The following is a 56,474-nucleotide window of genomic DNA, read 5'->3' as shown; positions in this document are numbered from 1 at the left end:
GGCGGAGAGACCCTCATCCGTCAGGGCGATCAGGATGTGCTCCATGCACGCGTGTCCCGCGTGTTCGGCGGCGGCGGCGTCACCGGCGGAAATGGCGCGGGCGATGGCGTCGTGCGGGATGTAGGTGGTGTTCAGGGTGCTGCTCAGCGAGGTGCCCGCGGCGGTGATGCTGGCACGCAGCGCCGCCGAGAAGTCCTCGTAGAGCTCGATCAGCACCAGGTTGTGGGTGGCACGGACCACCGCGATGTGGAAGGCCAGGTCGGCCTCGACGAACGCGTTGGGTTCGCCCAGTTCCCAGGCATGATCCCGCTCGGCCAGCGCCGCCTCGATTGCGACGATGTCGGCGTCGGTGCGCCTGGTGGCGGCGAGCCTGGCGGCCTCCACCTCCAGCGCACGCCGCACCTCCAGGATCTCAAGCTGCTCGGCGGAGCGTAGCCGCCGCAGCATGGCCCCGGAGAGCTCGCTCGTGGCGCGAACGTAGGTCCCGTCACCCTGGCGGCACTCCAGCAGGCCGGCGTGTGTGAGCGCCCGCACCGCTTCGCGCACGGTGTTGCGACCGACCCCGAGCTGTTCGGCGAGCACGGTCTCGGTAGGGATCTTCGCGTGCATCTGCCAGGAGTTAGAAGTGATCTGCTCCCTGAGTTGATCGATCACTTGGTCGACGAGGGATGCTCGCTGCGCCGTACGCAGACTCACCGTCCGCCTCCTCCGGAGAAACCAATCATCCTATGAATCAATGACTGGTAGACCCTAGTTATTCCAGAGGTGCGAAAACAAATCTGGAACCTTTTAAGCGAAACCGGCCTTACCGGACCAGAGCCGAGTCGACGGTCACGCCCACCAGCGCATCACGCACGCCAGCGGTTTCGAGAGCCCTACGATACGCGCTGGTCTGGTCATCACGTGCACCGACCTGGCCGTACAGGTCCCCGAGGTCACGCCAGACTCGCGCGGCCTTCCGGTCGGGACCGGAAAGCTCGTACCGGACGCCGTTCAGCAACTGTCTGGCGGTGTTCAGGACGGTCATGACGCCGCTTCGGCCGTCGGCCAGCGCGATCCGGGCGAGAACCAGCTGCGCGGTCGCCCCGATGGCGCCCGCCTGGCCGCCCGGCAGATCGAGGGCGGTTCTGGCCAGACCCGCCGCACCCTGAACGTCGCCGGTCGCCAGCCGGACCTGGGCGAGTACGACGATGCTCCTGACGTACTCGTGGATGCGCTCGGGGAGCGCCGCGAAGACCTCGCTGGCGCCGGTCGCGAGCTCGTGGGCCTCATCGAGTGACCCGTCGCCCGTGGAGGCGGCGAGACGTGCCCAGTCCATCGCGATGAGGGCGAGTTGCGACGCCATCCGTGCCGGGCGTCCGGTCGCGATCGCGTCGTCGGCGAGGCGGACGGCCAGCGCCGAGTCCTCGCCGTTGGAGGCGGTGACGCTCGCCTGCCAGAGGGCGTGGATCTCCGCGATGCGGTTGACCGCGGTGGGGACGCCATTGGCCGACAGGACGTGCCGGACGTAGGACATGCTCTGTGAGCCGGGCCCGAGGGGGGCTTCGGCCTCCATCAGGGAGGCGGCCAGTTCGACGGCGATCTCGCCCTGCGACAGGGGCAGCCGGTTGACCTCGCTGAGCGCGTGGGCGGCCAGGTCGCGAGAGCGAGGGATGTCTCCGGCACGCTGGTAGCAGCGGCTCAGCGCCACCGTCAGCGGCAGGTCGGCCAGGCGCTCGGGGTGGGCGGCCGCCTCACGGCGGAGTCGCTCGAACGCCTCCAGCGCCGGACCGACCCTGCCCTGGGCCTCCAGTGCGCGTGCACGGCCGAGCCGCGCGTGCGCGGCCAGCATCACGTTCTCCTCGCCGGCGACCTTGACGATCTCACCGAAACGATCCGCCGCGACGGACGGGTCGCCGTGGAGGAGCTCCAACTCCGCGTGGCGCAGACCAAGCTCGGTGTCGATGCGCTGGCGTGGCTCGATCCCATGCAGCAGGAACTCGGTGGTGCACCCCAGTCGCTCGGCCAGCAGACGGGCGACCACGGGGGTCGGCGTCCGCTTGCCGGACTCGATGAGGGAGACGTAGCTGTCGGAAAGGTCGGGTCCTGCCAGCTGGGCCTGGGACATGCGCCTACTCAGTCGCAGCCTGCGGACGCGGTCACCGATGGTTCCCTGACTCGGCATCTGATCTCTCAGGGCGGGGGGTGGTCAATGTTCCCGCCATGATTGCATGAAGCAGTCGAATCGGGTAACCCCGCGTGAAAAATCCTCACCAGGGAGTGTAGGCAGCCACTATGTCATTGCTGTCATTGTGGACATAGAGCGCTAATCATCCGAATCATTGCCCCCTGGGAAGAGCATCTGGCAGACCTCCAGGTAGAGGGTCTCCGGGTACGGGATGTAATTAACCCTCGACAGAGCCTGGTCCTGACCGGCCGACTCCAGGACGAACTCGCCGTAGCCCAACATGCGGCCGAGGATCGAGCGCTGGAAGCTCATGTCGGTCACTTTGCCGAGCGGCATCATGTCGACCTTGCGGGTGATCAAGCCGGTGGTGAGCAGCATGCGCTTGGAGGTGACGACGAAGTAGTCGACCGACCACTCCGCGACCTTCCAGACGAAGCGGATCAGCAACAGCAGCCAGGCCCACCAGACGATGACGAGCACCCCGCCGCCGCCCTGGTCGCCGAACCACTTGCTCAGCAGTCCGGCGAGGATCAGGCCGCCGAAAACCTCGGCGACCGCGCGAAGCAGCACGGCTGGGTGGCGCCGCACCATGATGACCTGGTGTTCGTGGGGGAGTAGGTAGCGGTTGACCGACGAGGGAGCCGAGTCCCCGTGGGTCACGAGCCTCATGACAGATGTGAGACGAATTGGGCCAGAGAATCGGCCGCCGTGTAAACCGTGTCCATGGCACCCCTTACAGCGTTGGCTGCGTCACCTGGTCGGGTGAACAGGAAAAACGCCACAAAACCGACAGCGCTATACGATAGGACTTTCTTGACCTGCACCTTGGCCTCCCACTACCACTCACCCACTGCACCCGCCATATACATTACCCAGGGCCGTGCCGAGGTAAAGCGCATCGGCTCATTCGGTCTCGTACGCGTCGCGAGGATCCTGTGCGAATCCTCGCGGGGCACATCCAGCCCGTCCGTGCGCCTCGTCACCCGTCACCTCTGTCACCCGCGCTCGCTCGCGACCAGTGCGAGGACTTCGAGGTGCTTGCGAGCGATCCGCTCGACCAGCGTCGGATGGGCGTGGCCGACGACCTCCAGCGCTCCGTAGTGAGCCGCCTCTATGCAACGGGTCACCGTGGTCGCCGGATGGATCTTTGAGAACTCGTCCCTGAGCGCGGCGCTGAAGTCCGCGTAAGGGTCGGGCTCGGTGTCCGGGATGATTCGCTCGCTCATGGTTCTCCCTGGTGTGCGCCCGCGGCCTCGGCGGACCGGGGACACAGAAGAGATGTCTTCGCGACTCTTCGTACCCGCACGACAGCTTTATGTAACGATCGACAGGTAGAAGAACCGTCCTTCAAGAGAAAAGGATGGTTCTGAAATCCCGGAGCATTCGGGCCGGCGGCGATGCGGAGAGTGCTCAGACGACGCCGTAGAGGCGGTCTCCGGCGTCGCCCAGCCCTGGGACGATGTAGCCCTGCTCGTTCAGGCGCTCGTCCAGGGCCGCGGTCACCAGGCGGATCGGCTTGCCGCTGCCTGCGAAGACCTCGTCCATGTAGGCGATGCCCTCGGGGGCGGCCAGCAGGCAGAGCGCGGTCACGTCGTCGGCGCCCCGGTCGAAGAGGAACTGGATCGCAGCGGCGAGGGTGCCGCCGGTGGCCAGCATCGGGTCGACCACGTAGACCTGACGGCCGGAGAGGTCTTCGGGCAGCCGGGTGGCGTAGGTCTCCGCCTGCAGCGTGGACTCGTTGCGGATCATTCCCAGGAAACCGACCTCGGCCGTCGGCAGTAGCCGGGTCATGCCCTCCAGCATCCCCAGTCCCGCGCGCAGGATCGGGACCACAAGCGGGTAGGGCTGTGCCAGCCGCACGCCCTTGGCGGGGGCCACGGGCGTCTGTACCGACCACTCGGTGACGCGGACGTGCCTGGTCGCCTCGTAGGCCAGCAGGGTCACCAACTCATCGGCGAGACGCCGGAAAGTGGGCGAGTCCGTGCTCGCGTCCCGCAGCACGGTCAGCTTGTGGGCCACCAGAGGATGGTCGACGACCAGGGTTTCCATGGTGGCCAAAGATATCCTGGACATTCGGTCGGCGACAGGCCGGGGGGACGAAGGGCGGTACCTGTTCGACATCACCCGCTCACTCGGATTTGATCACAATTTGGTCGGAGAGACCCACGTCCGGGTCTCGCTTCTGAAAGCATTGACATCCGTAGAGAAAGCATTCGGTGGGGATGGCCATGTCAGACGAAGACTCGCTGGACTTTGCCATCGTGATCTACCGCGAGGACGACGGCTGGGAGGCGGAGATGCTCCCCGTGGCCCTCACATCCGACCTCGATGGCCTCATCCACGCCCTGCGCCAGCAGCCGAGCATGAACGGCACGATTGGCCTGGTCGCCGTTGGGGATGAGTTCTTCGTGGCGCTACGGGTGTTCGGCGAGAGGGTCGAGGTCTTCCTCTCCGACATCGCCGCGTCCTGGGATTTCCCGCTCGCCCGGCAGGCGCTGGAATACCTGGACGTGCCGGTTCCCGACGAGGACGAGCTCGACGCGATTCTTCAGGACGAGGAGACGGCGCTCCCCGCGGGCGATCTGTCGATCTTCGCGGACCTGGGCCTCGACGAGATGGAGCTCGGCATCCTGTCAGGCGACATCGACCTCCTGCCGGAGGACGTCTTGTCCAGCATCGCCGCGCGGCTGGGGTTCTCCGAGCCGTTCGAACGCGCCATCGACTCTGTGTTCGGCTGACCTCGGGAGATCGGCCATGCCCTCCAGACCACCCGGTAACAGCGTTTTCTCTGCGGCCTTCGTCCGTACGACGGACGGTTGGAAGGGCGCGGAGGTCGACCTCGGTGAGGCCGAGATCGTCGACGATCTCGGCGACGCCGTTCAGGAGCATCTGGGGCTCAACGGCGACGAGCTTGCTCTTCTGTGCGTGGAGGTGGAGGACGAATGGTTCGCGATCGTCCGATACCAGGGCGACCTGGAGCCGCGCACGTTCCTGTCCGACGCCCATGCGGGGCTCTCCGACGGCCTCGGTGAGCTCTTCACCGAGCTCGCCGGGGTGGCGGTCGACAAGGACACCCCCGACCTGGGCGTGCGGCCGGCGGGCGACTTCGAGTTGCTGGACGACCTCGGGCTGAGTTCCGACGAGCTCGTCGAGCTCAGCATGGAGGAGGGCGCGCTCCCCGGTGACACGCTCTCGGTGATCGCCGAGCGGCTGGCCTTCGCCGACGAGCTCGACCGGTTGCGTTGACGGCCTACGTCGGGGAGATGAGGCTCGCCCTGGCGCAGGCCGCCGAAGCCGGAGCCCGCGGTGAGGTGCCCGTCGGTGCGGTGGTCATCGGCCCGGACGGCTCCGTGCTGGCGCGCGCGGGAAACAACAGGGAGGCCTCGGCGGACCCCACCGCACACGCCGAGGTGCTCGCGCTGAGGCAGGCCGCGAAGGCGTGCGGGCGGTGGCGGCTGACCGGCTGCACGCTGGTGGTCACCCTGGAGCCCTGCACCATGTGCGCGGGAGCCGCCGTGCTCGCCCGGGTCGATCGTGTCGTCTACGGCGCCGTGGACCCCAAGGGCGGAGCGGCGGGGTCGCTCTGGGACGTGCTCAGAGACCGCCGCCTCAACCATCGGCCCGAGGTCCTGCCGGGAGTCCTGGCCGATGATTGCGCGGCGGTTCTCACCGAGTTCTTCACCGCTCGCCGGATGCGCGAGCAATAGCGGTTATCCGGTAGGCTGCTCCGCGGTGGAGTCGCCTAGTGGCCGAGGGCGCACGCCTCGAAAGCGTGTGATGGGGCAACCTATCCGTGGGTTCAAATCCCACCTCCACCGCCACACGGATAGGGCTCCCGCGATCGCGGGAGCCCTATCTCGCGTCCTGCCTCCTGCGGTCTTTCCCCTGCCGCCCCATCCCTTTTGCGAGCCCGGCGGATCCCGTTGCGGATCCCCTTGTCCCACCCGGGGGCTCAGCTCTCCGTGGGTAGTTCCAGGACCCGGGCGTGTAGCACCGAGCGCTGGTGCAGGGCCGAGCGCAGGGCTCGGTGCAGGCCGTCCTCCAGATAGAGGTCGCCGCGCCACTGGACCACGTGTGGGAACAGGTCGCCGTAGAACGTGGAGTCCTTGGCAAGCAGGGAGTGCAGGTCGAGCACCGCTTTCGTGGTGATCAGCGTGTCGAGCCGGACCTGTCGCGGCGGTATCTGCGCCCACTCGCGATGCGAGAGACCGTGCTCGGGGTAGGGCCGTCCATCGCCGACCAGCTTGAAGATCACAGTACGTAGTTTAGAAGAGAATCCGGCCCCTCGCCGGTCCGGCCTTCATCGCCGCAGGTCGGAGGCCATCTTTCGGACGCACCCGACTCAGCGCCGCCGGAGTTCTCAGATGCCACCGGAGAACATGTCGCACCTGCCGGGATCGCCGTTCCGGTAGCCGGTGGTGCACCACTTGACGCGCTGCTTGACGCGCTGCGCGAACGTTTCGTGGGTGAAGCCCGCGGGGGTGATGCGGCCCTGGGTCCGTTCCTGGATGTTGTCGTCGCCCACGGCGGACGCGGCGCTCAGTGCCTTCTCGATTCGATCTGCTGAGGGCGCTTCCCCTGCCCCAAGATGAGCTTGACATGTCCGCACGCGGACGAAGGCATGAGGTTCGGCGGTGAACGTTTGAGAGCTGAAACGTCGAAGGGGCCGGACGGCGTGTACCGTCCGGCCCCTTCGAGGTGGCGGAGGATAGGAGATTCGAACTCCTGAGGGGTTGCCCCCAACACGCTTTCCAAGCGTGCGCCCTAGGCCAACTAGGCGAATCCTCCGTGGAGAAGCTTACCCAACTTTCGAGGTGCGCGGACCACTGATTTCCGACCCCGAGCACTCGTATCTGAGGCTAGACTGAGGGTCGACCCCTCGCGCGGCGTCATCCTGTGAACCTCCCCAGGGCCGGAAGGCAGCAAGGATAAGCGGGCTCTGGCGGGTGTGCGAGGGGTCTCCTCGTTTCAGGACCCCTCGCAGCTGGGATCGTCGCATGAGTCTTGCGCTGTACCGCAAGTACCGGCCCGGAACCTTCGCCGAGGTCAAGGGGCAGGAGCACGTCACCGATCCGCTCCGCCAGGCGCTGCGCAGCGGACGCATCAACCACGCTTACCTGTTCAGCGGGCCCAGAGGATGCGGCAAGACGTCCAGCGCGCGCATCCTCGCCCGCTCCCTGAACTGCGAGAAGGGCCCGACCCCCGACCCGTGCGGGGAGTGCGAGTCCTGCGTGGCGCTGGCGCCCACCGGCCCCGGCCACCTCGACGTCATCGAGATCGACGCCGCCTCGCACGGGGGCGTGGACGACGCCCGCGACCTGCGCGAGCGGGCCTTCTTCGCGCCGGTGTCGTCGCGTTTCAAGATCTACATCATCGACGAGGCGCACATGGTGACCCGCGAGGGTTTCAATGCGCTGCTCAAGCTCGTCGAGGAGCCTCCCCCCCACCTGAAGTTCGTCTTCGCGACCACCGAGCCCGAGAAGGTCATCGGGACGATCAAGTCCAGGACCCACCACTACCCGTTCCGGCTGATCCCGCCTGCCGCGCTGCGCGCGCTCATGGAGGAGATCCTCACCTCCGAGAACGTCCCGTTCGAGCCCGCCGCGCTCCCGCTGGTGGTCCGGGCGGGCGCGGGTTCCGCCCGCGACTCGCTCTCGATCCTCGACCAGCTGTTCGCCGGGTCGGACGAGACGGGCATCACGTACGCGCGCGCTGTCTCCCTGCTCGGCTACACCGACGGTGACCTGCTCGACGACGTGGTCGCGGCCTTCGCCGGCCGCGACGGTGCGCTGGTGTTCCAGGTGGTGAACCGGGTGATCGAGGGCGGCCACGACCCCCGGCGGTTCGCGATGGACCTGCTGGAGCGCTTCCGCGACCTGGTGATCCTGGCCAATGTGCCGGAGGCGGCCACCAGCGGGCTGCTCGACCGGCCGGGCGACGAGTTGGAGCGGCTCCAGGCCCAGGCGGCCTCGATGGGCCCGGCCGAGTTGACCCGTGCCGCGGAGATCCTCAACGCGGGCCTGATCGAGATGCGTGGTGCGGCCTCGCCCCGGCTGCTCCTTGAGCTGATGTGCGCCAGGATCCTGCTTCCCGGCGCGGCGCAGGGCGAGGCGGCGCTGCTGGCACGCCTGGAGCGGCTGGAGAAGGGCGGGGTCGTCGTACATGCCGCTCCGCAGGTCGCGGCTCCGGCACCGGTGGTTCACGCGGCGCCCTCGCCGCAGGCGGAGCGGCCCGCACCGCCCGTCGTCAAGGCACCCGCCGAGCCGTCCGGTGGCCAGGGCGACGACTGGCCCGTGGCGGTCAGGCCCGGCGCGCCGGCTTCGGGACAGCAGGCTCAGACGCCCGTCCAGCAGGCTCCGGACATGCCCGCACCGGTCGATGCGGCGGCAGCGCCCGTGGCGGCGTCCGGTTCCCGGGGCGGGGCTGTGCAGCAGGCGTGGCCCCAGGTGCTCGCCGCGCTCAAGCGGCGCAGCATCGTCGTGTGGGCCAACGTCAACACCAACGCCCAGATCGTCGGGGTCGAAGACAAGATCGTAACTCTGGGGTTCGCCCAGGTCGGCGCGATGAAGAACTTCACCGGGGGCGGCAAGGACGCGGTCGTCGCCGCGGTGCTGCAGGAGGTCCTGGGCGGGACCTGGAAGGTCGAGGCCGTCGTCGGCAACGGGCCCGCGCCGTCGGGCGGTGGCCGTGCACAGGCCCCGAGACAGTCTCCGGCCCCCCGGCAGCCCACGCCCCAGCCACCGCAGGCGCAGACGCAGGCGCCCACCCCCGTTGCTCCGCCCGCGCCGCAGGCGGAGCGGGAAACCCCGGCGCGTCAGGCCCTGCCCGCGACGGACGATTCCTGGCCGGACGCCCCCATGCCGGAGGACCCGGGCTCGCCTCCTCCGCCGATCTCCGGGTCCGGTCCCGGCCTGGCCGCCGCTCGCTCGGCAGCCAAGGCCGCGGCTCAGGCCGGCCCACGGGCCGTGGCCAAGACCGGCACCAAGGCGGCCTGGCCCGACGCGGTGCCCGCCCGCGGCAATCGCGGCGCCGCCCCCGACGCCGACGAGGTCGACCCGCTGAACGACGCGGACGCCGACGTCGACGCGCTCACCGGGATGGCCCTCATCCAGCGCGAGCTGGGTGGCCAGATCATCGGCGAGATCGACCACACCTGACGGGCTCCGCGCTGAGCTCGCCATCCGTGCCACCCGGGGTCAGGTTCGCCGACGGCATGCGGTCGTCGCCTCCCCGGCAGCTGCGAGGTAGCGCTCACCCGGAGCTTCACCGTTGATCAGAGCTTCGTGCAGGCGTCGCAGCCGTGACGCGTAGGAGTCGAGATCGGCTGTCTGGGCAGCTCTCATGTGGCTGTCGCGCACATATCCCCCCGGAATAGAGCCGATGGCCGAAGCATCGGGGCTCAAGGACCCCGCACGCAACCCGTTCGATCAAAGAGAGTGTGCGAAACGTGAGTGAACGATCGCAACGTGTGTGCAACCTGTGGGCGGTTACCTTTCGATCACACGTCGCCGTGTGCGGCCGCTCCGGGGCGTGTCATGTCGGGCCTCGGACGTCTGGAGGGGGCCCGGGGCCCGACGGAGGTTTAATCCCCATCCTCAGGGAACCCGTGCTCACTTCAGTACAACACCCGGCTCGGAACCCGTAGGCTCGTGACGACCGATGTCACGAATGAGGAGCACAACGACGGTGAACCCAGGGGATGTCAACCTGCAGCAGCTGCTGGAGCAGGCACAGCTCATGCAGCAGCAGCTTGTGAGCGCCCAGCAGGAGCTGAACGAGGCGGAGGTCCAGGGCTCCGCGGGCGGCGGCCTGGTCGTGGCCACGGTCAACGGCGGGGGCGAGTTGCTCGAACTCGAGATCAGCGCCGAGGCCATCGATCCCGGTGATCCTCAGGAGACGGCGGACACCATTGCCGACCTGGTCATCGCGGCCATCCGCGACGCCGTGCGTGCCGCGGCCGACCTGCAGCAGGAGAAGCTCGGTCCCCTCGCACAGGGGCTGGGAGGCGGGGGCGGGCTCGGCCAGCTTCCCGGGTTCTAGGTCATGTACGAAGGGGTCGTCCAGAACCTGATCGACGAGCTGGGGATGCTCCCCGGCGTCGGTCCCAAGAGCGCGCAGCGCATCGCGTTCCACCTGCTGGCAGCGGAGCCGGCCGATGTGAAACGGCTCGCGCACGCTCTGCTGGAGGTCAAGGAGAAGGTCCGCTTCTGCCGGGTCTGCGGCAATGTCGCGGCGGAGGAGGAGTGCCGGATCTGCCGTGACACCAGGCGCGATCCCCACGTGATCTGCGTCGTCGAGGAGTCGAAGGACGTCGTGGCCATCGAGAAGACCCGCGAGTTCCGAGGCCGTTACCACGTGCTGGGCGGGGCGATCAGCCCGATCGACGGTGTCGGCCCCGACGACCTGCGCATCAGAGAGCTCGTGACCCGCCTGGCGGACGGCCAGGTCACCGAGCTGATCCTCGCCACCGACCCCAACCTTGAGGGGGAGGCGACGGCGACCTATCTCGCCCGTCTGGTCAAGCCGATGGGACTGAAAGTGACACGACTGGCCAGCGGTCTGCCGGTAGGCGGTGACCTCGAGTACGCGGACGAGGTCACCTTGGGCCGCGCGTTCGAGGGAAGGAGGCTCCTCGATGTCTGATGACGCGTGGAGTGCTCTCGCGGAACGGATCGCGGAGCACGCGAAGAACTACATCGACGGCCTGACCCGCCTGGCGGGTGGTGAGGGCGGCGACGCCATCCTGCCCCTGCTGCTGGTGGAGGTCGCGCAAGTCAGCTCGGCCGGCGCGCAACTTGGCGCGAGCCAGGACGTGATCCTGTCGGGCAACTGGGAACCGCACCTGGGCGAGGACCCGGACGTCGACGCCGTCCGAACGGCTCTGGCCGAGCGGCTGGGTCCGGTCGACGACTACGCCGAGGTCTTCGACCCCTACAAGGACACCGTGGTCACCCCGTACCGGCTGTCGGACGACCTGACGGCGGTGGCCGCCGACCTCCTGCACGGTCTGCGACACCACAGTGCGGGTCGCCCGCTGGAGGCTCTCTGGTGGTGGCAGTACTCCTATTTCAATACCTGGGGAAACCACGCTGGAGCGGCGATGCGGGCACTTCAGGCCCTTGTCGCCCATACCCGGCTTGATGTCGCCGAGGAGCGCACAACCGTGTGATCGTCCACATACTGAGCCACATCAGAAGGTCTCAACTAGGGCGCCAGTAGACTGTGAACTCCACAGCCCTAGATTGCTTCGGAGACATCTCGTGGCGCTCGTTGTTCAGAAGTATGGTGGTTCGTCCGTCGCCGACGCGTCCTGCATCAAGCGGGTCGCTCAGCGGATCGTCACGACGAAAAAAGCCGGCAACGACGTCGTGGTGATCGTCTCGGCCATGGGCGACACGACGGACGAACTACTCGACCTCGCCAAGCAGGTCTCGCCGCTCCCGCCTGCCCGGGAGCTCGACATGCTGCTTACCTCGGGTGAGCGCATTTCGATGGCGCTGCTGGCGATGGCGATCGCCAACCTCGGCCAGGAGGCGCGCTCGTTCACCGGCTCCCAGGCCGGCGTGATCACCGACTCCTCGCACGGCCGCGCGCGCATCATCGACGTGACGCCCGGCCGGATACGCGGGGCGCTCGACAGCGGCCAGGTCGCGATCGTGGCCGGGTTCCAGGGTGTCTCCCAGGACACCAAGGACATCACCACGCTCGGCAGGGGCGGTTCGGACACCACGGCGGTCGCGCTCGCCGCCGCCCTGAACGCCGACGTGTGTGAGATCTACACCGACGTGGACGGCGTCTTCACCGCCGACCCCCGCATCGTCCCGACCGCCCGTAAGATTCCCAGGATCTCGTACGACGAGATGATGGAGATGGCGGCCTGCGGTGCGAAGATCCTGCACCTGCGCTGCGTTGAGTACGCTCGCCGTTTCGGCCTGCCGATCCACGTCAGAAGCTCGTTCAGCACCAAGGAAGGCACGTGGGTCGTCTCCGACCCCGACAGCGAAGGAACAGAGATGGAGCAGCCGATCATCTCCGGCGTCGCGCACGACCGGAGCGAGGCCAAGATCACGGTTGTCGGGGTGCCCGACAAGGTCGGCGAGGCTGCGACGATCTTCAAAACGCTTGCCGACGCTGAGATCAACATCGACATGATCGTGCAGAACGTGTCGGCGGCGACGACCGGCCGGACCGACATCTCCTTCACACTGCCCACGAGTGACGCCTCCGCGGCGCTCACCGCGCTGAAGAAGATCCAGGAGCGCATCGGCTTCGAGTCGTTGCTCTTCGACGACCAGATCGGCAAGGTCTCGCTGATCGGAGCGGGCATGCGCTCGCACCCCGGCGTCACCGCGACGTTCTTCGCCGCTCTCGCCGACGCGGGGGTGAACATCGAGATGATCTCCACCTCGGAGATCCGTATCTCGGTGATCGTCGGACAGGACGAGGTGGACACGGCGGTCAGCGCCGCGCACCGCGCGTTCGACCTCGACGCCGACCAGGTTGAAGCCGTGATCTATGGAGGTACCGGGCGATGAGCCGCAAGCCCACCCTTGCCCTGATCGGCGCGACCGGTGCCGTCGGCACCGTGATGCGCGACATCATCTCCGGCCGTGAGAACGTCTACGGGGACATCAAGCTCGTCGCGTCCGCCCGCTCGGCGGGCAAGGTCCTGCGGGTCCGCGGCGAGGACCTCGTCGTCCAGGAGCTGACCCCCGAGGTCTTCGACGGCGTCGACATCGCGATCTTCGACGTGCCGGACGAGGTCTCCGCGACGTGGGTGCCGATCGCCGCCGAGCGCGGCGCCGTCGTCATCGACAAGTCGGGCACCTTCCGGATGAACCCCGAGGTCCCGCTGGTCGTGCCGGAGGTCAACCCCGAGGCCGCGCGTGAGCGGCCGCTGGGAATCATCTCCACCCCCAACTGCACGACCCTGTCGATGATGGCCGCGATGGGCGCCCTCCACGAGGAGTACGGCCTGCGCGCGCTGGTGGTCGCCTCCTACCAGGCGGTCTCCGGCGCGGGCGTGGCGGGCTCGGCACGCCTCTACGACGAGGTCGAGGCCCTGGCGGGCGACCGCACGGTCGGGCAGACCGCCGGTGACGTGCGCAAGGCCCTGCAGAACAAGCTCGGGGACGCCGAGTCGCCCTTCCCGGCGCCGGTGGCGTTCAACGTGGTGCCGTGGGCGGGCTCGCTCAAGGACGGCGGCTGGGCCTCCGAGGAGATCAAGCTCCGCAACGAGTCGCGGAAGATCCTCGGGATCGGTGATCTGAAGGTCTCGGCGACCTGCGTCCGCGTCCCAGTGATCACCACTCACTCGCTGGCCGTGCACGCGACCTTCGAGCGTGAGATCACCGTCGCGGACGCCCATCGGATCCTGGAGGCCGCTCCGACCGTGGTCGTCATGGACGACCCGGCCAACGGTGTCTTCCCGACCCCGGTGGACGTCGTCGGAACCGACCCCACCTACGTGGGCCGAATCCGCCAGGCGCTCGACTTCCCCAACACCCTCGACCTGTTCGTCTGCGGCGACAACCTTCGCAAGGGCGCGGCCCTGAACGCGGCGGAGATCGCCGAGCTGGTCGCGGCCGAGTTCGGGTGACCTTCCCGGCCGTGTGGCGGCACCGGATGCCGCCGCACGGCCCTTTGCGGCAAAGGACTCGCGGGTCAGCGGAAGAGGATGTCCCAGTGGTCCGTCTCGCGGGCGTAGAGGGTGCCCGAGGTCGCCGATTCGCCGTACAGGGGGGCTCCGTCGCCTCGCACGCCCTGTGATGGATGGTTCTTCGTGATGTAGCGGTTGATGCACGCGTTGGGTTTGATGTCCAGCTTGTAGCCCGCGTAGTGGCTGTAGGGACCCGGGGCATGACCCACCTCGGTGCCGCCGGTGACGACCAGGGGACAGCAGCTGCGGCGCTTCAGCTCGATCACGTCGGAGACGGTGGCGGCCCGGACCGCCTCCAGCGAGGTGCAGTGTTGGTTGCGGCGGTTCGCGCATTTACCTGAGGAGCTCCAGGTCAGGCCCGCCGCCCGCAGGCGCTGTTTGGCGTCGGCCTGTGCCAGCCGCACCGGCTGGCGCTGCTTGGCCTGCCGCGCCTGAGGGGGGTGGGCCTCGGCCGCGTTCTTGGGGGCGGAGGGGGCCTGCTCCGCGAAGGTCTCGGGGCGGGACCGTGCCTGGAGGGCCCGGGTCTCCCGGGGGCTCTGAAGTGTGGTTTCGGGGATCAGGGGGGCAGCCTGTTCCGGTGGTGTGCCCGCCCGGGCGATGTCCCTCGCCTGGAGGGAGAACGCGGCCTTTCCGCCGTGGCGGACTGTCCGGTGGTAGAGCCCTCGGACGTAGCCCTGGGCGGTTTCCAGAGTGCCGATGTCGTACGATCCGATGATCGTGGACCGGCGTGCCTCCGCCGGGCCGGCCGTGATCGGCCGGCTCACGATCGTGACGGTGGCCGGTGCGTGTCCGCTCTCCGCGGTCGCGCTGTCGTCCTGGGCCGATGCGATGAAAGATATCTGCAGAGCGAGCAGTGCCCCAGCGGTAAACCGGGCAGCTCGCCGTCTACAGGGACGTGTCCCCATTATGTATCCCTTGTCGCGGGAGCCCTTCCGCCAAATGGATCAATCCCACCCCCGAACCCGGATGATCCCTACCGAAGGGTTGTTTTTGCCCGGTAATGGGGATCATCGTGCGGCTCGATGACCTGCTGAGGCGGGGGCGTACGGTGATCGGCATGATCGGGTCCGCCGTGGGCGGCTGCCGCCGGGCGCACGGAGATGAGAGCGGTGTGGCAATAGTTGATATGAGTGGCGGGGACAATGTGGCGCGCCTAGTGTCGTCGACTGGGGCTTCTCCCTGGTGACGCGGGACGGATGATCTAGGGTTCGTCCAGTGGAGAGAGACCAGCCGAGCCCGTTCTCCCAGCTCCAACCGATAGGTGACAGGTGCTCTATGGCCGAGCCGCCCCCGAGAAGCCGTGGATCAGACAGGACCCGTGAGGTCATCGTGGAGACGGCCCTGCGGCTTTTTCGCGAGCGAGGGTACGAGGCGACCACGATGCGGGCCATCGCCGCCGAGGCCGGGGTGTCGGTGGGCAACGCCTACTACTACTTCGCCTCGAAGGAGGTCCTGGTCGAGGCCTATTACGACCGGGCTCAGGCCGAGCACGAGGCCGCGTGCGAGAAGCTGCTGGCCACCGAGCACCGATTCGCCGCACGGTTGGAAGGTGTGCTGCGGGAGTGGGTGCGGGTCTCCGAGCCCTACCACGAGTTCGCGGTGAAGTTCTTCAAGCACGCTGCCGAGCCGAGCAACCCGCTCAACCCGTTCAGCGCCGAGTCCTCGCCCTCCAGGGACGCGTCGATCGAGATCTACCGGCGGGTCGTGGAGGGATCCTCCGGCCGGATGGACGCCGAGTTGCGGGCCGAGCTGCCCGAACTGCTCTGGCTGATGTCGATGGGCGTCGTCCTGTTCTGGGTGCACGACGACTCGGCGGGATGCCGACGGACATATCGGTTCATCGAGCTCATCGTGCCGCTGGTGGATCGGTTGGTGGGGCTCTCGCACCTGCCCGGCCTGCGCGGGGTCGCCCGTGACTTCATCGCGGGGGTTCACGAACTCCGCGAGTGAATACCGGCGGAACTCCAGGAATCATCGTGTCGATCTGATTACTCTGAGTGGCTGATTCGATGACGGATTCAAGGGAGTCCCATGGGTTGGGTAGCCGTGCTGGTGGTGCTGTCCGTCGCGATCCTGCTGATCGCGTTCCGCGTGCTGAGGAGGAAGGGGCGGGATGACGACGGGCACGGCTCGTCGTCCATCGACTTCTCCGCCAACCTCGCCCTCGCCGTCTATCTGCTGGTGCTGGCCTACGCCGCGGTCCTGTGCCGGGACGGGCTCTGGACGACGGAGGCCGACGTCCAGGCCGAGGCCGAGAGTCTCACCGAGATGTACTGGTCGGTGGCACCCATCCCCGAGGCGGCGCCCGTCAGGACCCAGATCCGCCAGTACACCGCGCAGAGCATCGACCTCGACTGGCCGCTCATGGCCGACCGTGAGATGTCCCCGCTCCCCGGGCAGACCCTCGCCGACATGCGGGCCTCGGTGCTCCGGCTCCAGCCGATCGGTGACGCGAGCAAGAACCTCCAGCAGGACGCGCTCGACCGGATCTCCGAGATCTCCCACGCTCGAACCGTAAGGAGTGACGACGCGAGCACCGGCCTGGAGGGCATCTTCGTGGCCTTGCTGATCCTCTCCGGGCTGCTGGTGATCGCGCTGCCCTGGACGCTCAGGGTGCGTCCCACGTTCCCGTCGATCATCGCCGATCTGGTCCGGGTGGGCGTGGTCGTCATCGGGGTGTGCTTCATCATCCTGATCAGCCACCCGTTCAGCGGTCTCGGCGCCGTCGAGCCTGACGCGTTCAAGGCCGCGCAGCGGCAGTACGACCAGATCGACGGCCGGTTTCCCGACCAGCCGTAACTCGGCGCGTCCAGAATCGGAGACGCCCGCCGGTGGATCTTCCACCGGCGGGCTCGGCCGTCCCAGGTGCCGCCCGCGCTATCCGCGGCCCCTGTGGTTGAGGGCGGCGACCGCGGTGACCGAGATCACGCCGGTGAACATCACCAGGAGGACGAGCCTGCGGTCGGTGCCCTTGCGCCGCTCGGCGTAGCGGTCCAGCACCAGTCGCTGCCGCAGCAGGGGGGGAGCGCTGTGGCGCGTCACCGGTGCGGGCCGCGGGGGGCGGGTCCGGGGTGGCGTCGGCGTGACGACCGCCTTGGGGACGTAGGCGGGCGGGGCGGGCGGGAGGGGCCGGGGCCGGGTCGGTGAGGGAGAGGGGGGCGGCGGGGTCGGTGAAGGCGCTGTGGGCGTCGGCGACTCCGGTTCGGGCTCGGGTGTCGGCTTGGGCTTGGGTTTTGGCTCCGGTTCCGGCTTGACTGGAATGTCTGCCGGATAGCCCGGTTTCTTTGGCGGCTCCTTCGGATGATCGGTCTCCGGCGGGAACACCGTTGGATAGTCCGGTTCGGGTTTCACCTTGATGGGAAACGCGACAGGATCCCCGGGCTCCCGGTTCACCCGGGGAGGTGCTGTCGGGTAGTCGGGCTCGGCTTTCATCTCGGGTGGCGGCGTGGCCGGGTATCCGGGCTCCCGGCCGGCCTGGGAGGCAGTCGTCGAGTAGTCCGTCTCGGGTTCCGGGTGTGCTGATCGGCCGGAGGCCGAGATCGGCTTCCCGGCGTGCTGGACGACCTGCGGGGCGGGCGGGCCGGCGCCGCCCGTCGTCGAGAGCGCCGAGAGGGGGGGCGCCCAGGCCAGCATGGGGGCCGCGACACAGGTCGCGAGGACCGCCGCGTTGAGCAGGCCCCGTCGTTCGTTCCTCCACCGATGCGTCGTCACGCAAAGTTTCTAACATCACACGGAAGGTGATGGGAGGGTAAGTGGGGAGCCGACATAGATCAGTACCCTGCCGGCATACCGTCTGGTTGGTACAGCTAACCTGCTGACGCCCCCCGGTCGGGTGCGGCAAGCTACATTAGAATGTCGTTCTAGGGGAAGGCTCTGGGGCGGCGACCACTGACACGGAGGCGGCACGATGGCTACGGGCCCACGCTGGGGTATGACGATTCCCTTCAACGACCGCTCACTGGCCGATTCCAAGGATCTGATCGCCGAGCTCCCCGGACTCGGCTACACCGATGCCTGGTCCGCCGAGATCAACGGCGTCGACGGCTTCGTGCCCCTGGCGATGGCCGCGGAATGGGCGCCGGGGGTGCGAATCGGCAGCGCGATCGTCCCGGTCTCCACCAGAGGTCCCGGCCTGCTCGCCATGTCCGCCGCGACGCTCGCCGACCTCGCCCCCGGACGCTTCGTCCTGGGCATCGGGGCCTCCTCCCCGGCCATCGTGGAGCGCTGGAACGCCGGGGAGTTCGTCAAACCCTTCGCCAGGACCAGAGACACCCTGCGTTTCCTGCGCAAGGCCCTCGCGGGCGAGAAGGTCACCGAACGGTACGAGACGTTCGAGGTCAAGGGTTTCAAGCTGGAGCGCGCCCCCAAGATCCCGCCGAAGATCGTACTCGCCGCGCTCCGCCCCCGCATGCTGCACCTGGCCGCCGACGAGGCCGACGGCGCGATCACCAACTGGCTCTCGCCGCAGGACGTGCTGAAGGTCAGGGCCGAGGTCGGCCAGGAGACCGAACTGATCGCCCGGCTGTTCGTGTGCGTCAGCGAGGACGCGGAGAAGGTGCGCGAGCTCGGACGCTGGATGCTCGCGAGTTACCTGACGGTCCCGGTCTACGCGGCCTTCCACGACTGGCTGGGGCGCGGGGAGACACTGCGGCCGATGCACGAGGCCTGGGCGGCCGGTGACCGGCAGGCGGCGCTCAAGGCCATCTCCGACGAGGTGGTGGACGCGCTCATCGTGCACGGCGACGCCGCCACGTGCCGGGCCAGGATCAGGGAGTATGTGCGCAACGGTCTGAACACCCCGGTCCTCGCACTCATCCCCGGGGGCGAGGTCCCGATCACGCAGGCCGTACGAGATCTGGCCCCCGTCGAGGAGTGACTCTTGCACGACCTGCTGAAGTTGGACGCACTCGGACAGGCGCAGGCCGTGTGGAAGGGAGAGGTCTCACCGAGGGAGCTCGCCGAGGCGGCGATCGCGCGGATCGAGGCGTGTGACGGCGCGATCAACGCGGTGGTCCACCGCAGGTTCGAGCGGGCGTTGGAGGAGGCGGACAAGGTCGAGGTCGACGCTCCCTTCGCGGGGGTGCCGACGCTGCTGAAGGACCTGGGATGGGGCATGGCCGGCGAGCCGTACCGCGCGGGATCGCGCACCCTTGACGGGATCTCGGCGGAGCGCGACGGCTACGCGGTGGCCAAGCTGCGCCGGGCCGGGTTCACGATCCTGGGCCGGACCAACACCCCGGAGTTCGGCACCGCGATCACCACCGAGCCGGTGGCCTTCGGCCCGACCCGCAATCCGTACGACCTCCGCTACAGCAGTGGCGGGTCGAGTGGAGGGTCCGCGGCGGCGGTGGCGGCGGGCATGGTCGCGGTGGCCACGGCCAGCGACGGCGGCGGATCGATCCGGATCCCGGCCAGTATGTGCGGGCTGGTCGGGTTGAAGCCGGGCAGGGGCCGGGTCAGCTCGGGGCCGTCGGCGGGCGAGCCCTGGGCGGGCTTCTCGGCCGCGGGCCTGCTCTGCCGTACGGTCAGGGACAGCGCGGCGACCCTCGACGTGATCGCGGGGGCGATGCCGGGCGATCCGTACGGCGCGCCCGCCTGGCGGCGCCCGCTCGCCGAGGAGGTCGGAGCCGACCCCGGGCGGCTGCGGATCGGTTTCCTCGCCGAACACCCGGACGGGACCTTCCCGGCGCAGGAGGACCTGGTGGCCGCGGTGACCGGGGCCGCCGGGCTGTTGGAGGCGCTGGGGCACGACGTCGAGCCGGGGGGACCGCCCGCGCTCGCCGAGGACGGCTTCGCCGCGCACTTCGGCACGGTCGTCGCCGCCCACGTGGCCGCCGACCTGGAGGACATCGGGCGCTGGCGTGGCAGACCGGTGGAGCTGGACGAGCTGGAGACGCGCAACCGGATCCTGGGCGCGGCGGGTCGCGAGCTCGGCGCGGTCGGCTATGTGGCCTCGCGCGACTGGATCGACGGGTTCCGGCGGCGGATGGCCGCCTGGTGGGAGTCCCACGACCTGCTGCTCATGCCGTCCCTGGGGGTGGCGCCCTTCCGCCTCGGCCGACTGCCCGCGGACGACGTCAGCCTCTCGCGGGGCCTGACCAACCAGGCGGTGGCGTTCACCTCGCCGATCAACGCCACCGGGCAGCCCGCGATCTCCCTGCCGCTGCACCGCACCGCGGACGGTCTGCCGGTGGGGGTGCAGCTGGTCGCCGCGGCGGGGCGGGAGGACCTGCTCATCCGGGTGGCCGCCCGGATCGAGGAGGAGCGGCCCTTCCAGCACCTGGCGATGTACTAGCGTGCCGGCTGGAGCCGCGGGGGTGTCCGTCGACAGGTGGCCGGGAGAGGCTCGTGATCGTTTCGGCGGTGGCGGTGTCCGGGAACCTCACCGGAAAATCACGCGTTATATCGTGAAAAGGTAGGGTAATACGCCAGCAGGCGAACCTGCTTTGCGAGGAGGATTCCCCATGGCGAAGGCGGCGCGTGCGGCACAGGCGTGGCGGACGTACAGAAGTGTGTCGAAGCCGGGAACGCCCGGTCTCGGCGCTCGCCTGCGTGCCCTCCCCAAGATGATCGGCGCGGTCATGCGGGGGCGGTATCCCGGTATGAGCAAGGGCAAGCTGGCCATGATGGGCCTTGGCGTGCTCTACATCATCTCGCCGATCGACGTCATCCCCGACTTCCTGGTTCTCATCGGGGTGGCCGACGACTTCGGCCTCTTCCTGTGGCTGATGAGCTCCCTGCTCGGCGAGGGCGGGCGCTACGTCGACTGGGAGCGCGAGCAGGTCAGAGCTGTTCCATCCTGAGCCAGGCGCGAGAGGGCAGCGGGTGGCCGAACAGGCGGGCGGCGTTGCCGTAGGCCACCCGGGCGATGTCGGCGGGCGGCAGGTTGCCGAGGTTCGTCGCGATGGCCTGCTGGGTGTCGGGCCAGGTGGAGTCGGAGTGGGGGTAGCCGCTCTCCAGCAGTACGTGCTCCAGCCCGACGGCGAGCCGCACCCCGGACAGGGCATGATCGTTGAGCGTGCCGAAGAAGAAGTTTCTACGCAGGACCTCGCTGGGCTTCAGGCCCCCCTCCCAGGACGCCTCGCCGGCGACCGGGTGGTCAAGCGCGTAGTCGGCTCGCTCGGCGAGCATCGGCAGCCAGCCCACGCCCCCCTCGACGATGAGGATCCGTAGCGCGGGGAAGCGCAACGGGATGCCCGACCAGAGCCAGTCGGCACAGGCGAACATGGCGCTCGTCGGCATCAGCGTGGTGATCGCCTCGATCGGGGTGTCCGGCGAGGGGACGGGGGCCCAGGAGCCGGCGCCGGCGTTCAGGCAGACGACAGTGCCCGTCTCCTCACAGGCCTGGAAGAACGGGTCCCAGTGGTCGCTGTGGATGGACGGCAGGCGCAGCCGGGTGGGGAACTCGGGGAAGAGGACCGCCTTGAAACCGCGCGCCGCGTTGTCGCGGATCTCCTTGGCGGCGATCTCGGGGTCGGTCAGCCAGGGCAGTTGCAGGGCGATGATCCGCTCCGGATAGGTGCCCGCCCAGACGTCCACGTGCCAGTCGTTCCACGCGCGCAGGATCGCCAGGCCGAGCTCCTGGTCGCGGGTCTTGGCGAAGACCATGCCCGACTGCACGGCCAGCATGCCGGGGAAGCAGAGCGCGGCCCAGACACCGGCACGGTCCATGTCCTCGATCCGGGCCTCGATGTCGTGGCAGCCGGGACGCATGTGTTCGAACCGCACCGGGTCGAGCGTCCACTGCTCGCGAGGCAGACCGGCGCCCACGTCGAGCGCGGCGCAAGGGTAGGTGGCGCCGCCGTAGCGCCAGACCTGGTGACCTGAGTCGGTCTCGACCACCTTGGGAGCCAGGTCGGTGTATTTCTCCGGCAGCCGGCCGTCGAACATGTCGGGCGGCTCGATCAGGTGGTCGTCGGCTGAGATGATCACATAGTCCCGCCGCCTGGGCTCGGGGTCGGGGAGCAGCGGCGTAGTCACACGGTCAACCGTATGACGCTGGAATCACACTGTTCAAGCTACAAGGTCTCCGGTTGGTATCTCTGTCTCCCAAGACGTCTCTTACAGGCGTCCTACGGGGCCACCGGCTAGCCTGTCTGGCGGTGGGTCTCGTGTGACGGGGGCAGAGATGCGAGTGGTGGTTCCGGCACGGGGCGACATACCGTACGGCGTGCGTCTGGCACTGCTGTTCGTGCTCGCGCTCTCCACGGTGGTCGTCCACCTCAACCAGGCGCCACCCCTGCGGCCGGCGTCGGAGCTCATCTCGGACCTGCGGGCGGGCGGGGTGACCAAGGTCGTCTACGATCGCAACTGGCCCGCCTACGGCACGCTGACGTGGTCGCACGGGCCGCTCTCCTGGAGCCAGGCCCGCTTCGACCAACCCGACGACGTCTGGGACCCCGAGACCACCCGGCTGGTTCCCGAGGCCCTGGAGCGCAGCCAGGGGGCCTTCCTGGCCCAGGTACGCGCCGCGGCCGACCCCGGTGTGGAGATCGTGCGCACCGAGGGCTTCGGCGGCCTGGTGGGCTCGTCCGCCTACGGGCGCTGGTGGGAACCCTTCGGGCCGGTGGCGGTGGCGGCGGAGGTGCTGGCCTGGTTGTTCATGCTGACCCGGCCGAACCCCCGCTACGCCAGCCGCTGGGCATGGTTCTGGATGTTCCTCACCGGTGGTTCGTTGCTCTACGTCCTGCTGGAGCCCCGTCCCCTGTGGCGCGGACCGTACGAGGTGCTGCCCGCACCGGCCAGAATCGACGGCACGCGAGGGTTCGCGATCGCGGTGGCGGTTCTTTTCGGCATGGCGATGGTCAACGCCTGACCATTGGGTCCAGGGCCCGCTGATCTGGCGCGAGATCGGCCCGGAGACGCTCCTGGCGGGCCCGGCCGCCTAGAGGTCTCCTTCGCCGGGTGCCGGGTGCCGGTGTTCCTGAGGGTTCTCCCGGTCAGGCCCCGGCACGTCCTGCCGGCGCGGTCCGCTCGGGGCCGTCCGGGAGTTCGGCGGGGTCGTCGGGCTCCGGGCCGCCGGTCGTGGTCGGCGCGGCCGTGGCCGCGGCCTTGAGGTCGGCCGCCTCCCTGCGGATCAGCAGTGCCCAGCCGCCGATCGCGATCCCGATGAACAGCCACCACTGCACGCCGTACGCCAGGTTGAGCCCGCCTCCCCCGCCGACGTCCGGCGCGGGGACGGGTTCCGGCGCGGCGGTGGCCGCGGGCGACTGCTTGGTCAACTCGACGTACCCGCCGAGAAGCCTGTACGGCAGGCGGCTGCCGATCGCCTCGGTGTTGATCAGCAGGACCTGGCCCGTGGGCAGGCCCGCCCGGTCCCGGATGCCCGAGGTCTCCTCGGTCTCGGTGGGCCGTAACCTGCCGGTGACAGTCACCTCACCTGAGGGCGGCGCGGGGACCTCGGGGAGGGCGTCCGCCGTGGCGCCCGCCTTGACCCAGCCCCGGTTCACCAGCATGCCGGTGCCGTTCGGCGAGATCAGCGGGGTCAGCACGTAGAAGCCGACCGTCTTGTTCTGGGTGCGGCGTCTGACCAGGAGCTGGGCACCCGTGTCGTACCTGCCGCCGACCGTGACGGGGCGGTATTTGTCCTGCACGGAGACGGTGCCGCCGGGCGAGGTCAGCTGTTCCACGGCGACGGGGGCGGTGGCGAGGTTGCGCGTGATCTGGTCGCTGCTGGTGGATCTTTCCGTGAAACGCCCGAACTGCCACTGGCCCAGCAGCACGAAAGCGGGGATGACCAGCAGCACCACCACGTGGAGAGCCACCCATCGGGGAGTCAGCAGAAACCGGTACACGCTCTCAAGAGTAGGCACCGGGAGCGCCGCCCCGTCCTCCGAGTGCGCTTTTGGGAGTGGCGGAGGGTGCCTTGGAGCGTAGTAAGGTGCCCGGAACCGCTCGTCCGTCGGATGTCATGGAAAAGTCCATAGGACACTCCGGATATCGCATATGGTCGGCTGAAATATCCCCTGGGACGTTCCATCACCTTCGGAGCCCGCTCCTGATGACTGTGCTCACGCCCGCTCCCACGGCTCCGATCGCACTTCCCCCTCTCGGTGCTCTGCTGCGGCACGCCGCCCCCAGGGTGTTCGAGAGCATGATGCTTCCCGTTCTCGTCTTCTACGTCGCGCTGATCTTCACCAACTCGCACGTCGCGCTGGCGGTGGCGGCGCTCTGGGTCTACGGCGGGGTCGCCTGGCGACTGGTCAGGCGTAGCGAGGCACCCGGCACGCTCATGCTGGCGGCGGGCACGATCACCGTCAGGGTGGTGCTGACCGTGGCGACGGGCAACCCCATTGTGTTCTTCCTGCAGCCCTGCCTCGGGGTGTTCTGCGTGAGCATGGGTTTCCTGCTCACCGCGCCGTTGCGGAGGCCGCTGATCCGGCGGGTGGTGGCCGATCTCGTGCCGCTGCCCGACCAGGTGACGGAGCATCCGAGGATGCGCCGCTTCTTCGTGTCGCAGTCGGTGCTGTGGGGGTGCGCGCAACTGCTGAACGCGGCGCTGAGCCTGTGGCTGCTGCTCAGCCAGACTCTGGAGACCTACCTCCTCGTGCGCACCTCGGCGGTCGCGGTGCTGCTCGGCGGTGCGGCACTGATCTCGGTGCTCAGCCTCCGGCACTGCCTGCGGGGGCTGGAGACGCGGGAGTCGGAGGGCTGAGGCGTATGCCGGGGCCGGGAAGCGGGGTGACCTCTCTCGGCCCGGGGACCTCACGCCCGGGGACGCCGTCGAGGTCCGGCCCGCGCGGCCGGATGACGAGGAGCGGGTCCGTCGCTTCCTCGGAGGGACGCGAGAGGGGTCGCTCCCCTGCGGGCGGAGCGTCCGGGGCGGTGGTGCGGTATCACAATCAAGGCGGTAAGATCGGCGTGGTGCAAGCTGTTTCCCGAACAGTTTGCGGAACAAGGTTCTGGTGCCCCACCATTGGAGTCGTGAAGACCGCCAAGAACGGACGCGACGGCCGTACCAGGATCGTCGAGGGCGCCCTACGACGATTCAGCCAAGACGGTGTCTCGGCCACCACGCTGGCCAGCCTCCGTGAGGAGAGCGGCGTCAGCGTCGGCAGCTTCTACCACCACTTCGCCAGCAAGGACCATGTCTTCGGCGTCCTGTACGCCGAGACCCTGCGCATGTACCAGGACGCGTTCCTCGCCGAACTCAACCGCCACGAGGGGGCGCGGGAGGGCATCGAGGCCATCGTCGCGTTGCACATGTCCTGGTGCGGCGAGCATCGCGAGCGCGCCCACCTGCTGATCAGTGAGCGGCCGCCCAGGCGCGAGGAGCCGGGCGGCACCGAGGTGTCGGAGTCGCGCAGGGCGTTCTTCAGGAAGGTCTCCGACTGGTGGCGCCCGCACATGAAGAACGGGCTGCTCCAGCCCGTCCACCCGACGATGTGCTACGTGCTCTGGCTCGGACCGGCCAACGAGATGTGCCGCCTGTGGTTCGCCGGGGCGCACCAGCCCACCTCCGACGAGATCGGCGGCCTCTGCGAGGCGGCCTGGCAGAGCCTGCGGCAGCAGGGCTCCTGACCGCCGTCACCGGTCCTCCCCGGTCGGAGCGGGGTCCTCCCCGGCCGGAGCGGGTTCAGTGCGTGCCCGCCAGCTGGCGCATCCGCGTCGACACCCGCCAGACGTCCTCGTCCAGCGAGATGTCCAGTCGCAGGTCCTGACGCCTGCGCCGCAGGCCGGGCACGCGCACCCGGTCGGAGACGTCGAACCTGCCGCGCCTGGCGTAGCCGAACCCCAGCTCTCCGGGGAAGACTCGCAACTCATCCTGATTGCCGCATCGCGGGCAGGTCCAGGCGACCAGATCCTTGCCTCGGCAGTAGTCGTGGCAGGCGCGAAAATACTCATCAGGGTTAAAACGGGACTCGCAGGCGAAGCAGGGAATCAGCATCATGGATCCTTTGGAGCAGATGGTGCAGCTACCAAGAGGTACCGCCTCCCGGTTGAGGTCCGCTTGCAGAATGCTTACCCCGGTGCGTAACGGTCTCATCACCCGGGGCGGCCGGACGTGCCCGGTGCGAGGATTACCCGGTGAACGATCTGCTGGACCGGCTCAGAGAGCTTCTGCTCGACACCGGCTACACCATCGACGGCGTCCGCGAGCGACTCGGTGACGTCGCCGCCACCGCGCTCTCTCGCGAGGAGACGGTGCCCGCCCTGCGCGCCACCGGCCAGGGTGACCCGCTCGGCATCCTGATCCGGCTGTGGTGGCTCGGCATCCCCGTGGAGGCGAGAGGGGCACCGGCGGGCCTGGCGGTGGAGGAGTTGGCCGCCGCAGGCCTGGTGACCGTCAAGGACGGCCGGGTCACCTCCACGGTCCACCTTCAGCCCTGGGAGACCGGTGGTTACCTGGTCTCCGACCGCAAGGTCAGGCCGGGTGACCCCGCCCTGCGCCCGGACCACGTCGTCGGCGCGGGCGGGGCCTCGGCGAATCTCGCCCAGCTGGCCGCACATCGCCCGGTCGAGCGTGCTCTGGACCTCGGTACCGGGTGCGGGGTCCAGGTTCTCCATCTGAACGGCCACGCCGAGAAGATCACGGCCACCGACGTCAACCCGCGCGCGCTGGAGCTGGCCCGGTTGAGCTGGGCGCTGTCCGGGATCACCGGGGTCGAGGCGCGGCAGGGGTCCATGTTCGGTCCCGTCGAGGGCGAACGCTTCGACCTGGTCGTCTCCAACCCGCCGTTCGTGATCTCCCCTGCCGGACGGTTCACCTACCGGGAGTCGGGCTTGTCCGCCGACGACTTCTGCCGCGATCTCGTACAGCGGGTGCCGGGCCACCTTGCCCCCGGCGGCACCTGCCACCTGCTGGCCAACTGGCTGCACGTCGGCGGCGAGGACTGGCGTGACCGGGTGGGCGGCTGGCTCACCGGGACCGGCTGCGACGGCTGGGCGGTCCAGCGCGACGTGCAGGATCCCGCCGAGTACGTCGAGTTGTGGCTGAGGGACGCGGCCGAGCAGGGCACCCCGCGCTACCGCGAGCTCTACGACGACTGGCTCGGCTGGTTCGAGTCCGAGAACGTCACCGGGATCGGTTTCGGCTGGATCACGCTGAACGACTCCGGGAGCCTTGACCCGGTCGTGCGGGTGGAGGAGTACGGCCTGCCGGTGGAGTTGCCGGTCGGCGGATATGTGGACGAGGTGCTCGGCGCGATCACCACGGCGCATCGGCTGACCGACGCCCAGCTGCTGGGCGCCAGGCTGGCGGTCGTCGAGGGGGTGCTGGAGGAGCGGATCGGGCCGCCCGGCGCCGAGGACCCGGCGCGGATCGTGCTGAGGCAGACCGGGAGACTGCGCCGCAGCGCGCGGGTCGGGACCGTGGAAGCCGCCCTCGCGGGGGTCTGCGACGGTGACTATCCACTGGCCCCGCTGCTCGCCGCGATAGCGGAACTCACCGGGGAGGATCCCGATGACCTGTGTTCCAAGGCCCCCGCCATGCTCCGTCCGCTGATTGCCGAGGGGTTTTTCCACATATCCACAGGGTGATTATCCACAGGCTGTGGATGTCGCCGCTATTGTCCGTCAATCGGATGGCAAACCTCGCGGAGGAAGCTCTGGTCGTGGGGCACGGACCCGGGGGGTGAAGGGTCCGTGCAAAGCCCGGCCGGCCGCCACAGTGAGGCGGCCGGCCCGCGGGTGACGTACCGGATGACCGGGCCCCCTACGCGTCGCCCGGGGCCAGGTGGCCGGCCGGGCCTCCACGCTCACTCCGGGACGCGGACCGACTTCGAGGGGTATGCCAGTGATCAACCATGTTTGGATGACGCGACTTGACGATGATCTTTATGATGATCTTGGGTCAGCTGTCGACCTGGTCGCGCTCCAGCAGAAGGCGCAGATCCTCGGCCTCGGGTGCCCCGAGCCTGGTGAACAGGTCGTGGGCGCGTTCGAGGCAGTCGCGACCGCGGCCGGTGCTACCGAGGCCGTTGAGCGCCTTGCCTAGCATCCACAGAGCCTGCGCCTCACCGTACGGGTGGCTGATCTCCCGGCTCACGGTAAGCGCCTGCTCCGCGTGACGGGTCGCGTCCGTGAAGCGGCCCGCGTGGATGAAGGTCTCGGCCAGCCGGGCACAGACCCGCTGCTCCCAGACCCGCTGCCTGCTGGCCCGGAAGAAGGCGAGGCACTCGGCGTGGTGGTGGACCGCCTCGTTCAGCCGGCCGACCCGCGACAGGATCATCCCCAGGTGGTAGCGGGCCCTGGCGGTGCCGGCGCTGGAGCCCATCTCGATGAACAGGGCCAGACCCTGCTCGGCGGCGGCGATCGCCTCCTGCGGCTGCTCCAGGAACAGGTGGTCGCGGGCGGAGTAGCTGAGTGTCAGCGCCTCCCCGCCCCGCGCCCCGACCTCCCTGAACGCCTCGCGCGCCGAGCCGAACCAGGCCAGGGCCTCCACATGGCGGCGCCGGCGCCCGGCCACGACGGCCAGCGCGTTCAGCACCTCGCCGACAACGATGCGCTCGCCCCCGGCCGACAGCTCCAAGGAGGTACGGAACTCCTCCTCGGCCTCGGCCAGCCGGTTGGTGCCGAACAGCACCCGGCCGAGCACGTAGCGGCAGCGCAGCTCGCTGGAGACAGCGCCGAGCCGTCGCGCCACGGCCAGCATCTCCCGCGTCCGGCCCTCGAATTCGCGGCCGTGACTCCCCGACTCCAGCAGCGGCTCCATGGCGAGCAGCAGGTCGGCTCCCGGCAGCAGTGCCCCGGCCTCGTTCGCGCGGGCCACCTGGGCGATCGACGCGAACAGCGACTCCGCCTCCACCGACAGCCAGGCCACAGCCTCGTCGGCGGAGGCGAAGGCGTGGCCGGTCCCGGCGACCCCCAGCTGGTCGGCGATCGTGCTGCCCTCGTAGGCGAGGCGGTGCGCCGAGCACGCGGACGCCAGGTAGAAGTCGAGCAGCCGGCGCAGCGCCTCCTCGCCCTCCCCGCCGATGGCCACGCTCACTCCGGACCCGCGTCGCTCTCCGCCGTCCTGACCGCCATTCCCCGCAGCCGGGCTCTCGGCCCGTTCCGCGACACGGCGGGCGAAGAGTTTGAGCAGGTCGTGGAAGCGGTAGCGGCCAGGGGCCGGGGCCTCCAGCAGGCTGGCGTCCACCAGGGACTCCAGGACGTCCTCGGTGTCCATCGCCTCCAGCGCGAGCAGCCCGGAAGCGGCCCCGATCGAGATGTCCGGGCCACCGGGCAGGGAGAGCAGCCGGAACGCGCGGGCCTGAGCCGGGCTGAGCTGGCCGTACCCGAGGGCGAAGGTCGCCTCCACCGCGAGGTCTCCCACGCGCATCTCGTCCAGGCGGCGGCGCTCGTCGGCCAGCCGGGAAACCAGGGAGGCGACGGTCCAGGACGGCCGGGAGGCCAGGCGCGCCGCCACGATTCGCACCGCGAGCGGCAGGAAACCGCAGGCGGCGACCACGTCCATGGCGGCGGCGCGTTCCGCTTCCACCCTCTCGGCGCCGGCGACGGTGCCGAACAGCGCGAGGGCCTCCTCCGGCTCCATGACGTCCAGGTCGATCAGCCGGGCCGCGGCCAGGTCGGCGAGCTTGCCGCGGCTGGTCACGATCGCCGCGCATCCGGCCGAGCCGGGGAGCAACTGGCTCACTTGCGCGGCATCGCGGGCGTTGTCCAGCAGCACGAGCATCCGCCGGTCGGCCAGGAGCGAGCGGAACAGCGCCGACCGCTCGGCCAGGCCGTCGGGGATGGCGTCGGCGGGCAGGCCCAGTCCACGCAGGAACGCGGCCAGTACGGACTCGGGCGCGGTCGGCTCCACGCCGTACCCGCGCAGGTCGGCGTAGAGCTGGCCGTCGGGAAACAGGTCGTGCATGGCATGGGCGACGTGCACTGCCAGAGCCGTCTTGCCCACGCCGCCGATGCCGGAGATGGCCGCCACAGGCACGCCCTCGGAGCCCTCCTGGGCCGACAGCAGCGTGCGCAGCCGCGCGATGATCTGACGGCGCCCGGTGAAGTCGTTCACGGCGGCGGGAAGTTGCGCGGGGCGCGGCAGTTCCGGGGCCGCCGGTGTTCCCCGCGTTCCCGATGTTCTCGTCGCCTCCGGCTCCGGCTGCCGGCTCTGGGCCGGGGCGGCCGGCTGTGCGGCCTCGGCGGGCGCGGGCCGCGCCCGCCGGTCGACAGGGGCGCGTGCGAGGGCCGGGTCATCGGTGAGAATGCGCTGGTGCATGCTCGTCAGGTCGGGGCCGGGCTCGATGCCCAGCTCCTCGATCAACGTGGCACGGGTGTCGGCGAAGGCCGACAGCGCCTCCGCCCTGCGCCCGCAGCGGTAGTAGGCCAGCATCAGCTGGGCGCGGAGCCGCTCGCGCAGCGGGTGGTCGGCGGTCAGTGCGATCAGCTCGGACAGGGCGTCGGCGTGCCTGCCCAGCTCCAGGTCCAGGTCCATCAGGACTTCCAGCACGTTCATCCGGCGCTCGGCGAGCCGGTCGCGCTGGTGCTCGGCATAGGGGCCGACAGCTCCGGCCAGTGGCTCGCCGGTGCACAGCGCCAGGCTCGCGCGCAGGCTCTCCGCGGCTCTCGCCAGGTCACCCGCGCGGCGCGCGACCTCGGCCTCGGAGATACCGCTCTCGAAGAGAGCCAGGTCAAAGGCGATTCCGTTCAGCCGCAGCGCGTACCCCCTGCCGACGGAGGTGAGCAGCTCGGGGCGGGTGCGCGGGGACCTGCCCGGCTCCAGCACCGCGCGCAGCCGGGAGACGTAGGTGCGCAGGGCGCCGAGCGCGCGAGGTGGGGCGTCGTCCCCCCAGATCGCGTCGATCATCTCGGTCGGCGTCACCGCCCGCCCCTCCCTCAGCAGGAGCATCGCCAGGATGGAACGTTGCAGTGGGGTGCCCAGGTCGAGTTCGGATCCGTCACGCCAGGCCTGGACAGGACCGAGTACGGCGAACCGCAATCCGTCTCCGCTGCCCTGAACAGCCATTTCTTGAATCTCCGCCCGATGGGAAGTTTTATGGCCAAATGATAGATCCTCGCCTGCTTACTCAGTAGGTAGAGGGTTGCCAGTTCGCCGAGCCGTTGATCGCACGTCAATCGGCTGTTGAGTCGTGCCCGCAATGCTGTGGCTGTCGGGCATGGCCCCATACGGGGGCGGCCATGCCCGACATGTCGGTGGATTGCAGGTGTAGATAAAGGCGCTGTAAGTGTGATGAAGGCGGGCGGGTCTATCAATGAGCCATGGCTCCTGGAGGAAGTCGGGAGCCGTCCCCGGTTCCTGGAGGAAGTCGGGAGCCGTCCCCTCAAGGAGAGAACCATCATGCGCCGCTCGATCAGCAAGCTCCTCGGTCTCGCCGCCGCCACCGCCGTCATCGTGATCGGTGTTCCGGCCCTCGCCACCCCGGCCTCGGCCGCCACCCTCACCGCCGGCCCGGCCGCCTCCAGTGACTACGACGAGTCTTGGGGCTCCTACTACTCCAAGTACTACGACGACTCCCGCGCCAGCGCCAAGGGCCGCGTCTGGACCGACGACGACGACCGCGTCCACCTCCAGGGCAGGGTCTACGACAGGTACTCGCCGAACCGGCTCTGCGGCTACGTCCAGTTCAAGTTCGAGAACCACGACGGCGACGAGAACTACTACTGGGCCCGCAAGTGCGGCTCCCAGGGCTACACCCCCTTCCACTTCTCCGAGGAAGAGGTCGACAACCTGCAGGTCAGAGTCTGCTACTGGGACAGGAGCGACGCCAAGAAGACGCTGTGCGGTAGGTGGCGCTACATCTACGAGGTCGACGGCGAGGAGTGATTCCACCTCGTCCGGCGGACCCGCTCGGTGGTGCGGCGGACGAACGCCTCCCTGTAGGCCGCACTGGATGTGACCCATCGCGTGGGCCGCGCTGGATGTGACCCATCGCGCGAAGTCAGGCGAACACCAGGCCCGCCCGGAAGCCCGGGCGGGCCTTTCGTTCCATTAAGTAGTCAAAATGAGCTTTATTTGTTATGTGGTTTTTGTCTGCTTTGTTCTCTAATTCTCCCTGCAATGCCGTTTATCTGGATGTGCCTCACGCGGCCTCGAACAGGCCCATCCGTGCGTGCAGCCGTTCTCGGACGATCGGCCATTCGTCGCTCAGGATCGAGTAGTACGCGGTATCTCGGACCGTGTCGTCGGCGCCTCGGCTCTCCGCCCGCCGCACACCGTCGAGGTGCGCGCCGAGGGCTTCGATGGCGGCCCGGGATCGTACGTTCCGTATGTCGGCCTTGAGGGTTATGCGGTGGACCTGCCAGGTCTCGAAGGCGAGGGAGAGCATCAGGTACTTGCTCTCGCGGTTGGCACCGGTCCCCTGCGCGGAGGCGGAGAGCCAGGTGTAACCGATGTCCGCCACGGACGGGACATCGCCCACCGCCCCACGAGTTCCCGGCGGCCAGGGCATGGGGCCCTGCCAGTACTCCAGGTTCATGAGACGGGTGGCACCGACCACGTGGTCGGTGTGAAGCCACCGGATGGCGAAGGGCATCGTGCGGCCCCCCGCCTGCTCAGCGAGAGCGGCCTTCACATAGGAGACCATCTCGTCCCGGCCATGGGGGACGCGAGTGAAGTCGTAGGTAGAACGGTCTTCACTCGCCGCGGCGACGAGGTCGTCGACGACCGCGAGGCTGAGCGGTTCCAGGCGCACGAGGCGCCCGGACAGGGTGACAGAAGCGGGCATGAGCACATGATGAGGGCTCTTTCCCCTTCTTGATGCCAAACGACACGAGACATCTTGATGAGCATCATGGGAAGCACCGGCTCCAGCGATTTCCACGGTAAGAAAGACCAGGTCAGCCATGCTGGCGCCACCTTGGGAAGGCGTGTCGCCGGGGCAGGGGGCCGGCCTCCGCTCACCCCGCCGCAGGGGTCGCGGTGAGTGGGGCGCGCATGTGCGGGCGGGACGGCCGCCAGGCTCCTCGCCGCCGACCTGGAGTCGGTCGAGCTCGTTCCTCGACAGCGCCTGGAGGGGCACGTCCCGGTAACGTCGGCGCATGCCTCCCTCCTACGCGCTCGAACGGTTGCTGAACGACGGTGGCTCCAAGCTGGTCGCCGGAGTGGACGAGGTCGGACGCGGAGCCTGGGCGGGCCCGGTGGCGGTCTGCGCCGTGGTCACCGATTTGTCGGAACCGCCCGCCGGACTCACCGATTCCAAACTGCTCACCCCCGCCCGCCGCGCCGCCATGGTCTCCGAGATCACCGCCTGGGCGGCCGGTATCGGGTACGGCGAGGCGTCCCACGAGGAGATCGACGCGCTCGGGATGACCGAGGCCCTGCGCAGGGCGGCCAGGAGGGCGCTGGCCGGGCTTCCCGTCCGCCCCGATGTGGTCGTTCTGGACGGCAAGCACGACTATCTGGGCGCGCCCTGGCCGGTCCGATGCGAGGTCAAGGGCGACCTGTCCTGTGTCTCCGTGGCCGCGGCCTCCGTGATCGCCAAGGTCCGCAGGGACACCTACATGGCCTCGCTGGGTTTCCCCGAGTACGGGTTCGCCGACAACGCGGGTTACCCCTCCCCTGCCCACCAGGCGGCCCTGGCCGAGCTCGGCCCGACGGAGCACCACCGGCTGTCCTGGTCGTACCTGGACGACCTGCCCCGCTGGCGCCATCTCAAGAGGCACCGCAACCCGCTGGCCGGTGAGGGCCAGCTCGACCTCTTCGGATAGCGGCGGGCATCGGACATCATCGGAGAGTGCGAATCGGAGTCTTCCTGGTCGCGGCGGGATTTCCCGGCCGGCAGCCGGGAGAGGTGCTGCGCGACACCGTGGACGCGGTCGTGGCCGCGGAGGAGGCGGGGTTCGACGACGCCTGGATCGCCGAGCACCACTTCATGTCGTACGGCGTGTGCCCGTCGGCGGCGACGCTGGCCGGTGTGGCGCTGGGGCGCACCACCAGGATCGGGGTCGGTACGGCGGTGAGCGTCCTGTCCACCCGGCATCCGGTGGATCTGGCCGAGCAGGCGGCGATCCTCGACCAGGTCTCCGGGGGTCGGTTCGCCCTCGGGGTGGGCAGAGGCGGGCCGTGGGTGGACCTGGAGGTGTTCGGCACGGGCCTGGCGAGGTTCGAGCGCGGCTTCCGCGAGTCGCTCGACCTGCTGTGCGAGGCGCTCTCGCGCGACACGCTCTCCGCGGGCGGGGAGTTCTTCAACTTCAGACAGGTGCCGATGGTGCCGGCGGCCCGGCTCAGGCCGGTCGTCGCGTGCACCTCGCCCGCGACCGTGCTGATCGCCGCCGAACGCGGGTTGCCGATGCTGCTGGGCATGCATGTCGGGGATCGGGAGAAGGCGGCCATGCTCCGTGACTACGGCGCGCTGGCCGCCGGCCCGCTGTCACCGCCCGGTCATGTCGCGGCGGCCGCGGGCTATGTGGCCGACACGACGGAGCAGGCCGTGCGGGAGATGCGGGAGGCCATGCCGCGCTGGCTGGAGCCGGGTCTCGCGGGATACGTACCGGTGGACGGCCGGGCGCGGCCGGTGCGCGACATCGGGGAATACGTGGACTTCCTCTGCGGGACGCATCCGGTCGGCTCGCCCGACCTCTGTGTGGCGAGGATCGAGCGGACCGCCGAGGTCACCGGCCTGCGACACCTGATCCTCATGGTGGAGGGTGCGGGCGATCGCGCCCGCACCCTTGAGAACATCAGGCGGCTGGGGGCCGAGGTGCTGCCCAGGCTCTCCGGCCGTGCCCGCCGGGGACGGCGGGCACGGGGAGATACGGCCCCGGGGTGAGGCCGCCGTCAGCAGTCGACGAGCTCGGGCGTCTGGTTGAGGATCTGCGACCTGGCGGTGACGAACTCCGCGTGGGCCCCGGTGGCGGCCGGGTCGAAGACCGCGACCCGGTGGCAGTTCTGGAAGGCCAGCCTCACCCCGAAGTGACGCTCCAGGGCGCCACGCATGGCGTCGCTGGCGAGGGCGCGCAGGAGCTGGCCACGGGCGGCCTCGTCCGGCGGAGGCACGGTGTTGTCGGCGAATTCGGCACCGGTGTGTTCACGCTGCCTGACCAGGTCGCTGATCAGCGACCAGGCGTAGGGCAGGGAGTCTCTGACACAGGTGACAAAAGCCGCGTCGTCCACCTCGCCGACCCTGGCCAGGTCGAGAAGATCGTTCGAAACGGTCAGCGACATGCTGTGTTCTCCTCTCAGAAGGGGATCAATCAGACACTAGGTCGGGCATGATGGTCGCTCCATCTAGCGGGAGAGCGACACTCGTGTGGGCCCGAAGACGAAGTCGGGGTCGATCTGAGCCGCCAGATCCTCACCCGTGGCCCTGTTGGCCCAGGCCTCGGCATTGCGGAGGTGGAACCGCACGGCCTGACGGCCGAAGCGGTCCCAGTCCTTCTCCTGGGCGTCGAGATGGTCGAGGAGCGTGCCCAGAGCCCGGAAGTTGGCCGGTTCGAGATCGGAGAGGGTGAAGGGGCGGCCCTGCTCCATCGCGCGGATCGCCGCGGAGTGTTCCAGGCAGACCAGCAGGTCGTCGCCGACCTGCTCGCGAAGGAACGACACGTCCCCGGGGCCGTGGACCTTGTTGCCCACCACCGCGACCGGCACGCCGTAGTCGGCGGCGTAGTCACGGTACTGCCGATAGACGCTCACGCCCTGGCGGGTCGGCTCGGCCACCAGGAAGGTCATGTCGAAGCGGGTGAACAGCCCCGAGGCGAATGAGTCGGCCCCGGCCGTCATGTCGACCACGACGTACTCACCCGCGCCGTCGAGCAGATGGTTGAGATACAGCTCCACGGCACCGACCTTGGAGTGGTAGCACGCCACCCCCAGGTCATCCTCGTCGAACGGCCCGGTGACCATCAGCAGGGGTCCCTCGGGTGCGGCGGTGGTGAATCCGGTGTGGATCGGATCGTCTCGCTCGTCGAGGCGGAGCAGTCGCGAGCCTCGTCCCGGCGGGGTGGTCTTGACCATCGCCGCGGCCGAGGAGATGCGGGGGTTCTCGCCCCGCAGGTATTCCTTGATCTCGGTCAGGTGCGAGCCCATCGGTCTCGGCAGCGCGCCGTCGGCCACCCCCAGCGCCATGCCCAGGTGCTGGTTGATGTCGGCGTCGACGGCCACGACGGGCCCGCCCCGGCTCGCTGTGTATCTCGAGAACAGCGCCGACAGAGTCGTCTTGCCACTGCCGCCCTTACCGACGAATGCCACCCTCACGACGACGATCCAATCTGATTATGAAAATCATTGCAACCTCTGTGGAGGCACCATCATGCCACGGGGAGCGAGGGCACGTGACGTGTATCACCGAGCGAGGTGAGGGGCGCCCCGCGCTGCGAAAACGGATGGAAGTGATCTCTCATGACAAGTGCGGATGTGGGGTGTGAGGGAAAACGTCTGCCATGTCATGACCGGTGCTGAAGATCCGCCGTTACCGCTTCGCTCCCCCATGTACGGACTCGGCGCCGGCCTTGGGGGCCGGCGGGGCAGATGTTTGCCATTGGCTCCGGTGAGATCCCGCCCGCCCGGGTATCCCACCCCGAGTCGGTTGATCTTGAGCCCCCCGGCGGGATCGTGGACAAGGGGTCAAAGGGGCTTTGGTGGTACGTACGGATACCTGGTCACGTCGCGTTTTCGAGCGGCGAGCCGACGGGTTCGCCGCGTGGGGGATCGCGCTCGCGATGCTCGCGACGCCGTTGGTCGCCTCCGCTCCACCACAGACCGGGGCGGAGACACCACCGTCCCGCCCGGCCACCGTGACATCCCCACAGCGCCCGGAGGCCGGGTCCGTTCCGGTGAAGTCGGTGAAGTCGGGGGGTGGGGGTGCCAAGACGGCTTCGTCCGTTCTCGCCGAGTCCGGGGGGAGGGCTCCGTCCGTCCCGGTGGAGGTGGAGAGGGCGGAGGAGGTGGTGGAGCCGGGGGTTGAGATCACCAAGACGGCCTCGGCCGTTCTCGCCAAGCCCGGACAGAAGGTCACCTACATCGTCGAACTGCGCAACACCGGTGATGACCACCATCCGGACTTCACCTTCACCGACGATCTGTCCGGCGTGCTCGACGACGCGGACTTCGACCACGACGAGTCGGCCACGTCGGGCACCGTCTCCTTCGCCGCGTCCAGGGTGACCTGGTCGGGTGACGTGGCCGCCGGTCAGACGGTGACGGTCACCTACGGGGTCACGGTGAACGACCCTCCGGCGGGGGATCTACGGCTCTCCGGCGAACTGGCCGGCGGCGAGGGCTCCAACTGCGAGGCCGGTTCCACCGATCCCGCCTGCGGCAACCTGGACGCGCCCGGCCTGCCGCTGCTGTACGTCCTGATGACCGCGGACCGGGAGACGGTCGACCCCGGCGAGGTGGTCACCTACACGGTCACCGTGAGCAATGTCGGTACCGCCGCCTATCCGGGTGCCGCGCTCACCGGGGAACTCTCCCGGGTGCTCGACGACGCGACCTACAACGGCGACGCGCGGGCCACGGACGGAACCGTCTCGTACGGCGCGTCGAACCTGGCCTGGACCGGCGAGATCCCGGCCGGCGAGACGGTCACGATCACCTACAGCGTGACCGTGGACACCCCCGACACCGGGGACCGGGTGCTGGACAGCGCCGTACAGGCTCGCGGAGGCGGGACGAACTGCCCTGGCCCGGCGCCGGGACCGGCCAGGTTCGGCGCGCCCGCCCCGGGGACGGGTCTCGGCTGTGCGCAGCGGGTCGCCGTGGAGGGCGTGACGATCACCAGGACGCTCGTGCCAGAGGAGCCCGAGGCGGGTGACATCGTGACCTACACGATCACGATCACCAACCCGCGGCGGACCTCGTACGCCGGAGCCCGTCTCACGGACGATCTGTCGGGGGTGCTCGACGACGCGGTGCTCAACGATGTCGCGGCCTCCTCGGGTACCGTCACCTACGCCGGGCCGGTGCTCGACTGGCGGGGGGACATCCCGGCGGAGTCCGCCGTGGCGATCACCTACCGTGTCACGGTGGGCGACCCTCCCCCGGGCGACTCCATCCCGCCGCCCGTCCGGGTGTCGGAGCCTGTCCGGGTGTCGGAGCCATCTCCCGAGCCGTCGTACGGGCCGGGCTGGGAGCGGCCCTTCCCGATTCCATGTCCCGTCGGCGGGCACTGCGCGGGACCGGCCCGTCCCACGCTGCCGTTCACGGGCCTGCCGCTCGGGCCGGTCCTGGCGGGCTTTCTGCTCCTCGGCCTCGGCCTGGCTCCGCGGCTGCGTCGCCGACGCGGAACGCGCTAGTGCGACGTTCCGCGCCGGAAGTACAGATCCACCTCGGTCCTGGCATCAGGAAGGCAGGCCCGACGATCTAGGTTTCCCCGCAGCGCGTTCGCGACCTCCGCTGAGGACTCGAAGATCCTGGAACGGAGTAGAGATCCGGCCCCCCGACCGGATCGGGGAACGCGCCCACACCGTCATTGGGAACGGAGCGCCAGGGACCTTCCACGGGTCAGGCCGGCTGGGCCCGGCGGCGACGGCGGTGGAGCAGGAACGCGGTGGTGGCCAGCCCGGCGGCGGCGGCGGAGGCCAGTGAGATCGGCAGGACCCAGTCGGTCGTCTCCGGCAAGGCCACGGTGTTGACGTCCGTGGCGCAGACCAGCACGGGTCCGGCCGCGCTCCTGCGGGCGCAGGCAGTCGTCGCCAGGTCCCGCACCTGTGCCCCTGCGACCGCGCCGACCCGGGCGCTCAGGTGGACGACGGTGTCCTTCCTGGGCAGGACGTTCACGGTCCACGCCACCTTGCCCTGCTCCACGTGACCTCCGGCGTCGGCCTTCACCAAGGTCATCGACGGCGGCAGGGACTGCACCAGGAGGATGCGCCTCAGCCGGGTGGTTCCCTGGTTACTGATACGGAGTGTGTAGGTGCTCTCCGCGCCGGGAGCGGTCTCCCTCGTCCCGTCGTCGAGGGAGATGGAGAGTGAGGGGACCGGATCGCCCCAGGCCGGCGGCCATCCGAGAGCGGGTACGGCGATCGCGGTGAGTAGGCCCACGCTGGCCAGGTGGCGTTTCATCCTCTTACCTCCATGGTGACTCTAAGTAATCACTCCATGACAGCATTCCGGCCCACGTGGGCGCTCTCAACGCGCCGGGTGTGTCGGCTCATCGGCTGCTGCCCGCTGATCCGCGGTCCGTCAGTCGCAGGCGGAGTCGAGGACGACGGCGCTCGACCCCGTGCTCCTTCCACGGTTCCCTGTCGGTACGGCGGGCACGGCGGAGTCGGACCCGGCGGGCGGGGTCGCCAGGGTGGTGGTGACCTCACGCCTGATCAGGTGGTAGTCGGGCGCACCCGAGTAGATCAGCGGGGGCACGAACTGGAGGCTCCTGATCCTGGAGTTCTTCACCTTCTCCGAAAGCTCGACCAGGTCGGGCAGTAGTTGCCGGGGTATGTCGGTGGAGATCGCGTCGACGGCGGCGGTGGCCAGCTTCTCGAAGCTCTTGAACACCGTCACGGGGTCGGCCTGCTTGGCGACGGCGTTCAGCAGGCATTTCTGGCGGCCCATCCGTACGTAGTCGTCGCTGAAGGTGCGGGACCTGCCGTACCAGAGCGCCTCCTCGCCCGAGAGTTTCCGTCTGCCCGCCTCGATTAGGCCCTCGTTCTGCCTGCCGTACACGATGGGGTCCTTGATGCGGACCCGCACGCCGCCCATCGCATCGACGATCTCCACAAACCCCCTCATGTCAACCATCGCGTAATAGGAGATGTCGAGCCCGAGGATGCCGCCGATCGTCTTTTTCAGCAGCGAAGGGCCACGGTGCCTCTTGCCCAGTTTTGGAGCCATTTCTGGGTAGTCTTCGGCGTACTGGTAGATCTCGTTGAGCATGCCCGGTGTGTAGGGCGGCTCGCCCTCGAAGCCGTAGGGGAAGCGGTCGCGGGCCGGGCCCGGCGGCATCGGGACTTTCTCCAGGTTCCTCGGCAGGCCGAACAGCACGGTTTCGCCGGTCCGGGTGTCGACACTGGCCACGGTCATGCTGTCGGTGCGCACCCCGACCCGGTTGGCCGCCGCGTCCGCGCCGATGAGCAGGATGTTGATCCGATCCATGCCCCTCCACGGGTCCGTCGGCATCGGCGTGACGCTTTCCGCGAACACCGAGGTCACCACGGTCTGAGAGATGTAGGCCAGCCGGGCCACGTAGATCATCGGAGTGGTCACCAGTACGCACAGCAGACCGACGATGACGGCCGAGAGGTACTGGGTCGTGGGCGATGACGACTCCGGTCTGACCAGCAGGTAGGAGTGTATGACCACGGCCACCGCCACGGCGGCCAGCAACATCGCGGTGAGTGCGAAGGTCCAGAGCCAGACGGGTTGTACGGCGAGGGCGAGCAGGGCGGGCCCGGCGGTCAACACGGCGATCGCGGCGGCTCCGGCAAGGATCAGCTCGATGCTCATCAGGAAGGCGCCCGTCAGGCGGCGGCCCACCCAGACGTGGGCCAGGCCCCAGAGAACGGCCGAGCCCAGTGTCAGTGCCAGGCTCGATCCGACGCCTGTCCGCCCCGCGTTATCGGCCATAGCCTCACATCTCCTGTTCGTCACCCCAATACGTCGCAGGTTAGTAACGGTTTCCAGTTGAATGGGCTATGTGGTTGTTCGACGCGCTGAGGGCGGTCGGTCAAGGTTTGTAAACCAGATCACGCCATTGGGATGACGCTGACCTCCAAGTTATCGTCAAAAAGGACACGTAATCGATTTTGGCTGGCAAACGCGGGGATTTCCAGGTAAAGCGGTTAGGAGGTCCCGTGCGTAAAATGATCAGCTCGATTTTGATCACGCTCGGCTGCCTTCTCGCGCCCCTTGCCCTCGTCGCGTTCTGGGCGGCGAACGAGGTGGCCGACTCCGGTGGCTACATCCGGAACATGGCGCCGCTGGCCCGTCATCCGCACGTACGGGATGCCGTCACCGGTCGTGTCGCCGACGAGATCACCTTGAGGTTGCGAGGGCTGGGGGTCACGGCGGAGGAGGGGTTTGTCTACAATGTGGTGGGGGATCGGGTCGACGGTGACTTCGTCGCGGCCTGGGTGGAGATCAACCGGGTGGCGCACCGCCGGTTCGTCATGGTCCTGGTCGGCGGGGAGAGCGCGGATTCCGGCATGCCGGGCGGAGGTGTCGGCTACGACCTCGCCCCGATGTACGAGCTGGTCAGGTGGAAGCTGTGGAGCAACGGTATGGAAGCGGCCTCCCGCCTGCCCAGCACACGTCCCGCCGTTTTGGTGCTCCCCGCCTCCGCCGTGGTCGGAATCGACCACATCCACGAGAGGCTCGTCTCACTGAGATGGGTCCTGGCGGGTATGTCACCGGCCCTGATCGCCGCCGGGGTCTTCCTGGCCCGCGACCGATGCGCCGCGCTGATCGGCACCGGTATCGGCGTGGCGGCGGGCATGTTCACGCTGGCGATCGCCGTGTTCGCCCTCCGTAACGTCTATCTGCCGAACTCCACCACCGGCGGCCTGTCGACGCCCGCCACGCTCGCGATATTCGACGCGCTGACCGCCTCCCTGAGGAACGGTCTGCGCGTGCTCTTCGCCCTGGGCCTGCTCTTGGCGGGGATGGTCTTCGTCATCAGGAACGGGCTCGTCCGTTACCGGAGTGTCGCCGCGGTCTTCGAATTCCGCTCTCACCAGCCGGAGGAGCCGACGAACGATGTCACCGACGGCCGGTAGCCGAGGTGGGTGCGCGCCGCGGTGATGTCGAGGGTCCGCTCGACGGCCAGGTGGCCTGCGGCGTAGCGCGTCAACCGGGGCGGGTGCGGGCGCCGGAGCAGCCGGAAGGCGGCCTCGGCGGCGGCCGCGACGGGGTCGACCAGCTTCAGCGGCAGATAGTACGGTTCGGCGTCGATGCCGCGCTCTGAGAGGATCGTGCGCAGGGCGTCGTCGAGCACGACGGGTTCGGCGTCGGTCACGTTGAAGACGCCGTGGTCGACAGGCCCCGAGGCGGCGAGCAGGCAGGCCAGGACCAGGTTGTCCACCGAGGTCAGGCTGATTCGCTGGCGTCCGTCGCCCACCGCGAGAAGCCTGCCGCGCCTGACCGCGCCGAGGACTCGGGGAAGCAGCGTGGTGTCCCCCCTGCCGTAGACCGCGTGCGGCCGCAGGATGACCGCCCGCTCCAGACATCTCTCCGCGGCGGCCTTCGAGGCGCCGTAGGCGCCTGCGTACCGTCTGACCGGGGCGGCGTCCTCGGTGGCCATCACGGTCGGCAGGAACGGGTCGTAGACGCTCGCCGTGCTGACGTGCACGAACCTGGCGCCTGGGAAGGCCGCGGACGCGTTGCGGGTGCCGTCGACATTGGCCGCCCAGATGTCGCGCGCCGGCCCCCAGTCCGTGACGCTCCCGGCACAGTGGATCACCGCGTCCACCTCCCGCGGCTCCGGCCGCTCGCCGAGGAGATCCCACGGCGTGTACGGCGCGTGGCCGACGTGCCCACCGTCCACTCCGGGCCGCCTGCCGAAGGCGAACACCGTCCAGCCCTCCGCCACGGCCGCCCGGCAGACCGCGCCTCCCACGAACCCCGAGGCCCCCGTCACCGCGACCCGCAACGTCCTGCCGCCCGGCCTGGAGGCGGTGCCGGCCCGATGCGGGCGGTTTCGATGCTCAGTCACGGCGGGCGACGTCACACCGGGCGACCAGATCCCGCAGGGCGGCCCGATCGAGCTTGTCGGCCCGGCCGGAACGTGGGAAGGCGTCGAGCGACTCGATCCGGTCGGGCAGTGCCGCCGAGTCCACTATCCCGGGTAGTGCCCCGCGCAGCAGGCTCTCGTTGTAGCCGTCGGTGGGGACGACGGCCAGCACGACCTCCTCGTCCCCGGTATCGGGGTCGGCGAGTCCGACGATCGCGGCCTCGGCCACCCCGGGCAGCGCCGCGATGCCGGACTCGTACAGGCCCGGATAGATGTTGACCCCGTCGCGGAGGATCATGTCCTTCTTGCGGCCGAGCAGTACCAGCCGACCGGCATCGAGCCGGACCAGGTCGCCGGTGGCGATCTCGCGCAACGGTTCCTCGCCGAGGTAGCGCTGCGCGAGGTGGGGCCCCGAGACGAACAGTTCACCGTCCTCGGCGATCCGGACGCCGACGCCGGGCAGGGGTGCCCCGAGCAGGTCCCCCTCGGCCTGGGCCAGCTTCTGCCGCGCCGACGCGATGGCGATGGGGAGCGCCTCGGTCATCGCGTAGACGGACAGCACCTCGGGGCCGGCCTCGATCGCGCGCCGGAGCACGCCGGGCGGGGCAGGGGCGGCGCCGAGCAGGAGGTAGCGGAGGGTTCCGGGAAGTCTGGGGGTCTCGCGCAGCAGCCTGTCCAGGTGCACCGGCACGGCGAAGGTGTGAGTGGCCCGCCTGGCGGCCAGTTCGGCGGCGAGGTCCCCACCTCCGGGCAGCGACCAGGTCGCCCCGGCCAGCAGGGCGGGGAGGCCGAGCATCAGCTGGTCGGTGTGCACGATGTCGCCGGAACCCAGTGGGAAAACGCTCCTGAACATCTCCAGCCCGGTCGCGAGCGACCTTCGGGTGTGCACCACCCCTCGCGGGCGCGCCGTGGTCCCCGAGGTGAAGATCACCGCCGCCGGTTGGTCCGGGTCGGATTCGTGCGCCCACTGCCCGGTGGGGGTGAGCGGCGATCGGAGGATCCGGGACAGCCGCAGTGCCCCTCGGGGAACCCCCGGCAGCCACGGGCCGGTGTACAGGTGGCGGACGGGCCGGCCGGGAAGCGGGTCGGCGAGGTTCGGCAGGAGCAGGCCGCGGCGGCGGGCCAGGCTCCTGAGCGGACCGCTCAGCATGTAGAGCGGGGACTCGCTGACCACCCACGCGGGCCGGGTTGCGGCCATCCGGGCCGCGAGCACGTCGGGTGCCAGTCCGGGGTCCGCGAGGACGAGCGTCCCGCCCGCCGCGACCGCCCCCAGCGCCAGCGTCACCGCGTCCACCCCGGGCCGCACCGCGAACAGCACCCCGTCCCCGGGCCGCATCCCTTTCCCCTGCGGCGGCCCGCCCATCGCGTCGCGGACCACCGATACCCGACGGCCCAGTTCGCCGTAGGTGATCTCGCGGCCCCGGCCGTCGACGATGGCGGTCCGTCCCGGCTCACGCCCGGCGGCCGTCATGATCCCGCTGATGATGTCGTTCACGTGGCACTGATCCACAGGTGCTCGTAGGTGGGAATGAGGACCCCTCTGGCCGCGCGCCGTCGTAGGACGCGCACCCGGTGGGAGAGCAGGACGGAGGCCACCGCCCGGATCTGGGCCAGGGCCAGCGGGTAGCCGATGCAGAAGTGCGGGCCCGCGCCGAACCAGAGCCTGCGCAACTCGGGCGGATGTGGGCGGGAGGGGTCGAAGGGGCCGTACGCCCTGGCGCAGTTGTGGGTGACGATCAGTATCCTGTCGCCGGGGCGCACCGTGGCCTTGCCGACGCGCGCGGCGGTGGACACCGAGCGGAGCATCAGCGGGGTCGGCGTGGTGACCCGCATGGCCTCCTCGATGACCCGGTCCAGATCGTCCACCGGGGTCCGGTGGTCGTGCAGGAGGGCGAAGAGCCGGGGGACGAACGTGGCGACCGTCTCGGTACCGGTCAGGAAGAACGCCCCGGCCGCCCCCCTGGCCTCGGCGGGCGAGAGCCCCTGCGCCCGCATCCGGCCCATCAGCGTGGACTCGTCGGCGGCCTCGTAGGCGGCCTGCGCGATGTCCCCGATCCGGTCCAGCACCTGCCGGGCAACCGCTACCTGCCGGTCCGACAGCCGCCGCGAGCGGAGCGAGACCATCGAGACGACCTGCTCCCCGTCCGCGAACAGTTCCCTGGCACGAGCCTCGGAGACCTCGCCCAGCCCGATCACCCGGCAGATCACCGCTCCGGCCATCAGCCGCATGACGTCCACCAGGTCCACCGTCTCGCCGCGTTCCAGACGTGCCGAGAGGTCGGCGAGCGGCCCGTGGAGCACGTCGTCCACCAGTGCCGAGACGTACCCGGGGGTGAACAGCGGCATCAGCTTCCTGCGCAGCGCGAGGTGTCCCGCTCCCTCCATGTTGAGCAGCACGGAGGGGCCGAGCACGGGCGTCCACAGGTCGCCGGGCGATCCGGGACCGTCCTTGCGGAACCGCTCGTCCATCAGCACGGCTCGCGTGACGGTGGCGTCGTTGACCACGACGCCCAGTCCGGGGACGCGTACCACGGGCCCGAGTCTGGCCAGCGACCGCAGGAGCGGGTAGGCGAAGGGATGCGCGGCCAGGTGGAGCCGCGTCTCGTGGTTCACCGGACGTCGATCACTTCTGGGCGGTAGTGGTGGTCGGCGTACCAGGCGAGGGTGCCCGCGAGGCCGTATGCCCTGAGCCTGCGCACGGAGCCGAAGACCACCACGTCGCGGCGCGAGCCGTACGCGGTGGTGAGCGTGCGCACCCGGTTGACCAGGGCGCGGTCCTCGTGGACCTCCTCGATCGCGGTCCTGGGGAAGCCGCCCGCGCGGTCGTAGAGGTCCGCGGTGATGGCCAGTGTGGCGCCGGGCATCATCACGTACGGCCCCAGGTAGCGCGGATCCCTGTTGCCGGGCCGAAAGCGCCCGAAGGTGGCCGCCACCCCCACCACGAACGGGATGAGGTGCCGCTCCCAGAACTTCAGCCGGAACTCGTCGGTCCGGGGCCGTAACCGGCCGCCGACCATCTCCAGCCCGTCGTCGAAGGCCCGCCGGATGTTGCGCACCCAGTCGGGGCGGGGCAGGCAGTCGGCATCGGTCCTGGCGAGGTGGGTCGCCCCGTGCGCGATGGCGTGGCGCATGCCGGTGTCCGAGGCGGCGCCCGTGCCCTTCCGGGTCTCGACGATCACCTGGACGCCGTGGCGCCGGACGATCTCGGCGGTGTCGTCGGTGCTCGCGTTGTCCACCACGAGCAGCGTGAAGTCCCGGTCGTCCTGCTCGGCCAGCGCCCTCAGCGTCGCCTCGATGCCGGGTGCCTCGTTGTAGGCGGGGACGATCACCCAGAGGTCCGTCACATCTCCGCCAGGATCACACCGGTGCTGATCCCGCCGCCCAGCCCGAGCAGCGCCACCCGGTCGCCGGGCCGCCAGCCGCCCAGCGCGAGCTGGAGCGGCAGCGTGGTCGAGGCGCAGTTGCCGTGCTCGGGCAGGCTGACCACGAGCCTGTCCTCCGGGATGTCGAGCACCTGGGCGAGGAAGCGCAGGTAGGGCAGCGCCACCTGGTGGACCGCTACGATGGCGAAGTCGTCCCAGGTCAGGCCGGTGCGCTTGAGCGCGTTGAGGAAGATGTCCGGGCCGATCATCTCGAACGCCTCCTTCAATCTGCGCCCGTCGCCGCGGAAGTAGGAGTATTCAGGGTCGCGAGGATGTGCCGAACCGCCTCCCGGCAGGGTGCCGATCGCCCAGGCCGTGGAGTCGGCCGCGAAGTCGCGGTAGAAAATGCCGCGTTCCACATCGGCGGCGACCGTGATCGCGGCTCCGGTGTCCGACAGCGTGTAGCCCGCGAAGGAGTCGACGAACTGCGCGCGGTCCCTGACCTGCCAGCGGATCGCCCGTGAGGGGACCTCGCCTGAGCAGACCAGCACCTTGCGGTGCGCGCCGGACAGGATCAGTGCCTCGGCGATCTGGATCCCGTTGAGCATGCTGTTGCAGGCGTTCTTGACGTCGAACACCGGGCAGGAGAGCCCCAGCTTGGCCGCCACGATGTGCGCGGTGGCGGGCTCGACCATGTCCTGCGAGGCCGACGCGAAGACGAGCAGGTCGACGTCTGTGTGGTCGAGGCCACGTGCCGCCTCGGCGGCCAGATCCGACGCCTGCTGGTCATCGCGGGCCACATGGCGCCGTCGGATTCCCGTCAGCCGCTCGACGACGCCTCCGTAGGGCACGTAGCCCTCGATCCGCCGCTCCACATCCGCGCTGGACACGGTCTGTTCCGGCAGATACGTCGCGACGCCCGTGATCCGGGCTTTCATTGGTCTCCCTAAACAGGATTAAGTCTCCCTATGTCCCCATGCTCGCGCAATGTATCGAAAAGACGATGATTTGTCCTGATCGTGCAGGTGGAGGTCGGTGAGACGGCGCCTCTCACACCGACATAAGCCGGTCGTGCGGGGGTAACCGCTCCTGTCGTGAGCGATGTTCAGACGGGAACCGTGACGACGAAGGTCCCCGCGAGGTTGGACCGGCTGCCATGGTCGCGATGGCACTGGATGATCGTCGTCGGCCTCGGCACCGTCTGGATCCTCGACGGTCTCGAAGTGACGATCATCGGAAACCTCTCCGCTCAGCTGGCCAGGGAGGGCAGCGGCCTGGCGATCACCCAGGCCCAGGTCGTAGGGCAGGCCGCGGCCATCTACGTGGCGGGGGCGTGCCTCGGGGCGCTGTTCTTCGGCTGGCTCACCGACAGGTTCGGCCGGAAGAAGATGTTCATCATCACGATGGCCGTCTATCTGGGCGCCACCGCCGCCACGGCGTTCTCCTTCTCCGTCTGGTGGTTCTTCCTGTTCCGATTCCTGACCGGGTTCGGCATCGGCGGCGAGTACGCGGCCATCAACTCGGCCATCGACGAACTCATCCCGAGCCGCCACCGCGGCAGGATCGACATCATCATCAACGGCAGCTACTGGCTCGGCGCCGCCGGAGGCGCGCTGTTGACCGTGCCGCTGCTCGACAACCTGCCGCTGAACATCGGCTGGCGCGTCGCGTTCGGGATGGGGGTGCTGCTCGGCCTGGCCATCCTGCTGGTCCGCAGGCACGTGCCGGAGAGCCCCCGCTGGCTGTTCATCCACGGCCGTGACCGGGAGGCCGAGAGACTGGTCGACGAGGTGGAGGCGCGGATCGAGCGTGAGGAGGGCATCCCGCTCGACGAGCCCTCGCAGTCGATGACCATCCATCAGCGCAAGTCGATCGGCTTCGGCCGGATCGCGCACACCATGGTCGCCCGCTACCCCAAGCGCACGATCCTCGGCCTGGCGCTCTTCATCGGCCAGGCGTTCCTCTACAACGCCATCACCTTCGGGTACGCGCAGATCCTGTCGACCTTCTTCGGCATCGTCACCCACACCGGCTACTACTTCGCGGTCATCGCGGTCGGCAACTTCCTCGGCCCGCTCCTGCTCGGGCGGTTGTTCGACACGGTAGGCCGCATTCCCATGATCTCCGGCACCTACATCGGGTCCGGGGTGCTCCTGCTCGGCACGGCCTGGCTGTTCGACCAGGAGGTGCTGACCGCGGTCACGCTCACCGCCTGCTGGTGCGTCGTGCTCTTCTTCGCCTCCGCCGGGGCGAGCGCGGCCTATCTGACGGTCAGCGAGATCTTTCCGATGGAGACCCGGGCCATGGCGATCGCGTTCTTCTACGCGATCGGTACCTTCGCCGGTGGCGTGTCCGGACCGCTGATCTTCGCCAACCTCGTCAAAAGCGGCAGGCCCGGTGACACGGCGCTGGCCTTCTGCATCGGCGCGACCCTCATGATCATCGCAGGGCTGGTGGAGTTCTTCCTCGGGGTCAAGGCCGAGGGGAGGGGACTGGAGGACATCGCCCGGCCGCTGAGCGCCGAGCGGGGCTGAACATCCCGCAGAGCCGCTGAGCGCCGAGCGGGGCTGAACATCCCGCCGGACTCACGGGATCCGCTGCCGTGCGGGTGGCTTGGTACGATAGTCATTATCATTTGAGCATCTGTTCAGGAGTTCGCCCATGGAAGTCGTCACCGGTCTGGACACGTGCGCGACCGTGGAGCCTGACGAGGCCAGGGTGGCGGCGACGCGGGATCGGCTTGTCACCCCGAGCGAGGCCGCCCGGCTCGCCGATCTGTTCAGGCTGCTGGGCGACCAGACTCGCGCGCAGTTGCTGTACGCACTGCTTGAGGCCGGTGAGCTGTGCGTCTGCGATCTCGCCGAGACGGTCGAGGTCAGCGACACCGCCGTGTCGCACGCCCTGAGGCTGCTGCGGACGGCGGGCATCGTGGCCGGCCGCCGGTCCGGCCGGATGATCTATTACCGTCTCGCCGACGCCCACGTCAGGATGCTCCTCGACCTCAGCCGCGAGCACCTCCGTCACGAGATCGTCGTGGGCTGAGGGCTGCCCGTCCGGTTGTCACCGGGGGTTTGACCAGCGGAGCTCATGGCAGCGTTGAGGTTCGCCGGGGGTTTGACCAGCGGAGCTCATGGCAGCGTTGAGGTTCGCCGGGGGTTTGACCAGCGGAGCTCATGGCAGCGTTGAGGTTCGCCGCGGGTCTGACCGTCCGCAGCCGTGGTAGCGGAGCACATAAGATCTTTTTTCACGATCCATCCCGTGATCGGACTCGCCGGGCTGAACACCGTCACCCGCACCGTGATCCTGTTGGAGGTATGCATGCGTGGTACGGCTCGCGCGTTCGCCATGACCACCGCCCTCGCCCTGGGGCTGACCGCCTGCGGCGTCGACAGGGCGGTCGAGGGCCGGAAACCGGTAGAGCAGCCCGCTTCCGAGGTCACCGAGAAGCCGGTGGGACCCGTCACCCTGAAGTACTGGACCTTCTCCCCGCGCGAGGCCGCGCTGAAGCAGGCGCTCGCCGCGTTCGAGGAGGCGAATCCCGATATCAAGGTCGAGCTTCGCACCTTTGGCGAGGCCGACTACCGCGAGCGGCTGCCCAAGGCACTCGGCGGTGACGAGGCACTTGACATCGTCGGCATCCACATCCCGACCATGACCGGCGCGGTCAAGGACCGGCTCCGCCCGGTCGCGGACTGGAAGGACACGGTCTCCGACGAACTGCTCGGGAAACTCGACCCGGTCGCGGTCGAGCAGACGGAGAAGACCACCAAGGACGGCAGGCTCTACTCGGTCCCGATGGGGTCCAATGCCGGCGCGGTCATGTACTACGACGCGGCTCTCCTGTCCGAGCTCGGGGAGTCCTTCCCCAAGACGGTCGCCGACCTCGAATCCATCGTCATGCGGGTCAGGAAGGAGATCCCCGACCTCCAGCCGATCGTCTTCTCCGGCGAGCCGCGCCGGCAGGAGGAACTGCTGTTCACCATCGCCGGCCAGACCCACCCGACCCTCTCCGACGAGCTGCTGGCCGGCGGAAAGTCCTGGAAGAGCGCCGAGACGGTCTCGGCCCTGACCGCTTACGAGTCACTGTTCGACAGAGGCGTGCTGGCAAGGTCCACGCTGACCCTCAAGGGCGACCACCCGGCCGAACTCTTCCGATCCGGCAAGGCGCTGTTCCTGGTGGACGGCTCAGGCCAGAGCCCGATGCTGTCCACGTCCTACCGCGGGACCGGCAAGATCTCCGTCAAGAAGATCGGCGCCGGGTCCTTCCCAACCATCCTGCCGGGCGCCAAGCCGGCCGCCCGCAGCACGGCCGAGGTGGGCCTGGCCGTCCCCAAGGATTCCAAGCACGTGGTCGAGGCGACAACGCTGATCGAATTCCTGACCGTGGGAGACGGGGTCTCCAGCTGGGCCGGAGACCTGACGATGGCCCCCGCGGCTGCGGGCTTCACGGTGGAATCGTCGGCCTTCGCCACGCCGGAGGGTAAGGACGGCTACGCCGTGCTCCAGGAACTCATCCGGGGCGGTGGTTCCCTGAACGTCCCGGACCAGGCGTTCCTGGACCGCGCGCAGGGCGAGGTGATCCTCGACGTCGCCCATGGCAGGATCACCCCGGAGAAGGCGGCGGACCGCCTGCAGAAGGAGTGGTCACGCGGTCGGTGACGGCCCCCGCACCCGGTCAGGCGTCCACGGGCCGGAAGGTACGGCGGTAGGCCATCGGCGAGACGCCGACGGCAGTCTGCAGGTGCTGGCGGAGCGAGGCCGCGGTGCCGAACCCCGCCCGCAGGGCGACGCCCTCCACCGGCAGGTCACTGGTCTCCAGCAGCAGCCTGGCCAGCTCCACCCGCTGAGAGGTGAGCCACTGCCCCGGGCTGAGGCCCATCTCGTCACGGAAGCGCCGGGTGAAGGTGCGTCGGCTCATCCGGGCGTGGGCGGCCAGCTCGCTGAGGGGGAGCGGCTCGTGTAGCCGTTCCAGCGCCCAGACCCTGGTCGCCGCGGTCGTCGTGGCGGTCGGCGCGGGAAGCGGGCGCTCGATGAACTGGGCCTGGCCGCCGTCGCGCCACGGCGGCACGACGCACCGCCTGGCCACGCGGTTGGCCACCTCGGTGCCGTGGTCGCGCCGGACGATGTGCAGGCAGAGGTCGATCCCCGCGGCCACTCCGGCGGAGGTGAGCACATCCCCGTCGTCCACGAACAACACCTCCGGGTTGACCTTGACCTGGGGGAACAGCTTCTGGAAGCGCTCGGCGTCGCTCCAGTGGGTGGTCGCGGGGCGGCCGTCGAGCAGTCCGGCCGCCGCGAGCACGTAGGCGGCGGTGCAGATCGAGACCAGGCGGGTGCCAGGCCGGATGCGCGCGATCGCGTCGGCCACGGGCTGGGGGAGCCGTCCCTCGGCGGAGATCGGGCCGAGCGCGTGGGTGGCCGGGATCACCACGGTGTCCGCGCCGGCCAGAGCCTCGGCCCCGTGGTTCACCGCGATCGAGAAGTCGGCGTCGGTACGTACGGGGGCGCCGTCGACGGTGCAGGTGAGCACCTCGTAGAGCCGCTCGCCTTCGGGGCTCCTGGCAATGCCGAAGATTCGCGGCGGGATGCCCAGCTCGAAGGGGATCACACCGTCCATGGCGAACACGACGACCCTGTGCATGGCCTGATTCTCACATATGGCGGATGCGGGCCATCTCTGCCGGGGCCGCTGCAGGAGTCGCTCCCGTTGCCGGTGACCGCCGGCACGGCCTCGTTGGTGAGAAGGCCGGTTCATTGGCGCCGGGGACGACCTGTCCGGGGGCGATCTGTCTGGGAAAGATCTGTCTGGGGGCGATCTGTCTGGGAAAGATCTGTCTGGGAACGCGAGGAGGGTGCGGGACTCACGTCCCGCACCCTCCTGCCCTACCGGGGTGGGTTCAGCCCGCGGCGCCTGCCGCGGACGGGTAGATGCGGAGCCAGTCCACCTCCATCCACGCCTCTCCCGCGCTTCCCTGGCCGGGGAACCAGTCCAACTGCAGGCAGACCGACATCGAGCTACGGGTGGCGTTGCCGGAGCGGAACCACTCCTGCCCGTCGATGTAGCCGACGACGGCGCTGGGGGTGATCTCCACGGCGTAGGTGTGCCAGGTGGTCATGTCGACGTTGGCGTGGGCCTGCTCCTGCCCCTGGGGGGTGTGCAGGAAGAAGTTCGGACGCTGCCTGTCCGGGTCGTCGATGACCTCCAGGAAGTCCACCTCCTCGCCGGTGGAGCTCTGCACGTTGCCGCCGCCGTCCTTCGGCCACAGCAGGGCGACGGGGTGGTACGACCCGGCGCCCGGGTACAGGCGGATGCGGGTCTCCCAGCGCCCGTAGGCCTGGTCGTGACGGGCGGCCAGCCCGGCCGTGGTCCCGTCCTCGCGGCCGTACAGGTAGAGCGCCCCGTTGCCGAGGTAGAGCTGCTGCGGGGAACGGCGGCCGTTACCCGCGTGCCCGGCCGAGTCGTAGAACACCCAGTCGGACTCGTTGAGGTAGTCGTCGAACTCCGCACACCAGGACGGCGTGCCCCAGTTGAGGGCTTGCGCGGCGCTGGCCTCGCCGGTCGTGGCGGGGGCGCAGGGCGCCGCCGAGACCACCTCTCCCTGGGCAGCGCTGAGGGTGCTCACCGCCAGCGCGGCCACCATGCTGAGTACGGCCACCCGCACGTGGGATCTGGTGATCATGATTACTCCTCCCAGAATCTGGCGCAGAGTTTGGAGGGACTGAAGCTCCAGCAGCCGGTGCTCGTCGGGCTGGGAGCGGACGACGCGGTCGGTTTCGACAGCGGCTGGGCGGGTGGGGCGGGCGGCGCGAACACCCAGTGCGACGTGCTCGACGCCGCCGGTTTCCGGTTCGAGATCAGCAGCACGTCAGGAGACTCAGAGGTACGGCTCCGCCAGGGCGCGAGGCTCCAGCACGAGGCGAGCTCCAAAGGCCCGCAGAAATCCGAGGAAGAGCGCTTGAGCGGGGGCAGGGGTGCGACGGTCCGGTTCGAGGGCGCCGGGAACGGTGTCGTCACAGGGGGACGGGGGGGCTGGACCCGCTCGGTCAGGAGGGTGGGCTCGTAGGCGCCGGTCTGCGCGGGGGCGGGCTGTGGCGTGTGCGGCAGCCTGCTCGGCGGGCCGGTGGGCTTCGTGGTCTCCTTCGGCGGTGCCGGTTTCTGGGTCGGGTTCTGAGGCGCCGCCTTGGTGGGCTTGGGCTTGGGCTTGGGCACGGTGGTGGCGGGTGGTGTGGGGTTGGGAGCCGTCGGGGTCGGAGTTGGAGCGGGCGTCGTGGCCGTGTCGGAGGGAGCCGGTGTAGCGGCCGGAGGTGGCGGTGCCGTGGACCCCCCGGAAGGCGTGCTGGGCGACGGCGCCGGGGTCTCCGTGGGGCTCGCCGACGGCTTCGTGTCGCCGGGCGGAGCCGGGGTGGGCTGGGAGTCCTTTGGCGCTTGGGCGTTCTTGGGAGGCGCCTGGGGGGACTGCCGGGCCACCGGTGGTGTGGTGGTGGTCGCCGGTGGTGTGGTGGTGCGCCTGGTGGTGGTCGCCGGTGGTGTGGTGGTGCGCCTGGTGGTGGTCGCCGGTGGTTCCTCGGCCGGGGGCGTGCTCGCCGTTCCGCTGCTCCTGGGCTGTACGGGTTCCCGCGCCTCCGCGTCCCGACGGGGCGCCGTGGACTCCTCGGTGGGGACGGGGGAGGGCGCGGCGTTTCTCGTGCCCGTACGGTTGCGGGACACGGGTGCGGATTCCTGGGCCTCGGGGGCGGGCTCCGGGCTCTCCTCGGGGGCGGGCTCCGGGCTCTCCTCGGGGGTGCTTCGGGTCCTCGTCTCGGCGGGTGGGTTCTCCGCCTGGGTGGAAGGGGCTTCGGTCTCGGGTTCGGTCTCCTCGGGAGATGGTACGGAGGCGGGGGGAGCGGCGGCGAACTCCTGCGACGGAGAGGTGGCGCTCACGCCGGGATCCGCCACGGCGGCCCACGGCTGGGCGATGACCGCGCTTGTCGTCGCGGATACCGCGGCCAGCAGAAGGCCGGAGATTAAGGTGACACGCCGGGACGAGCTACGTGGGGGCATTGATCGTTCTTCCTGGATCTATTGGGTGGGCTCTGGGCCGGATATGGGCTTCCAGCCCGCGGCGGTGAATTCGGGGGTGCCCGGGAGGGCGACCGGTGGCACGGCGGTGGCCAGGGGGTCGGGGACGTTGACCCAGTCCCCCTGGTTCGCGCCGCGCATGCCGGGCTGCCAGACCATCAGCAGGCTCATGGCGTACGGGCTGGAATAGGTCGGATCGGTGTCCCCGACACCCTTGGTCGCGGTCACCTGGACCAGGACCGAGACATGCATCTGATCCTGGCCGCGGGGTCGCCACTGGATGCCGATCGTCCGCGTCCGCATGGCGGCGCCGTCGGGGAGTGCTCCGTCCTTGGGAAGGCCGAGGATCTCCCGCCATCCGGCGACGGCCTCGCGGGCACCGGCCCGCGCCGCCTCGTGCTGCTCGGGCGGTGCGTACAGTACCGCCGCCTGCTGGGCCTGCTCGGCGTCCAGGGTCCACGCCGCCTCCAACGCGGCGGCGGCGGCCGAGGCCGCGCCCAGTTCGGTGTGCGGAAACCCGACGGGGTAGCCCGCCGCGCCCTCGTAGCCGGAGGGCGGGGCGAGGAGGACGGTGTCCCCAACGGCCTTCGGTGCGGAGGCGTTCACGGTTTCGGGTTCGGATCGCAGGAGCTGCCATGCTCCGGCCGCCAGCAGGATCGTCCCCACGATCGAGACGACCACGATGAGCATCCGCCGCTGGGCGCTCGGCGGAGGACCCAGATCCCAGTTCAGCGCGGGATCGTCGGCGACAGGTCGCACTAGTGGCTCCGGTCGGGGTGCTGATTGAACGTCTGCCCGGCCGCCGCCGCCAGGCGGAGGTATGCGCCCCGGGTGGTGGGCCGCAGGCGGACCAGGTCCACCTCGGCGCCCTCCTTGAGGTGCGGGTCGTAGGGGATGCGGATCACCGCGCGGCAGCGGGAGGTGAAGTGGCGCTCCAGCAGGTCCAGGTCCACGTCGGACTTGGACTCCACGGCGTTCAGCACGACGATGGCGTTCTTGACCAGTTCGGCGTGGCCGTGGGCGGTCAGCCAGTCCAGCGTCGCGGCGGCGGAGCTCGCCCCGTCCACCGCGACCAGGCTGACCAGCACGATCTGGTCGGCCAGCTCCAGCGTCGCGCCCATGGCCCCGTGCAGCAGGCCGGTCCCGCAGTCGGTGATGCAGATCGAGTAGTAGCGCTCGATGAGACCGGCGACGGTGCGGTAGTCCTCGGCGTTGAAAGCCTCACTTACGGCCGGGTCGGTGTCGGAGGCGAGGACCTCCAGCCGGGCGGGTGACTGCGAGGTGAAGGCACGCGCGTCGGCGTAGCGCAGGATGTGAGGGGCCTCGGCCAGCATGGTGCGGATGGTCGCGGCCGTCTCGGATTTGACCTTGAGTCCGAGGGTCCCGCGGTCGGGGTTGGCGTCGATCGCGATCACCCGGTCGCCGCGCAGGGAGGCCAGGGTGTTGCCGAGGGCGACGGTCGTCGTGGTCTTGCCCACTCCGCCCTTGAGGCTCATGACCGCGATCCGGTGGTGCCCGCTCGCGACGGGGGTCTGTGCCTGCGCCATCAGCGTGCGCCGTTCCAGCTCCGCCGCCGACTCCGCGGGGATGATGCGCTTGCCGGAGAGTTGCCAGACGACGCGTCGCCACCCTCCGGCGGGCTCAGGGCGGCGGTTGGTGAGCAGGTGTTCCGCGGTGAGCGGGACCGTTTCAAGGAACTGTTCGGCCGGAGTTGGGGGCGATGTCTTGATGTGGGGGGAGATATCCGTCATTGCCAAGGTCCTTTCGCGGAGAGCGATCGCGGGGAGGGATACGGGACTGTCAGCAGGTCCGCCAGCGCACCGTCGTACCGATCGAGTCGTCGAGGCTGTGAACGGTCAGCGGGGCGGTGACGGAGGCGGGAGCGCCGCACCAGTTGCGGATCCTGTGGGCCCGCAGGTTGATCACCTGCGTGACCCCTGCACGCAGCGTGCCGCCGGAAGGGCTCACGGCCAGGCCGGGAGCCGATATCCGCCACTTCAACGGCTCTCCCGAGATGGTGAGGACCATGCTTCCCTGGCCGAACTCGTCCAGCGTCACCACGGGTGGGACCCGCAGGCGAGAGGCGAGCCCGTCTCGTCGCGCCGGCGCGCCCGCGGTGGGGCCCGCGATGGGGTCCGCAGTGGGGTCCGCGACGGGGTCCGTGGTGGGGGGAGCCTGGGTGGCCTGGGTGGTTTGGCCGGCCTGGCTGGTGGACGCCTGCAGCGACCTCGTCGGCTCCTTGGACTCGATCGCGGGGCCGAGAAGGTTCATCCCGGTCAGAGTGCCGGCCGCGCCCGCCACGACGATGATGACGATCTTGATCGTCGTGTTCCTGATCCGGGTACCCGCCCAGCTGAGCGCCTCCAGCACGCGTATCCCCATCTCGATCCGCCCTTCGTCGGGGCGGTCGTCGGGTTCGGTGTGGAAGCGCAGCGCGGGAATCTGGGCGTCGTTGCGCATCTCGACGGACGCCTGCCCCGCGATGACGACGGGCTCGGCTCTGGCGACAGGTTGAGGGGCGGGCGGCGCCTGCCTGGGGATGGTGCCGGTGACCTCCTCGCTCTGGGCGAGGACCTCACGTGCCCATGCCTGGGTGAGCAGGGCGTCGTACAGCGGGGTGTCGTGCCCGGGTACGGGCGGTGCGGACGGCGGGCGGACCGGCCGGGTTCTGCGGGGTGGCAGGGCGGGCAGCGGGGGGAGGCCGGGGGGATCGGAGCTGCCCACCGCCGGC

General features: G+C 69.5%; 55 protein-coding genes, 2 tRNA genes and 1 other RNA gene (2 of these 58 only partly in view). 28 read left to right on the top strand and 30 right to left on the bottom strand.

The genetic code is table 11. The annotated features are described in order from the left end of the window. From OG884_RS16200 to upp, 5 genes are all read right to left on the bottom strand, one after another. A protein-coding gene (locus tag OG884_RS16200) for a FadR/GntR family transcriptional regulator (protein WP_326646183.1) crosses the window boundary here: on the bottom strand, positions 1-696 show its 5' portion. It extends 3 nt beyond the left edge of the window; only the first 696 of its 699 coding nucleotides appear in the window; its start codon is at positions 694-696; the stop codon falls past the left edge of the window. Between the two features lie 109 nt (positions 697-805). Further along, the gene (locus OG884_RS16195; protein WP_326646182.1) at positions 806-2,164 is read right to left on the bottom strand and encodes a helix-turn-helix domain-containing protein; all 1,359 of its coding nucleotides are present in this window, start codon (positions 2,162-2,164) and stop codon (positions 806-808) included. Positions 2,165-2,305: 141 nt separating this feature from the next. Next, positions 2,306-2,836, bottom strand: a complete 531-nt coding sequence (locus OG884_RS16190) for a PH domain-containing protein (protein ID WP_030919774.1) — start codon at positions 2,834-2,836, stop codon at positions 2,306-2,308. Between the two features lie 326 nt (positions 2,837-3,162). Beyond that, the gene (locus OG884_RS16185; RefSeq protein WP_326646181.1) at positions 3,163-3,393 is read right to left on the bottom strand and encodes a hypothetical protein; all 231 of its coding nucleotides are present in this window, start codon (positions 3,391-3,393) and stop codon (positions 3,163-3,165) included. 184 nt (positions 3,394-3,577) lie between these two features. Continuing rightward, entirely contained in the window at positions 3,578-4,216 is a 639-nt protein-coding gene (upp, locus tag OG884_RS16180; protein ID WP_326646180.1) for a uracil phosphoribosyltransferase, read from the bottom strand. Between the two features lie 179 nt (positions 4,217-4,395). Here upp and OG884_RS16175 point away from each other — a divergent pair, with 179 nt between their 5' ends. From OG884_RS16175 to OG884_RS16160, 4 genes are all read left to right on the top strand, one after another. Then, positions 4,396-4,905: a tRNA adenosine deaminase-associated protein gene (locus tag OG884_RS16175; protein ID WP_245651776.1), complete on the top strand. Its 510-nt coding sequence runs from the start codon at positions 4,396-4,398 to the stop codon at positions 4,903-4,905. Between the two features lie 16 nt (positions 4,906-4,921). Next, a complete protein-coding gene (locus OG884_RS16170) occupies positions 4,922-5,413 on the top strand; it encodes a tRNA adenosine deaminase-associated protein (protein ID WP_326646179.1) in 492 nt (163 codons plus the stop codon). A gap of 17 nt (positions 5,414-5,430) precedes the next feature. Further along, entirely contained in the window at positions 5,431-5,874 is a 444-nt protein-coding gene (gene tadA / locus OG884_RS16165; protein WP_326646934.1) for a tRNA adenosine(34) deaminase TadA, read from the top strand. A 24-nt stretch (positions 5,875-5,898) separates the two neighbouring features. Further along, a tRNA-Ser gene (locus OG884_RS16160) sits at positions 5,899-5,988 on the top strand. 131 nt (positions 5,989-6,119) lie between these two features. On the opposite strand, the gene OG884_RS16155 is transcribed toward OG884_RS16160, so the two are convergent. From OG884_RS16155 to OG884_RS16145, 3 genes are all read right to left on the bottom strand, one after another. After that, complete coding sequence (locus tag OG884_RS16155) at positions 6,120-6,422, bottom strand: type II toxin-antitoxin system VapB family antitoxin (protein WP_326646178.1); 303 nt, start codon at positions 6,420-6,422, stop codon at positions 6,120-6,122. Positions 6,423-6,527: 105 nt separating this feature from the next. Beyond that, the gene (locus tag OG884_RS16150) at positions 6,528-6,776 is read right to left on the bottom strand and encodes a neutral zinc metallopeptidase (RefSeq protein ID WP_326646177.1); all 249 of its coding nucleotides are present in this window, start codon (positions 6,774-6,776) and stop codon (positions 6,528-6,530) included. Between the two features lie 90 nt (positions 6,777-6,866). Continuing rightward, positions 6,867-6,955: transfer RNA gene (locus OG884_RS16145), tRNA-Ser, on the bottom strand. Positions 6,956-7,037: 82 nt separating this feature from the next. Between OG884_RS16145 and ffs the strand changes: the two genes are divergently transcribed. The 7 genes from ffs to OG884_RS16110 all read left to right on the top strand — a co-directional run bounded on the left by ffs (position 7,038) and on the right by OG884_RS16110 (position 13,766). Next, an RNA gene (ffs, locus tag OG884_RS16140) (signal recognition particle sRNA small type) lies at positions 7,038-7,133 on the top strand. Between the two features lie 31 nt (positions 7,134-7,164). Then, a complete protein-coding gene (locus OG884_RS16135; protein ID WP_326646176.1) occupies positions 7,165-9,324 on the top strand; it encodes a DNA polymerase III subunit gamma and tau in 2,160 nt (719 codons plus the stop codon). A gap of 529 nt (positions 9,325-9,853) precedes the next feature. After that, positions 9,854-10,207 (top strand): YbaB/EbfC family nucleoid-associated protein, encoded by a 354-nt coding sequence (locus OG884_RS16130; RefSeq protein WP_326646175.1) that lies wholly within the window; start codon positions 9,854-9,856, stop codon positions 10,205-10,207. Positions 10,208-10,210: 3 nt separating this feature from the next. Beyond that, a complete protein-coding gene (gene recR, locus OG884_RS16125) occupies positions 10,211-10,810 on the top strand; it encodes a recombination mediator RecR (RefSeq protein ID WP_326646174.1) in 600 nt (199 codons plus the stop codon). Further along, positions 10,803-11,336 carry a DUF5063 domain-containing protein gene (locus tag OG884_RS16120; RefSeq protein ID WP_030919805.1) on the top strand — a complete coding sequence of 178 codons (534 nt, stop codon included), beginning with the start codon at positions 10,803-10,805 and terminating at the stop codon, positions 11,334-11,336. Before recR ends, OG884_RS16120 begins: the two co-directional genes overlap by 8 nt. Before the next feature lie 91 nt (positions 11,337-11,427). Next, complete coding sequence (locus OG884_RS16115) at positions 11,428-12,702, top strand: aspartate kinase (protein ID WP_326646173.1); 1,275 nt, start codon at positions 11,428-11,430, stop codon at positions 12,700-12,702. Then, complete coding sequence (locus OG884_RS16110) at positions 12,699-13,766, top strand: aspartate-semialdehyde dehydrogenase (RefSeq protein ID WP_326646172.1); 1,068 nt, start codon at positions 12,699-12,701, stop codon at positions 13,764-13,766. Before OG884_RS16115 ends, OG884_RS16110 begins: the two co-directional genes overlap by 4 nt. A gap of 65 nt (positions 13,767-13,831) precedes the next feature. On the opposite strand, the gene OG884_RS16105 is transcribed toward OG884_RS16110, so the two are convergent. Beyond that, positions 13,832-14,590, bottom strand: a complete 759-nt coding sequence (locus OG884_RS16105) for a hypothetical protein (RefSeq protein WP_326646171.1) — start codon at positions 14,588-14,590, stop codon at positions 13,832-13,834. A gap of 511 nt (positions 14,591-15,101) precedes the next feature. Between OG884_RS16105 and OG884_RS16100 the strand changes: the two genes are divergently transcribed. After that, complete coding sequence (locus OG884_RS16100; protein ID WP_326646170.1) at positions 15,102-15,776, top strand: TetR family transcriptional regulator; 675 nt, start codon at positions 15,102-15,104, stop codon at positions 15,774-15,776. Positions 15,777-15,857: 81 nt separating this feature from the next. Beyond that, complete coding sequence (locus OG884_RS16095; protein WP_326646169.1) at positions 15,858-16,625, top strand: bestrophin-like domain; 768 nt, start codon at positions 15,858-15,860, stop codon at positions 16,623-16,625. 78 nt (positions 16,626-16,703) lie between these two features. Here OG884_RS16095 and OG884_RS16090 read toward each other — a convergent pair whose 3' ends face one another. Then, a complete protein-coding gene (locus OG884_RS16090; protein ID WP_326646168.1) occupies positions 16,704-17,537 on the bottom strand; it encodes a hypothetical protein in 834 nt (277 codons plus the stop codon). Between the two features lie 196 nt (positions 17,538-17,733). Here OG884_RS16090 and OG884_RS16085 point away from each other — a divergent pair, with 196 nt between their 5' ends. The 3 genes from OG884_RS16085 (at position 17,734) to OG884_RS16075 (ending at position 20,629) form a co-directional block, all read left to right on the top strand. Next, the gene (locus OG884_RS16085) at positions 17,734-18,702 is read left to right on the top strand and encodes an LLM class F420-dependent oxidoreductase (protein ID WP_326646167.1); all 969 of its coding nucleotides are present in this window, start codon (positions 17,734-17,736) and stop codon (positions 18,700-18,702) included. Positions 18,703-18,705: 3 nt separating this feature from the next. After that, positions 18,706-20,121 carry an amidase gene (locus OG884_RS16080; RefSeq protein ID WP_326646166.1) on the top strand — a complete coding sequence of 472 codons (1,416 nt, stop codon included), beginning with the start codon at positions 18,706-18,708 and terminating at the stop codon, positions 20,119-20,121. 169 nt (positions 20,122-20,290) lie between these two features. After that, entirely contained in the window at positions 20,291-20,629 is a 339-nt protein-coding gene (locus OG884_RS16075; protein WP_326646165.1) for a YkvA family protein, read from the top strand. Here the strand turns inward: OG884_RS16075 and OG884_RS16070 are convergent. Next, positions 20,610-21,806, bottom strand: a complete 1,197-nt coding sequence (locus tag OG884_RS16070; RefSeq protein ID WP_326646164.1) for an amidohydrolase family protein — start codon at positions 21,804-21,806, stop codon at positions 20,610-20,612. The two genes, OG884_RS16075 and OG884_RS16070, sit on opposite strands and share 20 nt — an antisense overlap. Before the next feature lie 190 nt (positions 21,807-21,996). Here OG884_RS16070 and OG884_RS16065 point away from each other — a divergent pair, with 190 nt between their 5' ends. Then, positions 21,997-22,641 (top strand): hypothetical protein, encoded by a 645-nt coding sequence (locus OG884_RS16065; protein WP_326646163.1) that lies wholly within the window; start codon positions 21,997-21,999, stop codon positions 22,639-22,641. 124 nt (positions 22,642-22,765) lie between these two features. On the opposite strand, the gene OG884_RS16060 is transcribed toward OG884_RS16065, so the two are convergent. Then, the gene (locus tag OG884_RS16060) at positions 22,766-23,620 is read right to left on the bottom strand and encodes an SURF1 family cytochrome oxidase biogenesis protein (protein WP_326646162.1); all 855 of its coding nucleotides are present in this window, start codon (positions 23,618-23,620) and stop codon (positions 22,766-22,768) included. Positions 23,621-23,826: 206 nt separating this feature from the next. Between OG884_RS16060 and OG884_RS16055 the strand changes: the two genes are divergently transcribed. Together OG884_RS16055 and OG884_RS16050 are read left to right on the top strand one after the other, a co-directional pair. Then, positions 23,827-24,480, top strand: coding sequence for a VC0807 family protein (locus OG884_RS16055; RefSeq protein WP_326646161.1), 654 nt, complete (start codon positions 23,827-23,829; stop codon positions 24,478-24,480). A gap of 269 nt (positions 24,481-24,749) precedes the next feature. Beyond that, positions 24,750-25,346, top strand: a complete 597-nt coding sequence (locus OG884_RS16050; RefSeq protein WP_326646160.1) for a TetR/AcrR family transcriptional regulator — start codon at positions 24,750-24,752, stop codon at positions 25,344-25,346. 55 nt (positions 25,347-25,401) lie between these two features. Here the strand turns inward: OG884_RS16050 and OG884_RS16045 are convergent, their stop codons facing one another. Then, a complete protein-coding gene (locus OG884_RS16045) occupies positions 25,402-25,716 on the bottom strand; it encodes a hypothetical protein (RefSeq protein ID WP_326646159.1) in 315 nt (104 codons plus the stop codon). Positions 25,717-25,853: 137 nt separating this feature from the next. Between OG884_RS16045 and OG884_RS16040 the strand changes: the two genes are divergently transcribed. Then, a complete protein-coding gene (locus OG884_RS16040; protein WP_326646158.1) occupies positions 25,854-27,305 on the top strand; it encodes a DUF7059 domain-containing protein in 1,452 nt (483 codons plus the stop codon). Positions 27,306-27,618: 313 nt separating this feature from the next. On the opposite strand, the gene OG884_RS16035 is transcribed toward OG884_RS16040, so the two are convergent. Next, positions 27,619-30,726, bottom strand: coding sequence for an AfsR/SARP family transcriptional regulator (locus OG884_RS16035; RefSeq protein WP_326646157.1), 3,108 nt, complete (start codon positions 30,724-30,726; stop codon positions 27,619-27,621). A 333-nt stretch (positions 30,727-31,059) separates the two neighbouring features. Here OG884_RS16035 and OG884_RS16030 point away from each other — a divergent pair, with 333 nt between their 5' ends. Continuing rightward, positions 31,060-31,545: a hypothetical protein gene (locus OG884_RS16030; RefSeq protein WP_326646156.1), complete on the top strand. Its 486-nt coding sequence runs from the start codon at positions 31,060-31,062 to the stop codon at positions 31,543-31,545. Positions 31,546-31,801: 256 nt separating this feature from the next. Here the strand turns inward: OG884_RS16030 and OG884_RS16025 are convergent, their stop codons facing one another. After that, the gene (locus OG884_RS16025; protein ID WP_326646155.1) at positions 31,802-32,446 is read right to left on the bottom strand and encodes a GNAT family N-acetyltransferase; all 645 of its coding nucleotides are present in this window, start codon (positions 32,444-32,446) and stop codon (positions 31,802-31,804) included. Positions 32,447-32,759: 313 nt separating this feature from the next. On the opposite strand from OG884_RS16025, the gene OG884_RS16020 reads away from it, so the two are divergent. Together OG884_RS16020 and OG884_RS16015 are read left to right on the top strand one after the other, a co-directional pair. Continuing rightward, complete coding sequence (locus OG884_RS16020; protein WP_326646154.1) at positions 32,760-33,428, top strand: ribonuclease HII; 669 nt, start codon at positions 32,760-32,762, stop codon at positions 33,426-33,428. Between the two features lie 26 nt (positions 33,429-33,454). Further along, the gene (locus OG884_RS16015) at positions 33,455-34,489 is read left to right on the top strand and encodes an LLM class flavin-dependent oxidoreductase (RefSeq protein WP_326646153.1); all 1,035 of its coding nucleotides are present in this window, start codon (positions 33,455-33,457) and stop codon (positions 34,487-34,489) included. An 8-nt stretch (positions 34,490-34,497) separates the two neighbouring features. Here the strand turns inward: OG884_RS16015 and OG884_RS16010 are convergent, their stop codons facing one another. Both OG884_RS16010 and OG884_RS16005 read right to left on the bottom strand, forming a co-directional pair. Beyond that, entirely contained in the window at positions 34,498-34,884 is a 387-nt protein-coding gene (locus tag OG884_RS16010) for an SCO5389 family protein (protein WP_326646152.1), read from the bottom strand. A 63-nt stretch (positions 34,885-34,947) separates the two neighbouring features. Then, entirely contained in the window at positions 34,948-35,913 is a 966-nt protein-coding gene (locus tag OG884_RS16005) for an ATP-binding protein (protein WP_326646151.1), read from the bottom strand. A 383-nt stretch (positions 35,914-36,296) separates the two neighbouring features. Between OG884_RS16005 and OG884_RS16000 the strand changes: the two genes are divergently transcribed. Next, complete coding sequence (locus OG884_RS16000; protein WP_326646150.1) at positions 36,297-37,952, top strand: DUF7927 domain-containing protein; 1,656 nt, start codon at positions 36,297-36,299, stop codon at positions 37,950-37,952. A 208-nt stretch (positions 37,953-38,160) separates the two neighbouring features. Here the strand turns inward: OG884_RS16000 and OG884_RS15995 are convergent, their stop codons facing one another. Both OG884_RS15995 and OG884_RS15990 read right to left on the bottom strand, forming a co-directional pair. Next, the gene (locus tag OG884_RS15995) at positions 38,161-38,721 is read right to left on the bottom strand and encodes a hypothetical protein (protein ID WP_326646149.1); all 561 of its coding nucleotides are present in this window, start codon (positions 38,719-38,721) and stop codon (positions 38,161-38,163) included. A 120-nt stretch (positions 38,722-38,841) separates the two neighbouring features. Continuing rightward, positions 38,842-40,221, bottom strand: a complete 1,380-nt coding sequence (locus OG884_RS15990; protein WP_326646148.1) for an LCP family protein — start codon at positions 40,219-40,221, stop codon at positions 38,842-38,844. 236 nt (positions 40,222-40,457) lie between these two features. On the opposite strand from OG884_RS15990, the gene OG884_RS15985 reads away from it, so the two are divergent. Beyond that, positions 40,458-41,369 carry a hypothetical protein gene (locus OG884_RS15985; RefSeq protein WP_326646147.1) on the top strand — a complete coding sequence of 304 codons (912 nt, stop codon included), beginning with the start codon at positions 40,458-40,460 and terminating at the stop codon, positions 41,367-41,369. Here the strand turns inward: OG884_RS15985 and OG884_RS15980 are convergent. Genes OG884_RS15980 through OG884_RS15960 form a run of 5 tightly spaced genes read right to left on the bottom strand, consistent with a single transcriptional unit; the run spans position 41,324 to position 46,622 of the window. Then, positions 41,324-42,304: an NAD-dependent epimerase/dehydratase family protein gene (locus OG884_RS15980; RefSeq protein ID WP_326646146.1), complete on the bottom strand. Its 981-nt coding sequence runs from the start codon at positions 42,302-42,304 to the stop codon at positions 41,324-41,326. The two genes, OG884_RS15985 and OG884_RS15980, sit on opposite strands and share 46 nt — an antisense overlap. After that, positions 42,297-43,817 carry a class I adenylate-forming enzyme family protein gene (locus OG884_RS15975; RefSeq protein WP_326646145.1) on the bottom strand — a complete coding sequence of 507 codons (1,521 nt, stop codon included), beginning with the start codon at positions 43,815-43,817 and terminating at the stop codon, positions 42,297-42,299. Before OG884_RS15975 ends, OG884_RS15980 begins: the two co-directional genes overlap by 8 nt. Beyond that, complete coding sequence (locus OG884_RS15970; RefSeq protein ID WP_326646144.1) at positions 43,814-44,935, bottom strand: cytochrome P450; 1,122 nt, start codon at positions 44,933-44,935, stop codon at positions 43,814-43,816. The genes OG884_RS15975 and OG884_RS15970 overlap by 4 nt, the downstream gene beginning before the upstream one ends. Continuing rightward, positions 44,932-45,666: a glycosyltransferase gene (locus OG884_RS15965; RefSeq protein WP_326646143.1), complete on the bottom strand. Its 735-nt coding sequence runs from the start codon at positions 45,664-45,666 to the stop codon at positions 44,932-44,934. Before OG884_RS15965 ends, OG884_RS15970 begins: the two co-directional genes overlap by 4 nt. Next, positions 45,663-46,622 carry a 3-oxoacyl-ACP synthase III family protein gene (locus OG884_RS15960; protein ID WP_326646142.1) on the bottom strand — a complete coding sequence of 320 codons (960 nt, stop codon included), beginning with the start codon at positions 46,620-46,622 and terminating at the stop codon, positions 45,663-45,665. Before OG884_RS15960 ends, OG884_RS15965 begins: the two co-directional genes overlap by 4 nt. Positions 46,623-46,778: 156 nt before the next feature. Between OG884_RS15960 and OG884_RS15955 the strand changes: the two genes are divergently transcribed. The 3 genes from OG884_RS15955 (at position 46,779) to OG884_RS15945 (ending at position 50,343) form a co-directional block, all read left to right on the top strand. Next, positions 46,779-48,218 (top strand): MFS transporter, encoded by a 1,440-nt coding sequence (locus tag OG884_RS15955; RefSeq protein ID WP_326646141.1) that lies wholly within the window; start codon positions 46,779-46,781, stop codon positions 48,216-48,218. A 127-nt stretch (positions 48,219-48,345) separates the two neighbouring features. After that, positions 48,346-48,726, top strand: a complete 381-nt coding sequence (locus tag OG884_RS15950) for an ArsR/SmtB family transcription factor (protein WP_326646140.1) — start codon at positions 48,346-48,348, stop codon at positions 48,724-48,726. A 216-nt stretch (positions 48,727-48,942) separates the two neighbouring features. Further along, entirely contained in the window at positions 48,943-50,343 is a 1,401-nt protein-coding gene (locus OG884_RS15945) for an ABC transporter substrate-binding protein (protein ID WP_326646139.1), read from the top strand. Positions 50,344-50,359: 16 nt separating this feature from the next. Here the strand turns inward: OG884_RS15945 and OG884_RS15940 are convergent, their stop codons facing one another. The 6 genes from OG884_RS15940 to OG884_RS15915 form a co-directional block, all read right to left on the bottom strand. Continuing rightward, entirely contained in the window at positions 50,360-51,325 is a 966-nt protein-coding gene (locus OG884_RS15940) for a GlxA family transcriptional regulator (RefSeq protein WP_326646138.1), read from the bottom strand. Between the two features lie 256 nt (positions 51,326-51,581). Next, positions 51,582-52,364, bottom strand: coding sequence for a glycoside hydrolase family 16 protein (locus OG884_RS15935; RefSeq protein ID WP_326646137.1), 783 nt, complete (start codon positions 52,362-52,364; stop codon positions 51,582-51,584). Between the two features lie 2 nt (positions 52,365-52,366). Further along, positions 52,367-53,605 carry a hypothetical protein gene (locus OG884_RS15930; protein ID WP_326646136.1) on the bottom strand — a complete coding sequence of 413 codons (1,239 nt, stop codon included), beginning with the start codon at positions 53,603-53,605 and terminating at the stop codon, positions 52,367-52,369. Positions 53,606-53,743: 138 nt separating this feature from the next. Further along, complete coding sequence (locus OG884_RS15925) at positions 53,744-54,502, bottom strand: hypothetical protein (protein WP_326646135.1); 759 nt, start codon at positions 54,500-54,502, stop codon at positions 53,744-53,746. After that, entirely contained in the window at positions 54,502-55,494 is a 993-nt protein-coding gene (locus tag OG884_RS15920) for a MinD/ParA family ATP-binding protein (RefSeq protein WP_326646134.1), read from the bottom strand. Before OG884_RS15920 ends, OG884_RS15925 begins: the two co-directional genes overlap by 1 nt. 49 nt (positions 55,495-55,543) lie before the next feature. Then, positions 55,544-56,474, bottom strand: the 3' portion of a protein-coding gene (locus tag OG884_RS15915) for a hypothetical protein (protein ID WP_326646133.1). Its footprint extends 1,031 nt past the window's final position; only the last 931 of its 1,962 coding nucleotides appear in the window; its start codon lies off the right edge, out of view; it ends in the stop codon at positions 55,544-55,546.

The organism is Streptosporangium sp. NBC_01755, assembly GCF_035917995.1.
Taxonomy (GTDB): Bacteria; Actinomycetota; Actinomycetes; order Streptosporangiales; family Streptosporangiaceae; genus Streptosporangium.
This window is presented reverse-complemented; position numbering and strand designations above follow the sequence as displayed.

Bases quoted from the DNA above. Each gene is read 5' to 3' on its own strand.
- OG884_RS16195 (WP_326646182.1), bottom strand. From the start codon at position 2,164: ATGCCGAGTCAGGGAACCATCGGTGACCGCGTCCGCAGGCTGCGACTG.
- OG884_RS16190 (WP_030919774.1), bottom strand. From the start codon at position 2,836: ATGAGGCTCGTGACCCACGGGGACTCGGCTCCCTCGTCGGTCAACCGC.
- OG884_RS16185 (WP_326646181.1), bottom strand. From the start codon at position 3,393: ATGAGCGAGCGAATCATCCCGGACACCGAGCCCGACCCTTACGCGGAC.
- upp (WP_326646180.1), bottom strand. From the start codon at position 4,216: ATGGAAACCCTGGTCGTCGACCATCCTCTGGTGGCCCACAAGCTGACC.
- OG884_RS16175 (WP_245651776.1), top strand. From the start codon at position 4,396: ATGTCAGACGAAGACTCGCTGGACTTTGCCATCGTGATCTACCGCGAG.
- OG884_RS16170 (WP_326646179.1), top strand. From the start codon at position 4,922: ATGCCCTCCAGACCACCCGGTAACAGCGTTTTCTCTGCGGCCTTCGTC.
- tadA (WP_326646934.1), top strand. From the start codon at position 5,431: ATGAGGCTCGCCCTGGCGCAGGCCGCCGAAGCCGGAGCCCGCGGTGAG.
- OG884_RS16135 (WP_326646176.1), top strand. From the start codon at position 7,165: ATGAGTCTTGCGCTGTACCGCAAGTACCGGCCCGGAACCTTCGCCGAG.
- recR (WP_326646174.1), top strand. From the start codon at position 10,211: ATGTACGAAGGGGTCGTCCAGAACCTGATCGACGAGCTGGGGATGCTC.
- OG884_RS16120 (WP_030919805.1), top strand. From the start codon at position 10,803: ATGTCTGATGACGCGTGGAGTGCTCTCGCGGAACGGATCGCGGAGCAC.
- OG884_RS16110 (WP_326646172.1), top strand. From the start codon at position 12,699: ATGAGCCGCAAGCCCACCCTTGCCCTGATCGGCGCGACCGGTGCCGTC.
- OG884_RS16100 (WP_326646170.1), top strand. From the start codon at position 15,102: ATGGCCGAGCCGCCCCCGAGAAGCCGTGGATCAGACAGGACCCGTGAG.
- OG884_RS16095 (WP_326646169.1), top strand. From the start codon at position 15,858: ATGGGTTGGGTAGCCGTGCTGGTGGTGCTGTCCGTCGCGATCCTGCTG.
- OG884_RS16085 (WP_326646167.1), top strand. From the start codon at position 17,734: ATGGCTACGGGCCCACGCTGGGGTATGACGATTCCCTTCAACGACCGC.
- OG884_RS16075 (WP_326646165.1), top strand. From the start codon at position 20,291: ATGGCGAAGGCGGCGCGTGCGGCACAGGCGTGGCGGACGTACAGAAGT.
- OG884_RS16055 (WP_326646161.1), top strand. From the start codon at position 23,827: ATGACTGTGCTCACGCCCGCTCCCACGGCTCCGATCGCACTTCCCCCT.
- OG884_RS16045 (WP_326646159.1), bottom strand. From the start codon at position 25,716: ATGATGCTGATTCCCTGCTTCGCCTGCGAGTCCCGTTTTAACCCTGAT.
- OG884_RS16035 (WP_326646157.1), bottom strand. From the start codon at position 30,726: ATGGCTGTTCAGGGCAGCGGAGACGGATTGCGGTTCGCCGTACTCGGT.
- OG884_RS16030 (WP_326646156.1), top strand. From the start codon at position 31,060: ATGCGCCGCTCGATCAGCAAGCTCCTCGGTCTCGCCGCCGCCACCGCC.
- OG884_RS16025 (WP_326646155.1), bottom strand. From the start codon at position 32,446: ATGCCCGCTTCTGTCACCCTGTCCGGGCGCCTCGTGCGCCTGGAACCG.
- OG884_RS16020 (WP_326646154.1), top strand. From the start codon at position 32,760: ATGCCTCCCTCCTACGCGCTCGAACGGTTGCTGAACGACGGTGGCTCC.
- OG884_RS16010 (WP_326646152.1), bottom strand. From the start codon at position 34,884: ATGTCGCTGACCGTTTCGAACGATCTTCTCGACCTGGCCAGGGTCGGC.
- OG884_RS15995 (WP_326646149.1), bottom strand. From the start codon at position 38,721: ATGAAACGCCACCTGGCCAGCGTGGGCCTACTCACCGCGATCGCCGTA.
- OG884_RS15990 (WP_326646148.1), bottom strand. From the start codon at position 40,221: ATGGCCGATAACGCGGGGCGGACAGGCGTCGGATCGAGCCTGGCACTG.
- OG884_RS15985 (WP_326646147.1), top strand. From the start codon at position 40,458: ATGATCAGCTCGATTTTGATCACGCTCGGCTGCCTTCTCGCGCCCCTT.
- OG884_RS15960 (WP_326646142.1), bottom strand. From the start codon at position 46,622: ATGAAAGCCCGGATCACGGGCGTCGCGACGTATCTGCCGGAACAGACC.
- OG884_RS15950 (WP_326646140.1), top strand. From the start codon at position 48,346: ATGGAAGTCGTCACCGGTCTGGACACGTGCGCGACCGTGGAGCCTGAC.
- OG884_RS15940 (WP_326646138.1), bottom strand. From the start codon at position 51,325: ATGCACAGGGTCGTCGTGTTCGCCATGGACGGTGTGATCCCCTTCGAG.
- OG884_RS15935 (WP_326646137.1), bottom strand. From the start codon at position 52,364: ATGATCACCAGATCCCACGTGCGGGTGGCCGTACTCAGCATGGTGGCC.
- OG884_RS15920 (WP_326646134.1), bottom strand. From the start codon at position 55,494: ATGACGGATATCTCCCCCCACATCAAGACATCGCCCCCAACTCCGGCC.